This is a genomic window from Prevotella sp. ne3005 (assembly GCF_900110085.1).
GTDB lineage: Bacteria > Bacteroidota > Bacteroidia > Bacteroidales > Bacteroidaceae > Prevotella.
Genome location: NZ_FOCK01000007.1, coordinates 64,820 through 122,490, shown reverse-complemented (window position 1 = coordinate 122,490; position 57,671 = coordinate 64,820). Strand labels below are relative to the sequence as shown.

General features: G+C 50.1%; 41 protein-coding genes (1 of these 41 cut by a window edge). 20 read left to right on the top strand and 21 right to left on the bottom strand.

Annotated elements, in window-relative coordinates:
• The 6 genes from BMY16_RS11595 to BMY16_RS11570 form a co-directional block, all read right to left on the bottom strand.
• A protein-coding gene (locus BMY16_RS11595) for a hypothetical protein (RefSeq protein ID WP_091842633.1) crosses the window boundary here: on the bottom strand, positions 1 to 545 show its 5' portion. It extends 31 nt beyond the left edge of the window; the window shows 545 of its 576 coding nt (coding positions 1-545); the start codon lies at positions 543 to 545; the stop codon falls past the left edge of the window.
• A gap of 11 nt (positions 546 to 556) precedes the next feature.
• Complete coding sequence (folE, locus tag BMY16_RS11590) at positions 557 to 1,141, bottom strand: GTP cyclohydrolase I FolE (RefSeq protein ID WP_091842631.1); 585 nt, start codon at positions 1,139 to 1,141, stop codon at positions 557 to 559.
• A gap of 10 nt (positions 1,142 to 1,151) precedes the next feature.
• Positions 1,152 to 1,784 (bottom strand): SPOR domain-containing protein, encoded by a 633-nt coding sequence (locus BMY16_RS11585; protein ID WP_091842736.1) that lies wholly within the window; start codon positions 1,782 to 1,784, stop codon positions 1,152 to 1,154.
• Between the two features lie 5 nt (positions 1,785 to 1,789).
• Positions 1,790 to 3,727 (bottom strand): triose-phosphate isomerase, encoded by a 1,938-nt coding sequence (gene tpiA, locus BMY16_RS11580; protein WP_139207212.1) that lies wholly within the window; start codon positions 3,725 to 3,727, stop codon positions 1,790 to 1,792.
• The gene (locus BMY16_RS11575; protein ID WP_091842629.1) at positions 3,724 to 4,269 is read right to left on the bottom strand and encodes a DUF1599 domain-containing protein; all 546 of its coding nucleotides are present in this window, start codon (positions 4,267 to 4,269) and stop codon (positions 3,724 to 3,726) included. Before BMY16_RS11575 ends, tpiA begins: the two co-directional genes overlap by 4 nt.
• 87 nt (positions 4,270 to 4,356) lie before the next feature.
• Entirely contained in the window at positions 4,357 to 5,712 is a 1,356-nt protein-coding gene (locus BMY16_RS11570; RefSeq protein WP_091842627.1) for an alanine/glycine:cation symporter family protein, read from the bottom strand.
• A gap of 130 nt (positions 5,713 to 5,842) precedes the next feature.
• On the opposite strand from BMY16_RS11570, the gene BMY16_RS11565 reads away from it, so the two are divergent.
• The 7 genes from BMY16_RS11565 (at position 5,843) to lpxA (ending at position 17,458) form a co-directional block, all read left to right on the top strand.
• Entirely contained in the window at positions 5,843 to 7,282 is a 1,440-nt protein-coding gene (locus tag BMY16_RS11565) for a CCA tRNA nucleotidyltransferase (RefSeq protein WP_091842625.1), read from the top strand.
• Between the two features lie 3 nt (positions 7,283 to 7,285).
• Positions 7,286 to 9,523: an alpha-N-acetylglucosaminidase gene (locus BMY16_RS11560; protein WP_091842624.1), complete on the top strand. Its 2,238-nt coding sequence runs from the start codon at positions 7,286 to 7,288 to the stop codon at positions 9,521 to 9,523.
• Between the two features lie 48 nt (positions 9,524 to 9,571).
• Complete coding sequence (locus tag BMY16_RS11555; protein ID WP_091842622.1) at positions 9,572 to 10,645, top strand: acyltransferase family protein; 1,074 nt, start codon at positions 9,572 to 9,574, stop codon at positions 10,643 to 10,645.
• A 148-nt stretch (positions 10,646 to 10,793) separates the two neighbouring features.
• Positions 10,794 to 11,972 carry an efflux RND transporter periplasmic adaptor subunit gene (locus tag BMY16_RS11550; protein WP_091842621.1) on the top strand — a complete coding sequence of 393 codons (1,179 nt, stop codon included), beginning with the start codon at positions 10,794 to 10,796 and terminating at the stop codon, positions 11,970 to 11,972.
• 31 nt (positions 11,973 to 12,003) lie between these two features.
• Complete coding sequence (locus BMY16_RS11545) at positions 12,004 to 15,261, top strand: efflux RND transporter permease subunit (RefSeq protein WP_091842619.1); 3,258 nt, start codon at positions 12,004 to 12,006, stop codon at positions 15,259 to 15,261.
• Between the two features lies 1 nt (position 15,262).
• Positions 15,263 to 16,648 carry an efflux transporter outer membrane subunit gene (locus tag BMY16_RS11540; RefSeq protein ID WP_091842618.1) on the top strand — a complete coding sequence of 462 codons (1,386 nt, stop codon included), beginning with the start codon at positions 15,263 to 15,265 and terminating at the stop codon, positions 16,646 to 16,648.
• Between the two features lie 30 nt (positions 16,649 to 16,678).
• The gene (gene lpxA / locus BMY16_RS11535) at positions 16,679 to 17,458 is read left to right on the top strand and encodes an acyl-ACP--UDP-N-acetylglucosamine O-acyltransferase (RefSeq protein ID WP_091842616.1); all 780 of its coding nucleotides are present in this window, start codon (positions 16,679 to 16,681) and stop codon (positions 17,456 to 17,458) included.
• 39 nt (positions 17,459 to 17,497) lie between these two features.
• On the opposite strand, the gene BMY16_RS11530 is transcribed toward lpxA, so the two are convergent.
• Complete coding sequence (locus BMY16_RS11530; protein ID WP_091842614.1) at positions 17,498 to 18,274, bottom strand: radical SAM protein; 777 nt, start codon at positions 18,272 to 18,274, stop codon at positions 17,498 to 17,500.
• A 130-nt stretch (positions 18,275 to 18,404) separates the two neighbouring features.
• Between BMY16_RS11530 and BMY16_RS11525 the strand changes: the two genes are divergently transcribed.
• Genes BMY16_RS11525 through folK form a run of 6 tightly spaced genes read left to right on the top strand, consistent with a single transcriptional unit; the run spans position 18,405 to position 22,748 of the window.
• Complete coding sequence (locus BMY16_RS11525) at positions 18,405 to 19,283, top strand: cell division protein FtsX (RefSeq protein ID WP_091842613.1); 879 nt, start codon at positions 18,405 to 18,407, stop codon at positions 19,281 to 19,283.
• Between the two features lie 55 nt (positions 19,284 to 19,338).
• Complete coding sequence (locus BMY16_RS11520) at positions 19,339 to 19,569, top strand: DUF3098 domain-containing protein (protein ID WP_091842611.1); 231 nt, start codon at positions 19,339 to 19,341, stop codon at positions 19,567 to 19,569.
• A gap of 31 nt (positions 19,570 to 19,600) precedes the next feature.
• Positions 19,601 to 20,458, top strand: a complete 858-nt coding sequence (locus tag BMY16_RS11515; protein ID WP_091842609.1) for an undecaprenyl-diphosphate phosphatase — start codon at positions 19,601 to 19,603, stop codon at positions 20,456 to 20,458.
• Positions 20,458 to 21,156 (top strand): tRNA pseudouridine(55) synthase TruB, encoded by a 699-nt coding sequence (truB, locus tag BMY16_RS11510; protein ID WP_091842608.1) that lies wholly within the window; start codon positions 20,458 to 20,460, stop codon positions 21,154 to 21,156. The genes BMY16_RS11515 and truB overlap by 1 nt, the downstream gene beginning before the upstream one ends.
• Positions 21,157 to 21,204: 48 nt before the next feature.
• Positions 21,205 to 22,323, top strand: a complete 1,119-nt coding sequence (gene queA, locus BMY16_RS11505) for a tRNA preQ1(34) S-adenosylmethionine ribosyltransferase-isomerase QueA (RefSeq protein ID WP_091842606.1) — start codon at positions 21,205 to 21,207, stop codon at positions 22,321 to 22,323.
• 11 nt (positions 22,324 to 22,334) lie between these two features.
• Positions 22,335 to 22,748 carry a 2-amino-4-hydroxy-6-hydroxymethyldihydropteridine diphosphokinase gene (folK, locus tag BMY16_RS11500; RefSeq protein WP_091842604.1) on the top strand — a complete coding sequence of 138 codons (414 nt, stop codon included), beginning with the start codon at positions 22,335 to 22,337 and terminating at the stop codon, positions 22,746 to 22,748.
• A gap of 71 nt (positions 22,749 to 22,819) precedes the next feature.
• Here folK and rpsO read toward each other — a convergent pair whose 3' ends face one another.
• Positions 22,820 to 23,089: a 30S ribosomal protein S15 gene (gene rpsO / locus BMY16_RS11495; protein WP_091842603.1), complete on the bottom strand. Its 270-nt coding sequence runs from the start codon at positions 23,087 to 23,089 to the stop codon at positions 22,820 to 22,822.
• A 194-nt stretch (positions 23,090 to 23,283) separates the two neighbouring features.
• Between rpsO and typA the strand changes: the two genes are divergently transcribed.
• From typA to BMY16_RS11455, 7 genes are all read left to right on the top strand, one after another.
• On the top strand, positions 23,284 to 25,092 hold the full coding sequence (gene typA / locus BMY16_RS11490) for a translational GTPase TypA (protein ID WP_091842601.1): 1,809 nt from the start codon (positions 23,284 to 23,286) through the stop codon (positions 25,090 to 25,092).
• Between the two features lie 945 nt (positions 25,093 to 26,037).
• Positions 26,038 to 28,374: an EcoAI/FtnUII family type I restriction enzme subunit R gene (gene hsdR, locus BMY16_RS11485; protein WP_091842600.1), complete on the top strand. Its 2,337-nt coding sequence runs from the start codon at positions 26,038 to 26,040 to the stop codon at positions 28,372 to 28,374.
• 2 nt (positions 28,375 to 28,376) lie between these two features.
• Positions 28,377 to 29,879, top strand: coding sequence for a type I restriction-modification system subunit M (locus BMY16_RS11480; protein WP_091842598.1), 1,503 nt, complete (start codon positions 28,377 to 28,379; stop codon positions 29,877 to 29,879).
• 8 nt (positions 29,880 to 29,887) lie between these two features.
• On the top strand, positions 29,888 to 31,033 hold the full coding sequence (locus BMY16_RS11475; RefSeq protein WP_244513044.1) for a PDDEXK nuclease domain-containing protein: 1,146 nt from the start codon (positions 29,888 to 29,890) through the stop codon (positions 31,031 to 31,033).
• A 3-nt stretch (positions 31,034 to 31,036) separates the two neighbouring features.
• On the top strand, positions 31,037 to 32,464 hold the full coding sequence (locus tag BMY16_RS11470; RefSeq protein WP_091842596.1) for a restriction endonuclease subunit S: 1,428 nt from the start codon (positions 31,037 to 31,039) through the stop codon (positions 32,462 to 32,464).
• Between the two features lie 3 nt (positions 32,465 to 32,467).
• The gene (locus BMY16_RS11465; protein WP_091842594.1) at positions 32,468 to 33,586 is read left to right on the top strand and encodes an AbiH family protein; all 1,119 of its coding nucleotides are present in this window, start codon (positions 32,468 to 32,470) and stop codon (positions 33,584 to 33,586) included.
• A gap of 565 nt (positions 33,587 to 34,151) precedes the next feature.
• Positions 34,152 to 34,787: an ORF6N domain-containing protein gene (locus BMY16_RS11455; protein WP_091842591.1), complete on the top strand. Its 636-nt coding sequence runs from the start codon at positions 34,152 to 34,154 to the stop codon at positions 34,785 to 34,787.
• Between the two features lie 370 nt (positions 34,788 to 35,157).
• On the opposite strand, the gene BMY16_RS11450 is transcribed toward BMY16_RS11455, so the two are convergent.
• The 13 genes from BMY16_RS11450 to BMY16_RS11390 all read right to left on the bottom strand — a co-directional run bounded on the left by BMY16_RS11450 (position 35,158) and on the right by BMY16_RS11390 (position 57,567).
• Positions 35,158 to 36,615, bottom strand: a complete 1,458-nt coding sequence (locus BMY16_RS11450; RefSeq protein ID WP_091842589.1) for an MFS transporter — start codon at positions 36,613 to 36,615, stop codon at positions 35,158 to 35,160.
• A 2-nt stretch (positions 36,616 to 36,617) separates the two neighbouring features.
• Positions 36,618 to 37,622, bottom strand: a complete 1,005-nt coding sequence (gene kduI / locus BMY16_RS11445; RefSeq protein WP_091842588.1) for a 5-dehydro-4-deoxy-D-glucuronate isomerase — start codon at positions 37,620 to 37,622, stop codon at positions 36,618 to 36,620.
• A 28-nt stretch (positions 37,623 to 37,650) separates the two neighbouring features.
• Complete coding sequence (locus tag BMY16_RS11440) at positions 37,651 to 39,024, bottom strand: PTS galactitol transporter subunit IIC (RefSeq protein ID WP_091842586.1); 1,374 nt, start codon at positions 39,022 to 39,024, stop codon at positions 37,651 to 37,653.
• Between the two features lie 113 nt (positions 39,025 to 39,137).
• Entirely contained in the window at positions 39,138 to 40,799 is a 1,662-nt protein-coding gene (locus BMY16_RS11435; protein WP_091842585.1) for a DUF6377 domain-containing protein, read from the bottom strand.
• Between the two features lie 202 nt (positions 40,800 to 41,001).
• Entirely contained in the window at positions 41,002 to 43,227 is a 2,226-nt protein-coding gene (locus tag BMY16_RS11430; protein WP_091842583.1) for a glycoside hydrolase family 3 C-terminal domain-containing protein, read from the bottom strand.
• A 333-nt stretch (positions 43,228 to 43,560) separates the two neighbouring features.
• On the bottom strand, positions 43,561 to 45,009 hold the full coding sequence (locus tag BMY16_RS11425) for a hypothetical protein (protein ID WP_091842582.1): 1,449 nt from the start codon (positions 45,007 to 45,009) through the stop codon (positions 43,561 to 43,563).
• Positions 45,010 to 45,273: 264 nt separating this feature from the next.
• A complete protein-coding gene (locus BMY16_RS11420; RefSeq protein ID WP_091842580.1) occupies positions 45,274 to 46,506 on the bottom strand; it encodes a glycoside hydrolase family 5 protein in 1,233 nt (410 codons plus the stop codon).
• Positions 46,503 to 47,858, bottom strand: coding sequence for a family 16 glycosylhydrolase (locus tag BMY16_RS11415; protein WP_091842578.1), 1,356 nt, complete (start codon positions 47,856 to 47,858; stop codon positions 46,503 to 46,505). The genes BMY16_RS11420 and BMY16_RS11415 overlap by 4 nt, the downstream gene beginning before the upstream one ends.
• 3 nt (positions 47,859 to 47,861) lie before the next feature.
• Positions 47,862 to 49,220, bottom strand: a complete 1,359-nt coding sequence (locus BMY16_RS11410) for a hypothetical protein (protein ID WP_139207211.1) — start codon at positions 49,218 to 49,220, stop codon at positions 47,862 to 47,864.
• 33 nt (positions 49,221 to 49,253) lie between these two features.
• Positions 49,254 to 50,810, bottom strand: a complete 1,557-nt coding sequence (locus tag BMY16_RS11405; protein ID WP_091842575.1) for a RagB/SusD family nutrient uptake outer membrane protein — start codon at positions 50,808 to 50,810, stop codon at positions 49,254 to 49,256.
• 27 nt (positions 50,811 to 50,837) lie between these two features.
• Positions 50,838 to 54,026, bottom strand: a complete 3,189-nt coding sequence (locus BMY16_RS11400; protein ID WP_091842573.1) for a SusC/RagA family TonB-linked outer membrane protein — start codon at positions 54,024 to 54,026, stop codon at positions 50,838 to 50,840.
• Between the two features lie 238 nt (positions 54,027 to 54,264).
• Positions 54,265 to 56,733, bottom strand: a complete 2,469-nt coding sequence (locus BMY16_RS11395) for a bifunctional UDP-N-acetylmuramoyl-tripeptide:D-alanyl-D-alanine ligase/alanine racemase (protein ID WP_091842572.1) — start codon at positions 56,731 to 56,733, stop codon at positions 54,265 to 54,267.
• Between the two features lie 21 nt (positions 56,734 to 56,754).
• Complete coding sequence (locus BMY16_RS11390) at positions 56,755 to 57,567, bottom strand: GSCFA domain-containing protein (protein ID WP_091842570.1); 813 nt, start codon at positions 57,565 to 57,567, stop codon at positions 56,755 to 56,757.
• Positions 57,568 to 57,671: the final 104 nt, after the last annotated feature.

The window sequence follows — 57,671 nt, the reverse complement described above, 5'->3', positions numbered from 1 at the left end:
TCCTGAATGTTTGGCGTCTTGCCCATGTCGTTGTCAGGAATAATCGTCTGGCGATAGAGCTTCTGTTCGTAGCCTTTGTGGACAGGACCTACATCGAGCAGTATGTCTTCATAGAGGACGGTCGGAACAATCAGTCCCAGGAATCCGAAACCCACTCTTACACCACCCGGATGCAGGTTGTTGTGGAGGTAGGCTGTGGCATAGAATGCGTGGCGATAGACCTCCAGACGGTTGTACATGTGGTAGGCTTTTCTCACATCCTCTTCCACGTTGGTGCTGTCGGCATTGGTGAAGATGAAGCCCATGTTGTGGACGAAGTCATCAATGGCATCGCCCTTGATGCTGTCGTTTTCCTCTAGACACTGCATGATGTTGTCCTCCATCTCGGCCTTCATCTCCTTTTCCGTCGGAGTGGTGAGGTAGGCGATAAGCAACATCACTAAGATGAATGCCACAAAAATCATCAACTTGCCGAGGCAGCTGTTCATGAAAGCCTTTGCAATAGGCTCGTTAGTCTTGTAATTTCCTCTGTCTGACTGATACATGGTTATGTGTTTTAGATTTGATTGTTATGTATTAAGTTCATAAATTCCTGTCGGGTCTTAGCCTGGTTAAAGGCGCCGCTGAAGTCGCTGGTGGTGGTGATGCTGTTCTGCTTCTCGATGCCACGCATCTGCATACACATGTGCTTGGCTTCGACCACAACCATCACGCCAAGGGGCTTCAGGGTCTCCTGGATGCAGTCTTTGATCTGCTGGGTCATGCGCTCCTGTACCTGCAGGCGGTGGGCATAGATGTCTACCACCCTGGCGATCTTCGACAGACCAGTGATATAGCCGTTGGGGATATAGGCTACGTGTGCTTTGCCGTAGAAGGGGAGCATGTGGTGCTCGCAGAGCGAGAAGAAGTCGATATCCTTCACGATGACCATCTGCGAGTAGTCTTCACGGAAAAGGGCATCGGTGAGCACCTTGTGGGCATCCATCTGATAGCCTCTGGTGAGCGTCTGCATGGCCTTGGCCACTCGCATGGGCGTCTTCTCCAGTCCCTCGCGACTGGGGTCTTCGCCCAGCAGGGTGAGCACGTCCTTGTAGTGGGCGGCCAGTTCCTCGAGTCCTTCTCTGTATTCTTCTTGAATCATAGTTCGTAGTTTATGGGGTTGTTTCGTCGGGGGTAGGCTGGTAGGATACCGTGATCTTTCCCTTGACGATAATAGCCGATTCGTAGCCGAGGTTCTTGACGCGTGTCAGCACCTCGTGGGCTTCCTCATAGGTACGATAGTTACCCATGCGGCAAATCCATCTCGGCGTGTAGAAATGCACGTAGACAGGTACGCCAGGGAACTGGGCCTTGATCTCGCTGCCTGTCCTTTCGGCCTTGATGCGGTCGTTGCGGGAGTTGCCTCCGGCAAACACCTGGACGCGATAGCCGTTCACCTTGTAGCCCTTAATCACCTTCTTGCGGGTGTCGGCGGTGTCGGGGACGATAACCTGTTGCTGGGGCTCGGCCGTCTTTACCTCTGCTGTCTTGTCATCAGATTGCTTCTCTTGCTCCTTCTGGATGGTGGCAGCGACGGGCTTTTCTTTCTTCTCCGGTTGTTTCTGTGGAGCCGCTTTTTGTTCGGCAGGGCCGTTCACAAGGTCGTCGATGGCCTTGTCTTGCGTAACGGTCACTTTCCCCTCACCGCTGTTGCTCTTCTGGAGCCTCTGTGTGAAGGAAGATTGTGCATCGGCTGCAAGGATGCAGCCGACACACAATGTCAGTATGATAACGAATCGTCTCACTTTGATTACTTCTTCCAAGCGTCGATGATACCCTTGAAGTCAGCGCACTTCAGTGAAGCGCCACCAATCAGACCACCGTCGATGTCGGGCTTGGCAAACAGCTCAGGAGCGTTTGAAGCCTTGCAAGAACCACCATAGAGGATCGTGGTGTCGTCGGCTACAGCCTGGCCATACTTCTCTGCGATGATGCTGCGGATGTAGGCGTGGATCTCCTCGGCTTGCTCAGCAGTAGCGGTCTTGCCGGTACCGATGGCCCAGATGGGCTCGTAGGCGATGACGATCTTGCGGAAGTCCTCCTCAGAGAGGTTGAATACGCTGCCCTCGAGCTCGGCCTTTACCACCTCGTTCTGCTTGCCAGCCTCGCGCTCCTCGAGTGATTCACCAATACAGAAGATCACCTTCAGGTCGTTCTTCTGAGCGAGCAGCACCTTCTCCTTCAGGATCTCGGGAGTCTCCTTGTAGTACTCACGACGCTCTGAGTGACCCAGAATCACGTACTGGGCACCAGTGCTCTTCACCATCTCGGCACTTACCTCACCAGTGAAAGCGCCCTTCTCCTTGTCGGCGCAGTTCTCAGCACCCAGGCCGATGATGTCCTGGTCGAGGAACTGTGCGATAGAAGCGAGGTGGATAAACGGGGTGCAGATCACTACACCACAGTTGGGCTTGTCGGTCTTCAGTGTCTCATTCAGCTCCTTTGCCAGAGCGATACCATCCTGGAGATTCATGTTCATCTTCCAGTTTCCTGCAACAATTTTCTTTCTCATAATTCTTTTTTCTTTATTTAAAGGGTTGTTATCTATTCTGTTCTTTTTCTTTCTGACCCATTTGCTCCATGCCCAGAGGCGGTCGGCTATCGTGAGGAGCACGAGGGGTAATACAAACCACGTCAGCAGCCAGATGATCTTCATTGCTGTGCTATCGGCAGCTATCTGGCCCAGCTCGGTGTCTTCGAGCCTTCCTGAGAGTTCCGTCTCGTCGGGCAGAGTGTTGTGGCTCCATTTCTGAATCACCTTACCGTCTTTCAGCAAGACGAGGCCCGGATTCGAGCGGATGACGGTCTTCAGCGTGATGTCGTCCGTCTGACAGAAGGGGTATTCGGCTCCCGTCATGTCCTGCCAGCGGGTGATGGCTTTGGCCGAACTGGCAGTGAGACAGTAGAAGGGATAGCCTTGCTCCACGCTGTAGTCGTAGATACGGTTCAGTTCGTCGAGCTGCGAGTCGTCGGCCTGTTCCAGATGGGGGGCTATTAATAAGAAGGTGTAGCCCTCGTCGCCCAGCACCTGTTCTGTGATGTCCTCGCCTTCGTCGGTCGTCTCGATGAAGAAGTCGCTGTAAGGGGAGTCCTCACCGTCCATCATCTTCTGCCAGCCACCTCTCAGGTCTGCCCCTATATGGTAGGGACGGAAGTCGAAGGGGGGCAGGGTATAGAGGCTTCGCAAGGCCACCACCATGATGATGAATGCGCCTGAATAGTTGAAGACGATCCACTGGTTGGACTCGCTGATAAGCCTCGGCATGACCAAGGGCCATCGCCACACGACGACAGCCATGGCCGTCAGGGCCACATTCTTCCACAGTGTCTGCCAGTTGGTGAGCACCAGGGCGTCGCCAAAGCAACCACAGTCGTGGATGGGGTCGGCTATCGCCAGCCAGAGCGTCAGCAGTGTCATCACTGCCATCATCACCAGGGTGATCTTCGAAACCAGCCTTCTGCGGATGGCGAACAGCAGACAGATGCCGAGGAGAAACTCTGTGGTAGAGAGGGCCACTGATGCAAAAAGCGTCACGATGTCGGGCACGTAGCCTCCCAGTCCCATCGCCGTCAGGTAGTCCTGTATCTTGTACTGTGTCCCCAGCGGGTCTACTGCCTTGACGAATCCTGAGAGTATCAGGGTCACGGCGAGCACCAGACGGCAGGCGTTGACGGCTATCTTTCTCACTCCGATAGTTTAATTACTCCAAAGACCGCGTAGTTGATAATGTCCATATAGTTGGCGTCGATGCCCTCCGAGACGAGTGTCTCGCCTCCAAGGTCCTCGATTTCCTTAATGCGCTCAATCTTGGTCAGGATCAGGTCGGTATATGAACTTACCCGCATCGAGCGCCACGCCTCGTCGTAGTCGTGATTCTTACGTTTCATCAGCTCCAGTGCCTCTTTGGCAAACTGGTCGTAGAGCTTCATCGCCTCGTCGTTGGTGATATCCACCGTGTCGGCAAATCCTTTCGAGAGCTGGATGAGGCCCACGATGCCGTAGTTGATCAGGGCGATGAACTCGGGCCTGATGCCTTCACCTACCTTCGACTCCTTCTTGATTTCCAGCGAACGGATGCGCTTGGCTTTGATGAACAGCTGGTCTGTCAAGGCCGTCGGACGCAGGATGCGCCAGGAGGCTTTATAGTCATGAAGCTTCTTCTCGAACAGGGCCCTGCACTCTGCCACGGCCTGCTCAAACTGGGCGTTTGTCTTTTCCATATTGGTCATATCGGCTGCAAAGTTACTGTAATTTGATTGAAAAACCAAATTTTTCTGCCACTTCTTGACGAATCTTGTCCCAAAACGCCTTTGTTGTCACTCCTCCATCTCGTCGTCGAGGCGGTTGTTCCAGAGGTATTTCTTGGTTTCGGAGGCGGCGACACCTGAAAGCAGCAGCAGGGCGATGAGGTTGGGGATAGCCATCAGGGCATTCATGCAGTCGGCGATGTTCCAGATGATATCAAGGTTGATAATCGAGCCAAAGAACAGGGCCACGATGAAGAGGATACGATAGAAACGGTTGGCACGACGACCTTCCAGATAGTTGACGGCACTCTCACCATAATAGCTCCATCCGATGATGGTGCTGAAGGCGAATGTCAGGATGCCAAAGGTCAGCAGCGGGGCTCCCACAACAGGAATCTTCGAGAAGGCCACCTTCGTCAGAGCTGCCCCATCGGCATAGCTGATGTCAGGATAGGCGAGGATGCTGCTGACGAGTACCAATCCTGTAAGGGCACAGATGATGACCGTATCCCAGAAAGTTCCGGTGCTCGACACCAAGGCCTGACGGACGGGGTTGCGCGTCTGGGCGGTAGCTGCCACGATGGGCGCACTACCCATACCACTCTCGTTAGAGAACAAACCTCTGGCGATACCATAGCGGGCTGCCATCATCACCGTTGCACCCACAAAACCACCGCCTGCAGCAGAGGGGTTGAAGGCAGAATCGATAATCAGCTGGACGGCTGGCCACACATAACTGCTGTTAATACAGAGGATGACAATACAGCCCAGGACATAAAACACAGCCATAAAGGGAACGAGGAACGTGCAGACCTTGGCTATCGCCTTGACGCCTCCAAGAATCACCAATGCTGTCAGTACACAGACAAAGATGCCCACAATCCATGTGGGAATGCCAAACGTCTCATAAGTCAGCAGGGCGATAGAGTTGGCTTGAACTGTACAGCCAATGCCAAAAGAAGCCAATGCCGTAAAGACGGCAAAGAGGATACCCAGCCATCGCATGCCCAGACCACGCTCTAAAGCATACATCGGCCCTCCGTACATGCAACCGTCCTTACTCTTGACACGATATTTCACTGCCAGCAACGCCTCGGCATATTTCGTGGACATGCCAAAGATACCTGTGAGCCAGCACCAGAGAACGGCTCCAGGGCCTCCGAGGGCTACAGCCGTTGCCACACCAACGATGTTTCCCGTTCCGATGGTTGCTGCCAGAGCCGTAGCTAAAGCACCAAACTGACTGACATCGCCCTTGGCCTGACTGTCCTTTTTAATAGATAGCCGGATGCCCGTCAGCAACTTCCTTTGAGGAATGCGCAGACGGAAGGTTAAGAAGACATGAGTACCCAGAAGCAGGATAATCATCGGCCATCCCCAAAGGAATGAACTCATCAGAGAGAAGAAGTCGTTAATAGGTTCCATAATGATCTGTTTTCTTTTCTTTGGCTGCAAAATTACGCTTAAAATATGAGAATCCCAAATTATTTGGGATAGAATGTGCGGAATATGAGAAAAAATTAGTAACTTTGCACTCTCAAAGTAAAGGATAAGGATGAAACTATATAGCGACGAAGAGCTGGCAGAGATACTGGATCAAGACATCTTCCACCAAATCAGTGAGGCTGCAGACCGCTTGGGTCTGGAGTGCTATGTTGTGGGAGGCTATGTCAGAGACATCTTCCTCGAGCGACCCTCGAACGACATCGACGTGGTGGTCGTGGGGAGTGGTATCTCTGTGGCTGAGGAGCTGAAGCGGATGGTGGGCAAGAAGGCTCATCTCTCTGTATTCAGGAACTTCGGTACAGCCCAGGTGAAATTCCGTCAGCGAGGCATAGAGTACGAGGTGGAGTTCGTGGGAGCCCGTAAGGAGAGCTATAGCCACGACTCGCGTAAACCCATCGTGGAAGACGGAACCCTTGAGGACGACCAGAACCGCAGAGACTTCACCATCAACGCGATGGCTATCTGTCTGAATAAGGAGCGTTTTGGAGAACTCGTCGATCCCTTTAATGGACTTGCTGACCTCGAGGATGGCATCATCGCCACGCCGTTGGAGCCAGACATCACCTTCAGCGACGATCCCCTGCGAATGATGCGCTGCATCCGATTTGCCACCCAACTGAACTTCCAGATAGAAGAGGAGACTTTCGAGGCCCTGGAGCGGATGGCAGACAGGATCAAAATCGTGAGTGGTGAGCGCATCAAGGACGAGTTGAACAAGATTCTCCTCTCACCTGTGCCCTCGAAAGGCTTTGTCGATCTGCAGCGATGCGGACTCCTGAGCATCATCCTGCCAGAACTCGCTGCCCTCGACATCGTGGAGCAGAAGAACGGTAGGGCGCATAAGAACAATTTCTACCATACGCTGGAGGTACTGGATAATGTAGCTAGGAAGTCGGATAATCTTTGGTTGCGCTGGGGGGCTTTGATGCATGACGTTGGCAAGACCAGATCAAAGCGCTGGGATCCTGCCATTGGCTGGACTTTCCATAACCATAATCTGATAGGTGCGAAGATGGTGCCTCAGATCTTCCGTAGGCTCATGCTGCCTATGGATATGAAGATGAAGTATGTGCAGAAGCTTGTCGACCTCCATATGCGTCCCATCGCCATCGCGGATGACATCGTGACAGACAGTGCCGTGCGCCGTTTGCTGAACGATGCGGGCGAGGATATCGACGACCTGATGACCCTCTGCGAGGCTGATATCACTTCGAAAAACGAGGTGCGCAAGAAAATGTTCCTGGAGAACTTCCGCATGGTGCGCGAGAAGTTGGCTGACCTGAAGGAAAAGGATTATGTGCGTCTGCTCCAGCCTGTGATCGATGGCAACGAGATCATGGAGATGTTCCACCTGAAGCCCTCCCGAGAGGTGGGTGTGCTGAAGCAGTATCTGAAGGATGCCGTATTAGACAATAAGGTGGAAAACGAACGCGAGCCCCTTATGGCGCTCCTCATGGCAAAGGCAAAAGAAATGAAACTGATTCAATAGATTATGAGAAAACTACTAACTGTCATTGCTATTCTGATAAGCCTGAATACATGGGCTAATCCAGTGGATGAACTCCTGGAGCGTATCGACAAAGGCGCTTCGGCGAAGTTTAAGATTGAGAAGGTGAAGAGCCAGAACGACTTCTTCGAACTGGATCAGCAAGGCAAGAAGGTCGTGGTGAGAGGTAACACGTGGGTGAACATCGCTTCTGGTGTGAACTGGTACCTGAAGTATTATGCCGGCATCCATCTCTCCTGGAACCAGATGCAGGCCAAACTCCCTGCCGTGCTTCCAGCAGTAACGAAGAAGGAACGCCACGAGACCGATCTGGGGCTGCGCTATGACTTCAACTACTGCACTTTCTCTTACTCCATGCCCTTCTGGGGATGGGAACGCTGGGAGAAGGAGATCGACTGGATGGCGCTGCATGGCGTGAATCTCCCTTTGGCGATTGTCGGCGAAGAGTGCGTTTGGCGCAACATGTTGCTGAAACTCGGTTATTCGGAAGAAGAGGTGGGAAAGTTTATAGCAGGGCCTGCCTTCCTGGCTTGGTGGGAGATGAACAACCTCGAAGGGTGGGGTGGACCTCTGCCGCTTTCATGGTATGCCCGTCAGGAGAAGCTGCAGAAGCAGATCTTAGCCCGTATGAAACAACTCGACATGCATCCTGTGTTACCAGGCTATTGTGGGATGGTGCCTCACGATGCGAAGGAGAAGCTGGGACTGAACGTGGCTGATGCCGGCCTTTGGAATGGATTCCAGCGTCCGGCAAACCTCCTGCCTACGGATGCCCGATTCTCAGAAATCGCCACCTTATATTATAATGAGCTGACTAAACTCTTTGGAAAGGCCGATTATTACTCGATGGACCCCTTCCACGAGAGCAACGACGACCCCAATATCGACTATGCCAAGGCTGGTGAGGCAATGATGCAGGCCATGAAACGTGTCAATCCCAAGGCCGTTTGGGTGATTCAGGGTTGGACAGAGAACCCCCGTCCACAGATGGTGGATGGTATGAAGACGGGTGATCTGCTGGTGCTCGACCTCTTCTCGGAGTGCCGTCCTATGTTTGGCATTCCCAGCATCTGGAAGCGCGAAGAGGGCTATAAGCAACACCAGTGGCTCTTCTGCCTGCTCGAGAACTTTGGCGCCAACGTAGGTCTCCACGGCCGCATGGACCAGTTGCTCGACAACTTCTACGTATCGAAGGCCCACTGTAAGGGTATCGGCTTTACGATGGAGGGCTCGGAGAACAATCCTGTGATGTTCGAGCTGATGAGTGAACTGCCTTGGCGCCCAGAGAAGTTTACCAAGGAGGCATGGCTGAAGAACTATGTCAAAGCCCGTTATGGCGTGGAGGATGCAACCATCGAGAAGGCTTGGATGATACTGGCTCAGAGCATCTATAACTGTCCTGCAGGCAACAACCAGCAAGGTCCTCATGAGAGTATCTTCTGTGGCCGTCCCTCGCTGAATAACTTCCAGGCATCGTCTTGGTCGAAGATGAAAAACTATTACGATCCTGCCGACACCAAGGAGGCTGCCCGTTTGATGAATAGCGTGGCAGAGAAGTATCGTGGTAATAATAACTTCGAATACGACTTGGTGGATATCACCCGTCAGGCTCTGGCTGATCAGGCTCGCCAACAGTATCAGCGGACGATTGCTGACTACAAGGGCTTTGCCCGTCAGGCATTTGACGAGGATGCTGCCCGCTTCTTGGATATGCTGCTCATGCAGGATAAGCTCTTGGGTACCCGTTCTGAGTTCCGTGTAGGCCATTGGACACAGGATGCCATCAACGCAGGTGCAACGCCAGAGGAGAAGAAACTCTATGAATGGAATGCCCGTGTACAGATTACCACTTGGGGCAATCGCTATTGTGCAGATACTGGTGGACTTCGGGATTATGCCCATAAAGAGTGGCAGGGGCTGTTGAAAGACTTTTACTATGTGCGTTGGAAAGCCTACTTCGATGCCCTTGCTGCCCAGATGAAGGCCCAGACGGGTCCTCAGCCAGAACTCCTGGGTGGTGGCCCTAACGCTACAAAGACGGCTGCCGAACTCTTCCAGATGGCTCTGCCTCAGGAGGTGAAACTCGATTATTACGCCATGGAGGAGCCTTGGACGCTCCAGCAGAATCCCTATTCCGCAGCCCCGGAAGGTTCTCCTATAGATATGGCTAAAGAGGCTATGAAATTAATGCTCAATGCTCAATGCTCAAAGCTCAAAGATTAATGCTCAAAGCTCAAAGATTAATGCTCAAAACTCAAAGCTTAATGCACAATGAAAACTAATCGTCTTCTCTCCCTCGATATCCTGCGTGGTATCACTGTGGCAGGCATGATCCTCGTTAACAATGGCTGGGGTGAGTCGTTTGAGATGCTTCAGCACGTGAAGTGGAACGGCATGACACCCTGCGACCTCGTGTTCCCGTTCTTCCTGTTTATCATGGGTATCTCGTGCTACTTGTCGCTGGTCAAGTCGGAGTTCAAACCTACTCCGAAAGTGATACGGCGCATTGTCAAACGCACGGTGTTGCTCTTTGTGATAGGTCTGTTTATCAACTGGTTTGATCATGCCATAGAGGGTGATCTCCTCTGTTTCGGCCATCTGCGTATCTGGGCTGTGATGCAGCGTATCGCCTTGTGCTATGGCATCGTTTCACTCTTCGCCCTGTTCTGCAACCATAAATACACTATTCCTGTGGTTATTGGCCTGTTGGTCATATATACGGCCATTCTGGTCTTGGGCAATGGTTATGCCGAGGATGCCAGCGTGAATATTCTGGCACAGGTGGATCTGAATCTCTTCGGCTACGATCATATCTATCACAAGAGTCCTGTGGATCCTGAGGGCTTGGTGGGCACTATCTCTTCCGTTGCCCATGTGTTGCTGGGCTTCTATTGTGGCAGACTCATCCGTCAGAAAGAGACCATCGAACAAAAGGTGATTGCCTTGTTTGTGGTGGGTACTGTCCTCGTTATTGGAGGTTATCTGCTCTCTTATGGTCTGCCACTCAACAAGCGCATCTGGAGTCCCAGCTACGTGATGATGACCTGCGGATTGGCTTCTCTCTTGCAGGCTTTCCTGATGTATGTCATTGATATTCAGAAGAAATCGGGTTGGACTACCTTCTTCCATGTCTTTGGTGTAAATGCCCTCGCCCTCTATGTGTCGAGTGAGCTGTTGGCAATCCTTCTGGGGAACATCGGCTGGTCTGAGATCGTCTATAATGGCATCCATGCCGTCATCGCTCCGTTGAAGTGGGCTTCGCTGACCTATGCGGTTTACTTTGTGCTGCTCAACTTCGCCATCGGATATGTGCTCTATCGTAAGAAAATATATATAAAACTATAACATGGAATAAACTTTGTTAAAATAGCTCTGACCCTGATATATCTTTAGATATATTTTTCGTACCTTTGCACCCCGGAAACTAAACGTCACCATCGTGGTTTTCGAGGTGCAATGTTTTTTAGGCAATATTTTTAATTATCAATAAGTTATGAGAAAGAACAAGATTTTGATGTTCGCTGCCGCTACGATGCTGTTGGCTTCGTGCGGTGGAGGCGGTGGTCGTCCGAGTTTTGGCGACAACGAGTATCCTGTTGCTACAGTCGGCACATCCAGTACGACGATGCAAAGTACCTATCCTGCAACGATTAAGGGTGTTCAGGATGTGGAGATTCATCCGAAGGTACAGGGATTCATTACACAGATTAATGTGAAGGAAGGTCAGACCGTTGGTGCCGGACAGGTACTCTTCGTGTTGGATAATGTTACCTATCAGGCTCAGGTTCGTCAGGCTCAGGCATCTGTGAACACGGCTGAGGCTGCCTTGAATACCGCGAAGCTTAGTTTTGAGAACTCACAGAAACTGCATCAGAATGGTGTGATTGGTGATTTCGAGCTCCAGTCGGCTACCAATCAGTATGAGCAGGCCAAGGCTGGTCTGGCTCAGGCCCAGGCTTCTCTGGCTTCTGCCAAGGAGATGCTGAGCTTCTGCTATGTGAAGAGTCCCGCTGCAGGTGTGGTTGGCTCTCTGCCTTACAAAGTAGGTACGCTCGTCAGTGCTGGCAATACGCTGACCTCTGTCTCAAACATCAGTTCCATGGAGGTTTACTTCTCTATGACTGAGAAGGACGTCCTCGAGATGGGTAAGAATGCTGGTGGTCTGACAGGCGCTATCAAGGATATGCCTGCTGTTCAGCTGAAGTTGGCCGATGGCTCACTCTATGGTCTGGAGGGAACCGTTACCAAGATGAGCGGTGTGATTGATCCTACTACAGGCTCTGTTCAGATGATTGCCGTATTCCAGAATCCTGACAAGCTGCTGAAGAGTGGTGGTTCTGGTACCATCGTCATCCCTCACAGCAACAACAATGCCATCATCATTCCTCAGAGTTGTGTGTCGGAGGTACAGGATAAGCTCTTCGTTTACCTGCTTGGCAAGGACAACAAGGTGAAGTATTCTGAGATCAAGGTTGATCCGAAGAACGATGGTAATAACTACATCGTGACTGAGGGTCTGAAGAATGGCGATAAGTATGTGACCAATGGTATCACCAAACTGAACGATGGTATGGAGATTGTGCCCATCACTCCAGAGCGCTACCAGCAGAAGATTCAGGAGCAGAACAAGGCTATGAGTGCTGGCGATATCGTGGGAGCGATGAAGAAGTAAGAAGGTAAAAAAGTAAAAAGGTAAAATCAATATGACTTTTACAACATTTATCAAACGCCCAGTGCTCTCGACGGTGATCTCTATCCTCATCGTGCTGCTGGGATTGATCGGTCTGGTGTCGCTGCCTATTGAGCAGTACCCCAACATTGCGCCGCCTACGGTCGTGGTGCATACCCAGTATCCGGGTGCCGATGCTGAGACCGTGAAGAATTCCGTCATCACGCCGCTTGAGGAGAGTATCAACGGTGTGGAAGGCATGGACTATATGACCTCTACGGCATCGTCGGGTTCGGCTCAGATCACGATCATGTTCCGTCAGGGTATCAATGCTGATATGTGTGCGGTGAACGTGCAGAACCGTGTGTCACAGGCTCAGGCCCTGCTGCCTGCCGAGGTAACGCGTGTGGGTGTGACGGTGATGAAACGTCAGTCTTCTCAGGTGATTATGTATACCCTGACCTCTGACGGTCGTTACGATGACCAGTTCCTGACGAACTATGCCAACATCAATATCATTCCGGCTCTGAAGCGTATTCAGGGTGTGGGTGATGTGCAGAGCCCTGGTATGAAGACCTACTCCATGCGTATCTGGCTGAAGCCTGACGTGATGAAGCAGCATGGCCTGATGCCGAGCGATATCTCTGCCCTGATGGCAGAACAGAATATCGAGGCTGCTCCTGGTACCTTCGGTGAGCAGAGCGATGTGGCTTATGAGTATTCGCTTCGTTATACAGGTCGACTGAAGACCGCCGAGGAGTTCGGTAATATCATTGTTCAGAGCAAGACCGACGGTTCTACCCTGAAGTTGAAGGATATCGCCAAGATCGAGTTGGGCGGCCTGATGTACAGCGTCTCGATGAGAAATAACAACCTGCCTTCTGTACTGGGTATGGTACAGCAGATTCCTGGTTCTAACGCCAACGAGATTGCCAAGCAGTGTAAGGCCGAGCTCGAGGAACAGGCCAAGCTCTTCCCCCCGGGCATGATCTATAAGATCAACTACGATGTGACGGAGTTCCTCTATGCCTCAATTGAGGAGGTGGTGTTCACGCTCTTCATGACACTGGCACTGGTGTTCCTCGTGGTATACATCTTCCTGCAGGATATGCGCTCTACGCTCATCCCGCTGATTGCCGTGCCTGTATCACTGATCGGTACGTTCTTCTTCCTGAATGTGATGGGCTTCTCCATCAACCTGCTGGTGCTCTCGGCCTTGCTGCTGGCTATTGCCATTGTGGTGGATGATGCCATCGTGGTGGTGGAGGCCGTGCATGCCAAGTTGGACCAGGGCTATAAGTCGCCGCTGACGGCCTCTATCGATGCCATGAACGAGATCTCGGGTGCTATCATCTCTATCACGCTGGTGATGGCAGCTGTGTTCGTGCCTGTGTCATTCATCGGAGGTACCAGTGGTACGTTCTATCGTGAGTTCGGTGTGACGATGGCTATCTCTATTATCATCTCGGCTGTAAACGCTTTGACGCTCTCGCCAGCCCTTTGTGCCGTCTTCCTGAAACCTCACGATGCTGAGGGACATGAGAAGAAACTGTCGCGCGTGGATCGTTTCCATCAGTCATTTAACGTGGCTTTCGAGACCACGACAGGTAAGTATAAGAATCTTCTTGAGAAGCTGGTGCGCAAACCGCTTGCTATCATTCTGACCGTTGTCATCGGTATTGTTGTACTGATAGTGACCATGTTCACCACGAAGAGCGGTCTTGTGCCTGATGAGGATACGGGTACCATGTTCTGTACTGTTTCTATGCCGCCTGCAACCTCTGTTGCGCGCACGCGTCAGATTATCAATGAGGTAGACTCTATCCTGGCTGCCGATCCCGCTATCCAGAGCCGTGAGCAGATCCAGGGATATAACTTCATCGCTGGTGCAGGTTCTGACCAGGCAACATTTGTCATTAAGCTGAAGCCCTTTGAGGAACGTCAGAAAGGACTCTGGTGGAAAATCAGTGGTCTCTGGCAGGGCGACGGTATCTATCGTTTCTTCCTCAATCCGTATGATGCAACAGGTGTTACTGCCCAGATATTCATCAAGACGGCTCATATTAAAGATGCCTCGATTCTGGCATTCTCGCCGCCTATGATTCCTGGCTTCTCTGCCAACTCGGGTATCTCGCTGGTGATGCAGGACCGTACAGGTGGTGACCTCACGAAGTTCTATAACATCGTGAAGGACTTCATCGGCGAACTGAACAAGCGTCCGGAGTTCCAGATGGCTCAGACCTCTTATAACCCGAACTATCCGCAGTACATGGTTCACGTCGATGTGGCCAAGTGTAAGCAGAGCGGCATCTCGCCTGCTACCGTACTCTCTACGCTGCAGGGTTACTATGGTGGTCTCTATGCCTCTAACTTCAATGCCTATGGTAAGCTCTACCGTGTGATGATCCAAGGCCTGCCTGAGACCCGTCAGACGGAGGAGTCTCTTAATAGTATATATGTACGCACGCCTGCGGGAATGTCTCCTATCAAGGAGTTCTGTAACCTGAAGCGCGTTTACGGACCGTCTAACATCAACCGTTTCAACCTGTTTACGTCTATCAACGTGACAGGTACGGTGGCTAACGGCTACTCTACTGGTGAGGCTATCCAGGCCATTCGCGATCTGGCCGCACAGACGCTGCCTGCTGGTTATACCTACGAGTTCTCGGGTCTGACCCGTGAGGAGGCCAAGGCTTCTAACACCACAGGTATTATCTTCCTGCTGTGTTTCATCTTCATCTATCTGATCCTGTCGGCACAGTACGAGTCTTACATCCTGCCGCTGTCAGTAGTACTCTCTGTTCCATTTGGTCTGGCTGGCTGTTTCCTGTTTACGAATATCTTTGGTCATGCCAACGATATCTACATGCAGATCTCGCTCATCATGCTGATCGGTCTGTTGGCTAAGAACGCCATCCTGATTGTGCAGTTCGCCCTCGAGCGTCGTCAGACGGGTATGGCCATCTCTTGGTCAGCCGTCTTGGGTGCTGGTGCTCGTCTGCGTCCTATCCTGATGACCTCTCTGGCCATGGTTATCGGTCTGCTGCCTATGATGTTTGCCTCTGGTGTAGGTAAGAACGGTAACCAGACGCTGGGTGCTGCCGCTGTAGGCGGTATGCTCATCGGTACCATCCTCCAGCTCTTCGTCGTTCCCACGCTGTTCGTCATCTTCCAGTCTCTCCAGGAGAAGATCTCACCGCTGAAGTTCGATGATGAGGAGAATGATTCTGTGGCTGCCGAACTGGCTCAGTATGCACATGCAAAACCTGTTGATTATGAATTGGAGAAGTAATATGAAGAAACTGATGATATTCATGTCCGCAGCCTTGCTGCTGTCAAGCTGCGGACTCTATAACAAATACGAGCGCCCCGAGGTGAAGGACGAGGGATTGGTCCGCGATCCTTATTCCCTGACGGATACGCTCGCTGTGACCGATACCACTTCGTTCGGCAATATGCCTTGGCGAAGCGTGTTTACCGATCCCCAGTTGCAGACGCTCATCCAGCAGGGTCTCGACAATAACCCAGACCTGCTGAATGCCGCCTTGAATGTAAAGCAGGTGGAAGCAGCGCTGATGGTGGCCCGTCTGGCATTCCTGCCCTCACTCGTGCTGAGTCCGCAGGGAACCATCGCCTCGTTTGATGGCTCAAAGGCATCGCAGACTTATCAGCTGCCCATCTCTGCCAGTTGGAATGTCGACCTCTTCGGCAATCTGCTCTCTGTGAAGCGCAGTGCCCAGATGCAGCTCATCGGTATGAAGGACTATCAGACGGTGGTGAAGTGTAACATCATCTCCGGCATCGCCAACCTCTACTATACGTTGCTGATGCTCGACCGTCAGGTGGAGATCATCACTGATATGGAACAGCTCACCAAGGATACCTGGGAGAAGATGCAGTTCATGCACGAGAACCGTATCGGCTACCGCTCTACGGCTGTGCAGAGTGCTGAGGCTGCCTACTACAGCGTCCAGGCCCAGAAGGTGGATATGCTCCGTCAGATCCGTGAGTGTGAGAATTCCCTCTCATTGCTGATAGGTCAGCAGGGACAGACCATCCAGCGTGGCACCTTTGCCAACCAGAGCCTGCCTGCGGAAATTGCCACTGGCGTCAGCATCCAGTTGCTCAACAACCGTGCTGATGTCCACTATGCCGAGATGTCGCTGGCTCAGTGCTTCTACAATGTAGAGACTGCCCGCAGCCGTTTCTATCCCAGTATCACGGTGACGGGTACTGCTGCCTTCACCAACAGCGGCGGTGGTGTCATCGTCAACCCTGGAAAGTGGCTGCTCTCAGCCGTGGGTTCTCTGGTGCAGCCCATCTTCCAGCACGGACAGATTGTGGCTGGCCTGAAGGTGGCCAAGGCTCAGTATGAGCAGGCCTACAACACCTGGCAGAACGCTGTGCTCAAGGCTGGTAACGAGGTGTCGAATGCGCTCGTACAGTATAACTCTTCTGCTGAGAAGGCCGAACTCGACGGCAAGCGCGTACAGGTGCTTACCAAGAATGTCGAGGATACCCAGAAGCTGATGGAGTCGTCCAGCAATACCACTTATCTGGAGGTGATCTCTGCCCAGAGCAACCTGCTCAATGCTGAGATCTCTGAGGTGACCGATCAGTTCAACAAGATGCAGGCTGTCGTGAATCTCTATCAGGCCCTTGGTGGAGGCGCAAAATAATTGAAAATTGAAAATTGAAGATTGAAAATTATGGCAAGTGAAATATCCCCTAAAGCTGAGATTTCGCCAAAGGCGAAGATTGGTGATAACTGTAAGATATTCCCCTTTGTGTATATCGAGGACGATGTGGTGATAGGTGACAACTGTATCATCTTCCCCTTCGTCTCTATCTGCGACGGCTCACGTATCGGAAAAGGCAACAAGATCCACCAAGGCAGTGTGATTGCCGCCCTGCCTCAGGACTTCAACTTCCGTGGTGCCAAGTCGTATGTGGAGATTGGCGATAACAACGTGATTCGTGAGAATGTTGTCATCAATCGCGGTACTCAGCGCGATGGCGTGACCAAGATTGGTGACCACAACTTCCTGCTCGAAGGTACGCATATCAGCCATGATACGGTGGTTGGAAACAACTGCGTGTTTGGCTATGGTACGAAGATTGCAGGCGACTGTGAGATTGGCAATGGTGTCATCTTCTCATCTGGTGCTATCCAGAATGCCAACACCCGTGCTGGCGACCTCTCGCTGATTCAGGCAGGTTGTGCCTTCTCTCACGATGTGCCTCCCTACGTGATTGCTGGTGGTAACCCCATGGTCTATGGTGGTCCAAACACCACCGTCATGAAATATGCCAATATCGACGAGAAGGTGCAGAAGCATATCGCCAATGCCTACCGTCTGCTCTTCCATGGAAAGACGAGCGTGTTCGATGTGGTCAATCAGATCAAGGAGCAGGTGCCCGATGGCCCTGAGATTCAGAACATCGTCCGTTTCCTCCAGAATTCGAAACGTGGTATCATGTGTAAGTAAACAAATAAAGCCCCGCCAATCGGCGGGGCTTTATTGTTTTTAATAGCTTGCAGAACAAGGGATGCCTGCAGCAATCACCCTGTCTCGGATCTCATCGAGTTGTTCGTGCGTGGCCTTCTGCAGACCCATGGTGGGTGTCTCACGGTCGATGGTGTAGATCATCACCTGCTGAGGCTTAATCTCCTTAACCGCCTCCAACCAAGGTCCTACGTATTCCTCGCCCGTATTGTCTACCGACTCTCCTGCAGCCTCGCCTCGCATAAACATCGTTTGGATAATCACGTGCCCGTTAAAGGCTTTCAGTCGATCAATAATCTGGGCTACATCGTAGGTGCCGTTCGGATGGTCCACCTTATTTATATATATAGGGTCTACGGTGTCAAGCTTCAGGATGTTGTTGTCCACCTTCATCAGTGCATCGTGCACCTGCTGACGGTGGATCATCGTCGAATTGCTCAGTACGCTCACCTTTGCCTTCGGACAATACTGGTCTCTCAGTCGGATGGTGTCGTCGATAATCTCTGCGAAGTGCGGATGACAGGTGGGCTCACCGTTGCCTGCAAACGTCAGCACATCAGGCAACTGTCCCTCAGTGTTCATCTCTTTCAGTTTCGCCTCCAGTCGCTCGGCCACCAGTTCCCGTGTAGGCAGGGGCAGGGTAGGGCGGTGGTCTTCATTGAAGCCACACTCACAATAGATACAGTCGAAGCTGCAAACCTTACCGTCGGCAGGCAGCAGGTTGATACCGAGCGAAATGCCGAGTCTGCGGCTGTGTACAGGCCCGAAAATCGGCGATGGATAGATAATTGTACTCATAACGGGTGCAAAGGTACAAAATAGTTAAGAATTTAGTGTGAAGAATTAAGAAAAATACAATAATATTTGGAAATCGCTTTAAAATGTTGTATCTTTGCAGCTCGAAATTACGTACGTATTTGAATCATTCATGAAAAGACGCAGGAAGAATACTGGCAACCGTCGTGGTGCGCAGTTGGTAACGCTATGTATCAGTACGGCGATGGTGCTGGTGCTGTTGGGCATGGTCGTGTTGTCCGTGCTGACATCCCGTAACCTGTCGGAGTGGGTGAAAGAGAACCTCACGGTGACGGTGATGTTAAGCGACGACGTGAGTGTCAACGGCGCTAAGTTGTTGTGTCGTGATCTCTACCACCGCCCTTATTCCAAGAACATCGACTACATCAGTAGAGATCAGGCCTTGGAAGAGCAGACGGCTGCGATGGGCTCCGACCCCTCGGAGTTCTTGGGTGTCAACCCGTTCCCAGCCTCTCTGGAGCTCCAGCTCAACTCCGAATATGCCAACCGCGACTCGTTGAGATGGATTGCCGCTGAATTGAAAAAACATGAAGGCGTCACCGATGTGGCCTATCAGGTAGACCTGATGGACAGTGTCAACCGCAATCTGGCCAAGCTCAACGTGCTGTTGCTTGTGCTGGCAGTACTGCTCACGTGCATCTCGGTCTCGCTCATCAACAATACGGTGCGCCTCAGTATCTACTCCCGTCGTTTTGCCATCCGCACGATGAAGCTTGTGGGTGCTTCGTGGGGCTTTATCCGTCGCCCGTTCATGCGTCGAGCCCTGACTGTAGGCCTTATTGCAGCCCTGATAGCCCTTTTGGTGTTGGGAGCATGTGTCTATGCCCTGTATTATTACGAGCCCAACGTCGAGGCCGTCATTGGCTGGTTGGAACTGGTCATCACCGCTGTGGCTGTTGTGGCCTTTGGCATTTTCTTCACCACCACGAGTTCTTATGTCTCGGTGAACAAGTACCTCAAGATGCCCGCTGGCGACTTGTACAAGATCTAGAAAAGGCAAAAAGGGTAAAAAAGTAAAAGGGTAAAAAAGTAAAAAGGTAAAAAAGATAATGGATAAGCGAAATTTTGCATTCGACAAAGTCAATTTCATCTTGTTGGCAGTGAGTATGGTTGTGGTCGTTATCGGCTTCCTGCTCATGGTTGGTCCTAACTCATCGGAGACGGCTTTCGAGCCCGACATCTTCAGTGTGCGTCGCATCAAGGTGGCTCCTGTGGTATGTCTTGCCGGCTTCGTCATGATGATCTATGCCGTTGTCCGTAAACCGAAAGACAAATAAATCATAAATCCGTAAATCATAAATCAAACTCATGGATTGGATACAGACTGTTATTATCGCCATCGTTGAGGGCTTAACAGAGTTTCTGCCAGTATCGTCTACTGGACATATGATCATTACGCAGAACCTGCTTGGTGTGCCTCAGGGCGATCCCTTTGTACATGCTTTCACTTTTATCATTCAGTTTGGTGCCATCTTATCGGTGGTGTGCCTCTATTGGAATCGCTTTTTCAGCTATGACCACACACCGGCTCCTAAGGGCAGCTCACTCTTTGAGAAGTTCAAGCATCATTTCAAATTCTACTGGCTGCTCATCGTGGGTGTCGTGCCCGCAGTAGTGATAGGCCTGCTTGCCAAGAAGTCGGGCTTGCTCGACTGGCTTCTCGACAGTGTCGAGGTGGTGGCCATCATGCTGGTGCTTGGTGGTGTGTTCATGCTCTTCTGCGACAAGCTGTTCGATAAGGGCAGCGAGGACAATCAGATGACAGAGCGCCGCGCTTTCATGATTGGTCTCTATCAGTGTATCTCCGTCATTCCTGGTGTGTCGCGCTCGATGGCCACCATCGTGGGAGGTATGACTCAGGGACTTACGCGCCGTCGTGCTGCCAAGTTCTCGTTCTTCCTGGCTGTACCTACGATGGCAGGAGCCACGCTGCTCGACCTGCTCGATCTGATGAAAGAAGATACGGCTTGGGCCACTGGCCATAATATTGCGATGCTCATTCTGGGTTGTGTCATTGCCTTCGTGGTGGCACTGCTGGCGATGAAGTGGTTTGTCAATTTCCTGACTAGATATGGCTTTAAGGCCTTTGGTATCTATCGCATCGTGGTGGGACTGATCATCATCGTTCTGCTGCTCACGGGTCATTCACTCTCAATGGTCGACTGATGAATTTCCAGGAAGGCGCGTTTATCTATATCAACAAACCCTACCGGATGTCGAGCTTCGGAGCTCTGGCCCATATCCGCTATGTGGTCTCCAAACGCCTGCATGTGAAACGGGTGAAGATGGGCCATGCCGGCACCCTCGACCCCTTGGCCACTGGCGTGCTGATACTCTGTACGGGTAAGGCCACGAAGCGCATTGAGGAGTTGCAGCTGCAGTCGAAGGAATATACCGCCACCCTGCAGTTGGGGGCCACCACGCCGAGCTACGACATGGAGCATCCTGTGGACCAGACCTATCCCACGGCCCATATCACTCGGGAGCTCATCCTCCAGACGCTGCCGCAGTTTGTGGGCAACATCATGCAGCAGCCGCCCCTCTTCTCCGCCTGCATGGTGGCAGGCGACAGAGCCTATGAACTGGCTCGCAAGGGGATGGATGTGCAGTTGGCAGCCAAGCCCGTCCGTATTGACGAGCTCGAGCTCACCGACTTTAACCCCGAGACCATGCAGATGTCTATCCGTGTGGCCTGTGGCAAAGGCACCTATATCCGCTCGTTGGCCCGCGACATCGGTGCCGCCCTTGGCAGCGGTGCCTATCTGACGGCTCTCTGCCGCACGCGTGTTGGCGATGTGCGTATTGAGGATTGCCTCACGTTCGACGACTTTCCCCAGTGGTTGGAGAATAATGTTGAAGGTTGAAGATTGAAGATTGAAGATTGAAAATTGAAGATTGAAAATTAAGATATAATGAAGTTATCACAGTTTAAGTTTAAGCTCCCAGAAGAGCAGGTGGCACTGGAACCTCCTTTCCACCGCGATGAGTGCCGCCTGATGGTGGTTCATCGCAAGAGTGGACGTATTGAGATGACCAAGAAAGATGAGAATGGCGAAGACCTCCTGGACAAAGAGGGTAACCCCGTCTATCTCGACTTCCGTAATATCCTCGACTATTTCGACGAGGACGATACCTTTATCTTCAACGACACCCAGGTGTTCCCTGCCCGTCTCTATGGCACGAAAGAGAAGACCGATGCCAAGATCGAGGTGTTCCTGCTGCGTGAACTGAATGCCGACCTGCGCCTTTGGGACGTACTTGTAGAGCCCGCCCGTAAGATCCGTATTGGCAACAAGCTCTTCTTCGAGGACGACGGACCTATGGTGGCCGAGGTCATCGACAACACCACCAGCCGTGGTCGCACCCTGCGTTTTCTCTACGACTGTCCCCACGACGAGTTCAAGCGCGAACTCTTCGCCCTGGGTGCTGCCCCGCTGCCCCGATACATCATCGACAAGCGCGAGGCCACTCCTGAAGATATGGAGAACTTCCAGACCATCTACGCCAAGAACGAAGGTGCCGTCACAGCACCCTCCACAGGTCTGCACTTCAGTCGTGAACTGCTGAAGCGCATGGAGATCCGAGGCATTAACTTCGCCTATATCACCCTCCACTGCGGACTTGGTAACTTCGACGCCATCGAGGTTGAGGATCTGACCAAACATAAGATGTCATCTGAGCAGATGTTCGTTAGCAAGGAAGCCTGCGACCTCGTCAACACCACCAAGCTCAACGGCCATCGCGTCTGCTGCGTAGGTGTCAGCACCGCCCGTGCCACAGAGACTGCCGTAGGTACCGACGGCCTGCTGAAAGAGTTCGAGGGATGGACCAACAAGTTCATCTTCCCGCCCTACGAATTCGGTATGTGCAACGCCATGATCGGCAACTTCTACCACCCTGAGTCCACGATGATGATGTCTGAGTGCTCCTTCGGTGGCTACGACCTCGTCTACGAGGCCTACAAGAAAGCCGTCAAGAATGGCTATAAGTTCGGTTGCTACGGCGACGCCCTTCTGATGCTCGACGACTAAAGAAGAGAGAGATGGCCACGTTCGTGCATAAGGTATATCTGGGACTGGGCTCGAACCAGGGCGACAGGAATAAGCAGCTTGCCCGTGCCATCGAACTCATTGGCGAGCGTGTTGGCAAAGTGATCCGCCAGTCGTCCATCATCGAGACCGAGCCCTGGGGATTCACCTCAGGCAACAAATTCCTCAACTGCGCCATCTTCATCGAGACCGAACTTCTGCCCCGCAAGGTGCTCGAGGTCACCAAACAGATTGAACGCGAGCTGGGCCGTCGTTATAAAGGCATGGCCTATCGCGATCGTCCTATCGACATCGACATCCTGCTCTACGATGACATCACCCTCGATGAGCCCGACCTTCAGATTCCTCATCCCCTGATGTATGAGCGCGACTTCGTGATGATTCCCCTTCGTGAGATACAACAATAAAGAATCCCCGCCAGAGTTGGCGGGGATTCTTTATTGCTAAATAAAAACCCCGCGGTGAAGCGGGGAATTTATTACTTACGAAGACCGAGGGCCTTGATGATGGCACGATAACGATTGATATCGTTATTGTACAGGTACTTCAGCAGCTTACGACGCTTACCAACCAGCATGGTCAGTGAACGGGCTGTGTTGTGGTCCTTACGGTTCTTCTTCAGGTGCTCTGTGAGGTGAGAGATACGATAGCTGAAAAGAGCAATCTGAGACTCTGCAGAACCAGTGTCAGTAGCGCTCTGGCCGAACTTACCGAAGATCTCCTCCTTCTTTGCCTTGTCTAAATACATAATTTTTAAATTGTGATTAATGTTGTTTGCAATAACATCTTTCAGACGCTTTTCTGGCCTAATCACCAGCCGGTTACGTCATCAAATGCTCCGGATTTTCCGAAATGCGGGTGCAAAGGTACAACTTTTTTTCGATACTGCAAACTTTTTCGAAAAATATTCGTACCTTTGCAGCCGAATTTTAATAAACAGGTATGCAGGATATTAGAAATATCGCAATAATTGCACATGTAGACCACGGAAAAACGACTCTCGTGGACAAGATGATGCTTGCGGGAAATCTCTTCCGTGAGGGACAGAACCTTAGCAATCAAGTGCTCGACGCCAATGATCTGGAACGGGAGCGCGGCATCACTATTCTTTCAAAAAATGTGTCTATCAACTGGAAAGGCGTTAAGATCAACATCATCGATACCCCGGGACACTCCGACTTCGGTGGTGAGGTAGAGCGCGTGCTCAACATGGCCGACGGCTGTCTGCTGCTCGTCGACGCCTTCGAGGGCCCCATGCCCCAGACCCGTTTCGTACTCCAAAAAGCCCTTCAGATAGGTCTCAAGCCCATCGTGGTGGTCAACAAGGTCGACAAACCCAACTGTCGCCCCGAGGAGGTCTACGAGATGGTGTTCGACCTCATGTTCTCCCTCAACGCCACTGAGGATCAGCTCGACTTCCCCGTTGTCTATGGCTCCGCCAAAAACGGCTGGATGGGCGAAGACTGGAAGACACCTACCACCGACATCACCTATCTGCTCGACAAGATCATCGAAGTGATCCCCGCTCCGCAGCAGATTGAAGGCACGCCTCAGATGCTCATCACCTCGCTCGACTACTCCAGCTATCAGGGTCGCATCGCTGTGGGGCGCGTTCATCGTGGTACCCTCAAAGACGGTATGCAGGTCACCATCGCTCACCGCGACGGCAAACTCGAGAAGACCAAGATCAAAGAGCTCCATACCTTCGAAGGCATGGGCCACGTGCGCACTGACAGCGTCGACTGTGGCGACATCTGCGCCGTCATCGGCCTCGAGAAATTCGAGATTGGCGACACCATCTGCGACCTCGAGAACCCCGAGCCCATGACACCTATCGCCATCGATGAGCCTACCATGTCGATGCTCTTCACCATCAACGACTCCCCCTTCTTCGGCAAGGAAGGTAAATTTGTCACCTCCCGCCATATCAACGACCGCCTCGAAAAAGAGCTTGAGAAGAATCTCGCCCTGCGCGTAGAACCCTTCGAAGACTCTACCGACAAATGGATTGTCTCAGGTCGTGGCGTGCTCCACCTCTCCGTACTCGTCGAGACCATGCGTCGCGAGGGCTACGAGCTGCAGGTAGGTCAGCCTCAGGTCATCTATAAAGAGGTCGATGGTCAGAAATGCGAGCCTATCGAAGAGCTCACCATCAACGTGCCCGAAGAGTTCGCCTCCAAGATGATTGATATGGTCACCCGTCGTAAAGGTGAGATGACCTCGATGGAAAACCAGGGCGAGCGTGTCAACATCGAGTTCGACATCCCCTCGCGTGGTATCATTGGTCTGCGCACCAACGTGCTCACCGCCTCTCAGGGTGAGGCCATCATGGCCCATCGCTTCAAGGAATACCAGCCCTACAAGGGTGAGATAGAGCGTCGTGTCAACGGCTCCATGATCTCCATGGATACGGGCAATGCCTTCGCCTATGCCATCGACAAGCTGCAGGATCGTGGTAAATTCTTCATCGATCCAGGTGAAGACGTCTATGCCGGACAGGTGGTTGGCGAGCATGTCCACGACAACGACCTCGTGATCAACGTCTGCAAGGCCAAGCAGCTCACCAATGTCCGTGCCTCTGGTACCGATGAGAAAGCCCGCATCATCCCCAAGACCGTCATGTCGTTGGAAGAGTGCCTCGAATACATCAAGCAAGATGAGCTTGTCGAAGTCACTCCCAAGTCCATGCGTATGCGCAAAATCATCCTCGACCACGATCAGCGCAAAAAGGCTGCGATCCAGCGAGGGTAGAGCGATGCTTGCATCAGCTCTACCGAGCGTTAGCAGGCTCGACTCTAGGTCAAGGCTGCGATCCAGCGAGGGTAGAGTAAATAATCCCCAGCCGAACGGCTGGGGATTATTTACTCTGTCATCCCGAGCGCCCCCTTTCTGTCATCCCGAGCGTAGTCGAGGGATCTCATGAGATCTCTCCATGTGCTTCGCTTAGTCGAGATGACAATGGAAAATGTGCAAGCAAATTCTCCACTCACGAAATAGTTGAAAAATGGCTTAAGCCGTCACCATGCGACCTTTCCTCCTGACTATCAATTTGTTAAGTGGTGACGGCTTGGCTTTTGAGCCATCACCCTGCCGTCACCACAAATCGTTTTTCAAATAAAATTACCATATCCGCGCCTCCTTCAGATAGTCCTTTCCATGAGTTCCCACCATGGGAATAGTTTGTTCCCATTATGGGAACTCCTATGTTCCCACGTTGGGAACAACTTGTTTCCCCTATGGAAACAAACTGTTTCCTTTGTCTTTGCTGTTGTGGAACTGCTTGATAACCAAAGTCTTAATACTTATAGAAGCCCATTTCTGTCCGTATCTCTTACCAAAAATCTGCTTCGGTGACGGCTGGGTGACGGCTCAAAAGGGCAGCCGTCACCACTTAAAGCTTTATAAATCAGAGACTTATCTGCCAAGGTGACGGCTTAAGCCTTTTTTATACTTATTACTCATGCATGTTTACATGTTGTTGACGCTTGTAAACAAACTTTACTCATTTTGTCTCTACTCCCAAAACGGATATTCGTCAGGACTTCCCAGGTCTCAGAGTTTACCCGTCATAAAGTGGTACTTTACTCCGAGTAAACTCCCACTTTACTCGGAGTAAAGACAAAACCATGACTTTTTCCCTTAAAAATTTGCAGAAGTCCCCGATTATGCTTATCTTTGCAGGGTAATAGGACGTCTATGGATGATGTATATTCACTTTCGGAAGAAGATATTAAGCTACGTTATATCACCCCTGCCATTGTGAGCAAGGCGTGGTCGTTAGAAGATATCACCATGGAAACTAAGGTAAAACTTACAGATGGTAAGATAAACCTTAGAGGTAACCTCATGGCTCGTGGTAAAGCGAAGTATGCCGACTATATGCTCTACTACAACAGGGCTACGCCCATCGCCATTGTCGAGGCCAAGGATGCCAACCACTCTGTTGGTTTTGGTATGCAGCAGGCCAAGGAATATGCCTCGATGATGGATATCCCATTCGCCTTCAGCTCTAATGGCTTTGGATTCCAAGAATATGATTTCCTGACAGGCAAGGAACGCTCGTTCTCCATGGATGAATTCCCCACCAAGGAAGAGCTTTACGGCCGATATCTGGCTGAGAGCCATGATGGCAATGGACTGTCTGACGAAGAGCTGAAGGTTATCAGGCAGCCCTATTGCACAGGAATTGACATCTTCCCACCTCGCTATTACCAGCGTAATGCCGTTAATCGTACAGTAAACGCTATAGCGCAAGGTAAGAAGCGCATGCTGCTGGTGATGGCCACAGGTACAGGCAAGACCTATACCGCCTTCCAGATAGTCTATCGTCTGATCAATGCTGGACTGGTGAAGAAAGTGCTATATCTGGCTGACAGGAATATCTTGGTAGATCAGTCTATTGAGCAAGACTTCAAACCTCTCACCAATGTGATTCACAAGGTGAACTACTCGCAGGATAAGAACACGAAATCAACGGCCCATGTGGTATATTTCTCCCTCTATCAACAATTGATAGGTGAGGATGGGAAGCAGAATTACGCAGAGCTCTTCAAGCCGGAATTCTTCGACCTGGTAATCGTCGATGAGTGTCATCGAGGCAGTGCCAAGGATGATAGCAATTGGCGAGAGATTCTGGAATATTTCAGCGGAGCCACTCAGATTGGTATGACGGCCACGCCCAAGGAAACGCGCTACCAGTCGAACATCACCTACTTTGGCGAACCGCTCTACACCTACAGTCTGAAAGAGGGTATCGACGATGGCTTCCTGGCACCTTTCAAGGTGATAAATATCACCACCAACATTGGCGACGAATGGCGCCCCACAAAGGGACAGTTGGATATCAACGGGAACCTGATAGAAGACCGAATCTACAATAATCAGGATTACGATTACAACATCATCATAGCAGATAGAATCCGCGAGGTGGCCCATGAAATAACGAGTTACTTGAAAACCACTGATCGTATGGCCAAGACCATCGTGTTTTGTGCTGACGAGGATCATGCAGAACGTATGCGCATTGCCTTGGTCAACGAGAATGCTGAGATGTGCAAGAAATATCCCGATTATGTGGTGCGCATTACGGGCAGCGATGCCTACGGCCAGTCCAAGCTCGATTACTTTATCTCTGTATCGTCGAAGACGCCTGTCATCGCCACTACCAGCAAACTGCTTTCTACAGGCGTGGATTGTAAGATGGTGAAGCTGATAGCACTCGACCAGCGGATTAACTCTATGACCGAGTTTAAGCAGATTGTGGGTCGTGGCACGCGCATTCGTGAGAAAGAGGGAAAGACCCACTTCACCATCATGGACTTCCGAAACATCACCCGCCTCTTTGCAGATCCTGACTGGGATGGCCCGTTAGAGGTGGATAAAGGTTATCTGCCTGACAGGGCAAAGCCCTATGCGCCACCCAAGGACAAACCAGATGATGGAGGTAAGGTACATGAAGAAAGGCCCATTGTCGATAGGGAAGGCTGTGAGGTAAGGATCATCAACAAGATGGTATCCGTGTATGATTCAAACGGAAAACTGCTCCGCACGGAGAGCATCACTGATTACACCAAGAAGAATATCAACGACACTTACGCCAACCTCAATGACTTCATCAACCATTGGAATGAGGCAGAGCGCAAGGCGGAGATCACAGAGCTGATGCGCGAGAGTGGTATCGACTTGCAGGCCTTGAAGGAAGATCAGGGAATGACAGATGTGGATGATTTCGACTTTATCTGCCACATCGCCTATGGCAAGAAACCACTCACCCGAAAGGAGCGTGCCGAGAATGTGAAGAAGCGCGACGTGTTTCATAAGTATGGTCCAGAGGCTCAGAAGGTGTTGGAGGCATTGCTTGACAAGTACGCAAGCGACGGTATCAGTCAGTTGGAAAACCGCAAGGTGCTGAGCTTAGATCCCTTCCGTCAGATGGGCTCTCCAGCCACTATCGCCAAGTTGTTTGGCGGCAACCAGCAGTATTTCTCGGCTGTCAAGGAATTAGAAACTATGATTTATAACGATATTGCATAAGCATGGCACTCACTAACTTTGTTAAGAACATCAGAAACATCATGCGCAACGACGCAGGTATCAATGGCGATGCCCAGCGAATAGAACAGATTGCCTGGATGTTGTTTCTGAAGGTATATGATGAGAAAGAAAACGATTGGGAGTTTAACGAAGATAACTACAAGTCATTTATTCCGGAAGATTGTCGTTGGCGCAACTGGGCTAAGGACAATGGCGACGGCGAAGCCTTGACGGCAGGCGATCTGCTCGATTTCGTAGATAACACCCTGTTTCCCACCTTAAAGAATCTGGAGGTAACACCAGCCACGCCGATGCGCAGTGCCATCGTAAAGGCCACCTTCCTCAATGCCAACCAATATATGAAAGATGGCGTATTGCTCCGACAGGTGATCAATGTCATCGACGATCTCGACCTGAGCAGCTACGAAGAAAGTCACGCCTTTGGTGAGATCTACGAGACCATCCTCAAGGAGATGCAGTCGGCTGGTACAGCTGGTGAATTCTATACCCCTCGTGCCTTGACTGATTTCATGGCAGAGATCATTGCGCCTCAGGTGGGGGAGCAGATGGCAGACTTCGCTTGTGGCACTGGTGGTTTCCTCACCTCATGGCTGAAAGCCCTCGACAAGCAGGTGAAGACCGCTGAGGACAGGGAGGCTTACGCCCATTCCATCTATGGCATCGAGAAGAAGCAGTTCCCCTATATGCTCTGCGTCACCAATATGCTGTTGCACGACATCGATTCGCCTCAGGTGAACTATGGCAACTCGCTCACGAAAGATGTGCTGAACTATACCGATGATGATAAGTTCGACGTGATCCTGATGAATCCCCCTTATGGCGGTAATGAGAAAAACGAGGTGAAGCGTCACTTCCCAGCCGATCTGAGTTCCAGCGAGACAGCCGATCTGTTTATGGTGGTGATCCAGTATCGTTTAAAAGCTCAGGGTAGGGCAGCAGTGATTCTGCCTGACGGCTTCCTCTTCGGTACTGACAACGCCAAACTGGCTATCAAGGAAAAGCTGTTGCGTGAATTCAATCTGCATACCATTATCCGTCTGCCTGGCAGCATCTTTGCGCCTTACACCTCGATAGCCACCAATATTCTGTTTTTCAACAATGAGAAAGCTGAGGGCGCTGCAGAGGGCTTCTGCACGAAAGAGACCTGGTTCTATCGCCTCGATATGCCCGAGGGCTACAAGCACTTCTCTAAGACAAAGCCCATGCAGGCAGCGCATTGCCAACCCATCAAAGACTGGTGGCAGAATCGGGTGGAGATGGTTGATGCAGAATCAGGCGACGAGAAATCACGCCGTTTCTCAGCCCAGGAACTGATGGACTTAGGTCTGAACTTCGATCAATGTAAGTTCCCCAAAGAGGAAGAAGAGGTGCTGCGCCCCGAAGAGCTCTTGAAGCAATATCACGAAAAGCGTACCGCCCTCGATGCCAAGATTGACAAGACGCTAAACGAAATCCAGCAGATGTTGGGGATAGAAATATATTAAGGAATAAGATGATGAACGAGATAGAGAAGAACGACCAAATTGTCGCGCAGGCTGCGCAACAATCTTTGATACAGGATGCTTGTACCATTATTGATCAGGCACAGGCCACCGCTTATCGTCAAGTAAACGAAACATTAATTAAGCGTAACTGGCTGTTAGGAATGCGAATTCAGCATGAGGTGTTGAAAGACAAGCGTGCAGAGTATGGTAAGCAGGTGGTAAAATGTCTGGCTCAATCACTTGTGGAAAGATATGGAAAAGGATTTCAAACAGCTAATTTATACCACTTCGTAGCTTTCTACAACTACCATCCAGATATTTTCTACGCAGTGAGTAGAAAATCTGCAGATAATGAATTCGATAACATTTTCCACTCAGTGAGTAGAGAATCAGAAAACATTTTGCACTCACTGCGTGCAAAATCATCGATTCATCTTGACTGGACGCACTATCGCATCATTCTTCAGGAGAGTAGCAAGGAGGCTCGTGACTGGTATGAGCAGGAAGCTGCACGCGAAATGTGGAGCACTCGCACACTCCAGCGGAATGTCAGCAGCCAGTATTATCATCGCTTACTCCAGTCGCAAAACAAGGATGCGGTTCGTGGCGAGATGAAGCAACTGACTGCCCCATTGCAAGATAAACTGGAGTATCTGAAAAATCCAGTAGTCGCAGAGTTTCTTGGCTTTAAGAATAATACCGATTATACGGAGAGTGACTTAGAACAAAGTATCATCAATCATCTGATACCATTCCTCATGGAGATGGGCAAAGGTTTTGCCTTCGTTGACAGGCAGAAACATATACATACAGAGAAGGAAGATTATTATATTGATCTTGTGTTCTATAATTATTTTCTGCATTGCTTTGTTCTTGTAGATTTGAAGACTACAAAATTGAGATATCAGGATGTTGGGCAGATGGATATGTATGTAAAGATGTACGACGACTTGATGAGGCCAGAAGGGCATAATCCCACCATTGGTATATTGCTCTGTGCAGAAACTGATGAAGATGTAGCTCACTATTCTGTACTCAACGGAAACGATCAGCTCTATGCTGCTAAATATCTTACCTATATGCCTACCAAGGAGGAACTGCGTCGTGAGATTGAGCAGCAGAAAGAATTCTTTAGGCTTCAAAACGAGAAATAACCTATGAACGCACAGCAGTTAAAGAACGCTATACTTCAAGAAGCCATTGAGGGCCGCCTGATACCCCAAGACCCCAACGACGAACCAGCAAGCATCTTGCTGGAGCGCATCCGTAAGGAGAAAGAAAGGCTGGTAAAAGAGGGCAAGCTCAAAAAGAAAGACCTCGAAGTAAAACCCATCTCCGAGGATGAAATCCCCTTTGAGATTCCCGAGAGTTGGGAGTGGGTGAGGTTGTCCAATCTTATACAGCTCTTATCAGGACAAGATTTTCCTCCAGAAAAGTATAATTCTGAAAAAAAGGGAACTCCATATATTACGGGTGCAAGTAATATATCCAACGGAAGATTGCATATTAACAGATGGACAGAAACACCTTCTGTAATAGGTATAGAAGGTGATTTGTTAATTGTATGTAAGGGCTCAGGTGTAGGTAAAATGTGTATATGTGATATTCCGAAAATTCATATAGCAAGACAAATTCAAATAATAAGACCATTATCCTCAACCGTCTTAATTGATTATGTTAGAATTGTAGTAAATGCAAATATGCAATCTATTGTTTCTAAAGCGCAAGGTGTAATTCCAGGAATAAGTAGAGAAGATGTTTTAGATCTGAATGTGCCTTTTCCCCCTTATGCAGAGCAAAAGCGTATCGTGGCGAAGATTGAAGAACTTTTGCCAAAAGTGGAGAAATACGGCAAGACACAAGACGAACTCAACAAGCTGAACGAGGAACTTCCAGAACGCTTAAAGAAAAGCATTCTGCAAGAAGCAATCGAAGGCCGCTTAGTTCCCCAAGACCCCAACGACGAACCAGCCTCCGTTTTGCTGCAAAAGATTCGCGAAGAAAAGCAGCAACTCGTCAAAGCCGGCAAACTCAAAAAGAAAGACCTCATCGAAACCCCAATCTCCGAAGATGAAATCCCCTTCGCAATCCCCGATAGTTGGGAGTGGTGTAATTTGTTTGATTGTGTAGACATCCTATATGGATATCCGTTTGACTCAACTGCATTCAACGAAAACAGTTTAGGTTTTCCTCTTATTCGTATAAGAGATATTATTCCATCATCCACTAAAACGTATACCACAGAAAAAGCAGAAGAAAGATATGTAATAAAAAAGGGTGATATGCTTGTGGGTATGGACGGAAACTTTAATGTTTGCTTCTGGAAATCTGATAATGCATATTTGAATCAACGAGTTTGTAAAATTACGGCAAAAGAAAGTATTCTTAACCAGAAATACCTCTATTATTATTTGCCCTACGAATTGGAAGAAATATTTAAGACTGTATCCTACGTTACAGTAAAACATTTATCTGATAAACATTTCCGTACTATGCGGATTCCTCTTCCACCTCTTGCAGAACAAAAGCGCATAGTGGCGAAGTTGGAGCAACTGCTTGGTGAAATCGATAAACTAAAGAAGTAAGCGATGAACAGACTCGTACTCATAGGCAATGGATTCGATATAGCTCATGGACTACAAACTAGTTATAAGAGTTTCATCAGTTGGTATTTTAATCAGTGGGGCCATCGCTTATTGAATAGTATTAAAAGGGAGGAGTCTGACGGATTATGTACTTTTAGATTAAACGATGGTATAAATGCTCCTAATTGGGCTTCAGTATTTCAGGGATATTATTTTAAGAGAGAGAACCCATTTGTCTCGTGGAATGATTCAGATGCGTTCATCGAAGCCTACAAGGATAAAAATCTTTGTAAAATTACTTTTAATAGTCCTCTACTTCAGCGTATATGGACACAATTATTATTGGGATGGGTTGACATTGAGAATGAATATTATTCGCTACTTTTTCAGGAAAAGATGGATTTGAAGGAGGGATTCATATACCCCAATTATAAAGCCATTAACGATCAATTAAATATTTTACGCAATAAGCTGATTCAATATCTTAAGGAAATAGAGAAAAAGGAAATACACGCGATTGATGATATTGAAGAAAAGATATATCGTCCAATCAAAAAGAGAGAGTTGGCTGTCGCATATAGATTAAGTGCAGTTGAGCGGTCAAAAGAAGAATTAAATCCTGCAAGGGTGATGCTGCTCAATTTTAATTATACAAAGACTCCATCGTTGTATACTCTAAAGCACTCTCATGTGTCAATCAATAACATTCATGGTTGCCTAGATAAGCCAGATAGTGTAATATTTGGTTATGGAGACGAATTGGATGATGGCTTCAAAAAGCTTAAGGATAAGAATAATAATGAGTGTTTGCGCCACATGAAATCGATTCGCTATTTAGAATCGAATAACTATCGCAAGATGTTGGAGTTTATTGAATCTGCTCCTTTCCAGGTATGCATCATGGGTCATTCATGTGGTAATTCTGATCGTACGCTTCTCAACACATTGTTTGAACATCGTAACTGTGTATCTGTAAAGCCATATTTTTACATAAACGAGAAGAATGAAGACAACTATCTTGAGCTTGTTCAGAACATCAGCAGAAACTTCACTGACATGAAGCTCTATAGAGACAGAGTTGTAAACGAAGAATATTGCGAACTGTTAGTTAGTAACAAATAGAATGAGACTATGTTTGGAATAGGGTTAACTGAATGGTTCCTGATAATCTTCGTCGCTGGGATGGTCTTTCTGGTCATCGTTGCAATTTGTGATGGTGGCAAGAATAATCCTACATGGCCTGGGATTATTCTTAGCTTTTTGCTGAATCTGTTAGTTCTCTACCTCGTTTTGTGTTTTCTTGGTATCATGGGTGAACCACGCTGTCGGCGAGAAGATCCATATGAATAAATAAAGAACGAGGCTTGCATCCCTGCAGGCCTCGCTCTTGTTCTAACAAACTAATCAAAATGGAAAAAAGAAAATCACTAACTATTAAAACTATCTTATGTATGAATCAAAAATCTGATGCAAAGATACGGGGATTTTGGACTGAATACAAATATTTGGGTGTTTTCTTGGCTTGTTTGTTGCGACAGGGTGGGGGATTTGCGACAAAGGGACGGAAAGAGTTTCGTTTTTGTCGGAAGAGCAGCAATTTCCATTAAAAAGTGGTGCAAGGATTTGGTAGTTTCGTGAGAAACCACTACCTTTGCGCCATTATTGTGTAACATTTAAATTTAAGAGTATGGAGAACAATATCCAAAAAGAGGATTTGCTGGCCTTGGTGAAGAGTAAAATCTACACCATCAGGGGGCAGAAAGTGATGCTTGACTTTGACTTGGCTCAGATGTATGAGGTAGAAACGAAACGTCTGAATGAAGCCGTCAGACGCAATTTAAAACGATTTGAAGGTGATGATTTCATGTTTCGTCTTACAAAAGATGAAATCGCTCAAGTTGGTTCAAGGTCGCAAATTGCGACCTTGAACAGAGGTCGTGGTAGTAACATCAAGTATCTGCCATATGCATTCACAGAATTGGGTGTTGCTATGCTCAGTAGCGTACTGAAGTCTGAGACAGCCATCAATGTGAATCGAGATATAATGCGCGCTTTTGTACATTTCCGACATCTTGCCGCAACGCTGCCATTGCCCAATACCAACGCTGATGTGGTTCAGTTACGCAAAGATTTCGAGGAGTTGAAACTTGATATTGAAGATATCCTGCATGATCAAAATGATATTAACGAAAGCACACGATTTCAACTTGACGCTATTAGCACTGCATTGGCTGAACTTCAGGCAGAGCATCGCCAACAGCCTAAACGAAAGCCAATAGGCTTTATACAACCAAGAGAGGGCAATAATGATGATATGAAATAATATATAATAAGGTGTAGACCAATATAACAAAAAGAATTGGGCTTGCATCACTGCAGGCCCAATTCTCATTCTAACAAACAAACAATTCGATATGAAAAAACAACTAACTTAAAACAGAACTAACTTATGTATGAATCAAAAATCTGATGCAAAGATACGGCGATTTTGGACTGAATACAAGTATTTGGGTGTTTTCTTGGTTCATTTGTTGCGACAGGGTGGGGGATTTGCGACAAAGGAGCGGAAGGGGTTTCGATTTTGTCGGAAGGACATAAAAACAATCATCCCCAGCCATCACGGTTGGGGATGAGGTTGGCTCGCTTGGAGCCTTTATGTAATTCAGTGAATTTGTTTTGTTTTCGAAGTTTGTTTAGTCTTCGAGGACGATGGGCTTGTACTTCGGTACGAGCGTCTTCATGATGCACCAGCCGATGAGGTAGGCCACAGCGCAGATGCAGAAGACTACCATGTAGGCTGCGGGTTTGCCTTCGAAACCGAAGAACTGGAAGGCGCTGCCCTGTCCGGCTGCCCAGGTGAAGAATTCACCAGAGCCCATGTTGATGGCCATGGAACCGAATCCGCCAGTCATCGTGCCCAGACCCACAATCGTACCGATGGTGCTCTTGGGGAACATGTCGCCAATGGTGGAGAAGAGGTTGGCACTCCAAGCCTGATGACCTGCACCGAGCAGACCAATGAGGATGGCGGGCCACCAAGCGCTATAGGCACCAAGCGGCTGGGCCAGCAGTCCCAGTACAGGGAAGCAGGCGAAGATGAGCATGGCACGCATACGACCCAGATAGGGGTTCATGCCTTTCTTGTCGACAAAGTAGGTGGGCAGATAGCCACCACCGATGGAGAGCACCGTCACAATGAGGTAGAGGGTGAAGATGAGCATGATACCCATCGTAGAGTCGGAGGTGTAGCCATACTGGTCGCTGAAGTAGGCGGGTGCCCAGAAGAGGAAGAACCACCACACGCCATCGGTCATGAACTTACCCACGAGGAAAGCCCAGGTCTGACGATAGCTGAAGCACTGGAAGAACGGGATGGCTTTTTCTTCTTTTACCTTGTCACGATCCTGCACTTCGGCGATGTCGATATCCTGTTCGATGTAGTTGAGCTCAGCCTGATTGACGCGCTTGTTCTTGCGGGGCTTCTCATAGAGCCACATCCAGAGGCCCATCCAGATGTATCCCAGCACACCGATGATGATGAAGGCCATCTCCCAGCCCCAGGCGCGAGCCAGCAGGGGAATGGTGGCAGGGGCTGCCAACGCTCCTACAGAGGCACCGCTATTGAAGATAGAGGTGGAGAAGGCACGGTCTTTCTTGGGGAAGTATTCGGCTGTGGCCTTGATGGCAGCAGGGAAGTTGCCTGCCTCACCAACGGCGAGGATCATACGACAGCTGAGGAAGAGCCATACCGAGATGGTGGCGATGGCTATAGCGGCATCGCTGCCTGCCTGAACGGCGCGCAGGGCCTCGATAGAGTCGTAGCCCTCGATGTTCATGGCCACCCAGCCGCATCCGGCATGCATGACAGCACCCGTAGACCATACGAAAATGGCAATGAGATAGCCTTTCTTGGTGCCCATCCAGTCGATGAACTTACCTGCAAAGAGGTTGGCGATGGCATAGAAGAGCGAGAAGAGACCAGTGATCTTGCCATAGTCGGCATCGGTCCAGTGGAAGTCGACGGCAATGAAGTCTTTCCATGTTAATGACAAGACCTGACGGTCCATATAGTTAACGGTGGTTGCCAGGAAGAGCAACGCACAGATGACCCAGCGGAAGTTGGACATCTTGGTAGTTTGTACAGGTGTCATAGTTATCTGATATCGATTACGGGAATGTTGTCTTTGTCGTTATAGTAGAGGTTCTCACCAGCCATACCCCAGATGAAGGTGTAGTAGTATGTGCCTGCTGCAGCGTGCATGCTCCACTCGGGTGACATGATGGCCTGCTCATTGTGCAGCCATACTACGCGGCTCTCTTCGGGCTGGCCCATGATGTGGGCGATGGTCTGCTCCTGAGGCAGGTTGAAGTAGTAGTAGGCCTCGATGCGGCGACCATGGGTGTGAGGCGGCATGGTGTTCCAGGCAGCACCAGGGTTGAGCTGTGTCAGACCGAGCTGCAGCTGGCAGGGACCTTCCTCGAGCACATCGTTGACGATGAGCTTGTAGACGGTGCGGTTGTTGCACTCTTCGAGACTTCCCACAGGTCCCCAGACGGCAGCCTTGAGCGAACCTTTACGGCCGTCGAGGGTGATCCACTGGGTCTTATAGTGCTGATGGGCCGTAGCGGAGTTGAGGTAGAACTTGGCAGGCTTCTTGGCATCCTTTGAGCGGAAGAGCACTTCCTTGTTGACATCCTTGTCTTTGGCGATATGGCCACGACCAATGTAGAGGGCTTCTTTCGGTGAGAGGGCATACTCCTTACCGTCGACGATGACCACACCGTCGCCCTCGCCACAGTTGACGACGCCGAGTTCACGATTGTACATGAAGTATTTCTCCTTGATGTTGTTGTCGACATCGAGGCCCAGCTCCCAGAAGTTCTCGAGCTTGAGGGTCTTGGCTACTGGCATGGCGCCGCCGAAGATGAAGCGGTCGTAATGAGAGTAGGTGAGGAGGATGGAGTCGGGAGCCATCACCTTTTCCATGACAAAGCGCTCGCGGAGCAGCGGGGTGTCGTAGTGTTTCACGTCTTCAGGATGGCAGGCGGTCTGGAACTTCACATGCTGTGCGCCTACGAACCTGTCGGCTTCCTGTGCCTGGGCAGCAGAAAGCGAGAGGGCCATTGCCCCAACGATAGTTAAAATTGTCTTCTTCATAATTGTTGTTTATTTCAATATTCAATATTCAATCTTCAACAGTCTTCTTCTCGTCTGCCACGATGCGCTTACGATTGATAAACACCATGGCGATGGTGATGAGCGACAGGATGCCTGCACCTACATAGGCCAGACTGTCGACACATTTATAGATGACCCATCCGAAGAGGCTCGACGCGAAGTCGATGGCACCAGCCTGGAATCCCTCAGGAATCTTGGCGGCAGGATCCTGCGTCTGGGCATAGACCGTCTGGGCTGCCTGCGTAAAGGCGGGGGCCATATCGGTGACGAACCACAGGCCGATGCCTACGGCCACGATGCCGATGATGAGCGTCTTCACCACATTACCCTTGGTGTAGGGGAGTACCATCACGAAGACATAGAACATGCCTGCGAGCGAGGCCAGTGGAAGGAATTCGTTACCAGGCAGGGCGACAGCCATCAAGAGGGCCAGGGGAATCAGTATCAGCGAGGCCACGAGGGTCGTGGGATGACCAATGACTAGTGCTGGCGACATGCCGATGTAGACTTTCTTACCAGCCCACTTCTTCTGAACCACCTCCTGCGTCTTCTCAGCGATAGGTTTCAGACCGTCGATGAAGAGCTTGGTGATACGGGGGATGAGCTCCATCACAGCACCCATCGTCACACCGAGGAAGAGCACCTTCTTGATGTCCAACTGGGCCACAGCACCAATCAAGGCGCCTACAATCACACCCAGCACGATAGGCTCACCCAGTACGCCGAACTTCTTCTTCAGTCCCTCGGCATCGATGTCGAGCTTCGAGAAGCCTGGAATCTTGTCGAGCAGCCAGTTGATGGCGATGGCGAAGGCCGTAAAACTCTGACAGAAAGGCTGTGGGATGGAGATGCCATCCATATCGTCGTAGTAGCCCTGGAACTTCTCGGCTGTGAGGTCGGCCATCACCAATGTGATGATGTAGCAGACAATGGCGGCGAAGTAGCCCCATGCCAACGACTGGTCCATGACGAAATATGCCACAGCGCCAATGAAGGCGAAGTGCCAGTAGTTCCAGAGGTCGATGTTGACCGTGCGGGTACATTTGGTAATGAGCAGCAGGAAGTTGACGCCCAGACAGATGGGGATGATGAGTGCGCCAACAGCAGTGTTGTAAGCCACAGCTGCAGCTGCGGGCCAGCCCATGTCGAATACACCGAGCTGGAGGTCGTAGAGCCGTGAGATTTCCGACAGTGGACTGCCGAAGTTATTGGTCAGCAGGGCTGTGACGATGCCGAGGCCCACGAAACCTACACCTACATAGAGTCCTGACTTTAGTGATTTTCCGAACTTCATACCGATGCAGAGACCGATAATGGTAAACAGAATCGGCATCATCACCGAGGCACCAAGACTGATAATGTAACTAAATACTTGTTCCATTTATTTGTTTTTTAATTAGTTTTTTAGAATTTTGTCGCTGCAAAGGTACAAAAAAATAGCGAAACGCCATGCATTTCGCTTTCTTTTTTTACGTTATCGTTATCGTAAGCGCCTTACTGCAGCATGCCGAGCAGTTTGACACGGCGCTCGAAACTCTCACGATTGTCGAGGGCTCCGTTCTTGATACGGGCACGATAGTTGTAGATGGTGTTGACGCTGTAGTGGAGGAATTCGGCAATCTTCGACGAGTCTTCGATGCCCAGACGGATGAGTGCGAAGATGCGGATTTCTGTTGCCAGGCGGTTCTCTTCCTTGGGGTGGATCTGCATCTCGGGCTGGAGTAGGGCATTGAAGTCGTCGACGAAGTTGGGGAAGAGGTGGAGGAACACGGAGTCGAAGTTCTGCAATAGCTCTTCCAGTTCGTGTTCTTTCAGTTCCGTAGACTTCGACAGGCGGAAGAGCTCGTCGAGTTCCTTGTTCTTCATCTTTTTGTTGACCATCTTGCGGTAGTCGTCGAGTTTGTCGATATACTGTGAGCAGAGGCTCATGAAGCGTCCGATGTATTCTTCCTTGACACGATTGGTTTCTGAGAGTTGGCTGTTGACCATTGATAATTGGCCATTGAGGGTGGAGAGCTCGTCTTTCTGGGCTGAGAGCTGGGTGTTGAGGGCTGAGAGTTGGGCGTTGGATGATTTCAAGGCATTGCGGGCGGCATCCAGCTGTTTGTTACGACGGTGGAGAAAGAGGAGTACACCCAAGAGCAACAGGGCGAGGATGCTCACCACGACCACCGATGTCCAGAGCACCTTTGTATTACGGGATACGGCTTTTTGATAATTGTTTTCGATGACATTGAGAATCGGCGTAATCTGCCAGGAGCGCATGCGGGTGTTGAAACGGTTGTTGCAGTCCCAGGTGAAACGGATATACTTATACGAGCGGTCCAGATCACCCTCGTCGTTCAGGATCTCTGCCAACTGCAGCAGCGACGCCTGATCCATGACGGCGTGGCGGATATCGCTGAGGGCCGACTGCGAAAGCCAGTAGCGCATCTCTTCCTGATCCTCGCTCACCAGCCAGCGGTAGTAGCAGGCAATGGCATAGTCGCGACTCTCGGGGTTGGTGCGCTTCAGCCACTGATCACTCAGTCTGCGGCCTTCCTCCAACTGCTGGCGACTCTTCAGTTCCTGGATGCGATACATCAGATAGTCAGGATGCTGATGGTCGATCATCGCGAAGAGGGAGTCGCGATAGACACGCTGTTTCTCGTAATAGCTGTCCTGCATCGAACGGATTTTCGAATAATACCCCAGCTCGCCATACACATGCATCTGGGTCGTATAATAGTTCTTCAGACCCACACTGTCCAGTTTCTGTTTGTCTACGGTCTTCAGGAAAAGGAGCGCCTCACTGTAATAACCTACGGTAGAGCACTGAAAAGCCCTGAGCACCCTGCAGTTTCCTGCCTGTGCGGCATCCCCCAACTTGGCAGCCCATTGCTCGGCCTCGTCGACATAATAAAGCGCAGAGTCGTTCATAAAGGCCTTGTAGAGCTCATAGAGTCTGAAAGCCAGCTTGAATTTATCCTCTGGCGTTACTGCCTTGACATACTGCTGGCGCTGCTCTTCTATCTGCGTTTCGTATTCAGACACGTATTCGGGCGAGTGGTTGATTGCCTCGTCGATCTGCTGATAAACAGACTTAATATCATATTTCTGGGCCGTTGCCGTTAACCCTAACATCAGGGCCAATAGTAAAAGTAGTTTCTTCTTCATATGAAAAGTTAGTCGTTGGTTCGGCAAAGGTAAGCAATTATCATCATAAAACCAAATAATTATCAAAAAAAATAAAAAAAGGAACGAATACATCACGCACTCGTTCCTCTCGGTTAATCTTGAAAACTACTTTTTACTACTAACTAATTAACTAACTATATCATAAACCGTTTAATACTAATTAATACCTAAGTATGAGAGATTATTTATTCAAGTTGAAAGAACAGCGGGCAGGGAGATTGTCGGAGGCTGTACCAACGAGTGCCTCGAAAACACCTGGCTCTGCTACCCACTCGCCACGCGTCTCATCATAGAAGCTGAGGGCCTGACGGTCGATGGTAAGACTTACCTGCTGGGTCTCGCCAGGCTGGAGGAAGACCTTCTGGAAGGCCTTGAGCTCCTTGACGGGGCGATCGACAGACGACTTCTTGTCGCTGATGTAGAGCTGGACGGTCTCAGCACCAGCCACGCTGCCTGTGTTGGTGACGGGAATGGTGAAGGTGAGCTTCTCGTTGGCCGTCATCTGCTGCTTGTCGGCAGAGAGCTTGCCCAACTTAAAGGTGGTATAGCTCAGACCATGACCAAAGGCGAAGAGCGGCTTCAGCTTCTGCTTGTCTGTCCAGCGGTAGCCCACGTAGATGCCTTCCTTATATTCCTCGTCGATGATCTGATGATCTTCGCGCCATACACCTGGGAAGGCGTTCAGTGCATGAGCACCGCACTGCTCCAATCCTGTGTACCAGGTGAAGGGCAACTTACCAGAGGGATTGACATCGCCTGCCAATACACTGGCAATAGCCTCACCAGCCTCGGAACCTACAAACCAACCCTGAACGACAGCGGGCACTTTGGAGAGCCAAGGCATGGCGACACCATTACCACTAATATTAACATAAACCAAATTAGAATTTGCAGAAGCCAGAGCTTCGATGAGACGATCCTGGGCGTAAGGCAGTCCGTACTGCTGACGGTCATGACCCTCACAGTCCTGATAGTTGCTCTTGTTCAGTCCGCCAAAGAGAATGACGACATCAGCCTTCTTTGCCTTCTCGACGGCTTCGGCAATGAGAACATCAGCAGAGCGCGTCTCGTAAAGCGAGCGGCCTACCGTCACACCATTATAGCTCTGAACCGTATCGCCCACATAACCACGGGCAAAGTCAACCTCAGCCCCCTTGAAGCGATCGCGGATACCATCGAGGGGCAGGATTTCCTTCTGCACCTTCAGCGAGGAAGAGCCTCCGCCAACGGTCATCATCTTGATGGCATTCTCGCCAACCACGAGGATACGCTTGGGCTGTTGCAGAGGCAGCAGGCTGCGATCATTCTTCAGTAGTACGATGCCTTCCTGGGCAATCTTCAAGGCTGCCTCGTAATGACTTTCGGAGCAGAGGAAACCATAGGGTTTCTGACGATTCATCGTGGTGCGATAGAACAGGCGCAGCAAACGACGTACTTTCTCATCGAGTTCCTTTGTGGAGAACTTGCCTTCCTGGATCAGCCGTTTATAGGGCAGCGCCAGATAATAGCTGTCGTAGGCATTGGTGGCACCCATCGTCAGACCATCGGTCCAAGAGCCGAACTCCAGGTCGAGGCCATTGGTGATGGCTTCTTCAGTGTTGTGGCAGCCTCCCCAGTCGCTGACGACAACGCCATCGAATTGCCAGTCGCGCTTCAGAATCTGGTTCAGCAAAATATCATTGTGACAATTGTGTTGGTTCTTATAAAGATTGTAGGCGCCCATGATACCCCAAGTACCTGCTTCGGTTACAGCGGCCTTGAAGGCGGGTAGATAGATCTCGTGAAGGGCACGATCGGAGATGACGACGTTCACCTGATGGCGGAACTCCTCGTCGTTGTTCAGGGCATAGTGCTTCACACAAGCAGACACTCCTTTTGACTGGAGTCCTTGAATATAAGGTACTACCATGCGCGAGGCCAGCCAAGGGTCTTCGCCCATATACTCGAAGTTGCGGCCTCCGAGCGGGGTGCGGTAGATGTTCACACCAGGACCGAGAATCATGGCCTTGCCACGATAGAGGGCTTCTTCACCAAGACTTTCACCATAGAGACGGGCCATCTGAGGATTCCAGGTGGCAGCCAGACAGGTGAGGGCAGGGAAGGCCACACAGGAGTCATTAGACTGTCCTGCCTGAACCCATTCGTCCCACAGCACATCTGGACGTACGCCATGAGGGCCATCATCTGTCCAGAAATCAGGGAATCCCAAGCGCTTCACGCCAGGACTGGAGAATTTACTTTGCGCGTGGATGACAGCAATCTTCTCGTCGAGCGTCATCCGCGAGAGCGCATCTTCAATACGCTGTTCCAGAGGCTGCGACTCATCGAGATAGACGGGTAGCACTTCCTGTGCTTGAAGGCTGGTCGTTGCGAGGAGCGACCATAGAGCAATCGTCAGTTTCTTCATTGTAGTTTCGATTTTTGTTTCGATGGTGCAAAGTTACACATTTATCACATATATTAAAGTATATATAAATAAAAATGTGGATGCGCCAAGACATTCTATAGATGTAAGTTGTTCAATATAAGTATATTACGTATTTTAGTCCATCCCGTTAAAGTGGACGGGATATAGAGGTGTAAAATGTACAGTTATCATGATTCTATAATTGCGTTTCATCTCGTTTCCTCGTTTTAAAAAAGGAGGGGCGTCAGCTCACGCGGGCACCCCTCATGAAAAACTAACTCATTAACTACTAACTACTATAAAACCAATTATGAAGTATAAAAACGAACTATTTTATTCTTCTGTAGGGATGTAGAACCAGTCAGCGGGTACACTCTGGCGCTCAGTCATCCAGCCCTGTGAAGGATCAACTGCGATGATCATCGGAGCCTCACCTGCCTTGGGGAACTTGACATTGTTGTAGACACCATTATTGTCCATCTGCTGCACCTGAATGCTGATGTTATGATCACCTGTGAGACCTGTCCAACCCGTTACGTTGTCGAGTTTCAAATCCGGGCTTGTCTGGAAGGTATCCTGACCACCGGCAGCAAATTCCTTATTGCCAATCTTTAGGATGAAAGGTAGACGGCCACCAAGGTGACGGATGACGGCCTCCTGACGCTTACCCTTCTCATTCCATTTAGTCACCACACCGTTGGTATAGGTAGGACTAATGGTTCGGATCTCAGTCACGTCGACCACGATATCGTTGAAGTCGAAGTCATCGGTAGCACCAAGGTCTTCAATCATATAGCGTACGGTCTTCACCTCTTCGATCTCTTTGCCCTCCTCGATCTTGATGGGTTTCGGAACAGTCTTACCATACACCAGGAACACTATGTCATTGCAGTCCCAGTCAGAGTCTTTCAGATCAGCATCCTCACAGCCGATGATCATCACCTCATTGTCCTCAGCGATATTGTCGGGACGGGGCACATCCTGCAGGGCGAGCATCTGACCCTTCAGCGAAGACTCATGGGCACCTACATTATTCATCTCATGATATTTATCATCCCAGACACCGCTACCTGATACCGTGACATTCAGGTAAAAGTACATCTCAGCACCCACGCGGAAATCGTGGAAAGTAAAGGGGATAGAACGCACGGCTGTCACCAGATTCTGGCTACCATCGGCAAGCCACTTGTCACTGCCATCGGTATTATAAAGACTATTCCAGTTTTCCCAACTCTGGCCACCACCATGCAGGTTATGCCACTCGTCGCTGTCACCATCCTTGATCTGGATATCACCTTTCTGAATCTCACTATTGGATTTCTCCCATACCAGATAATCGACGCCATCCACCACGACGTGGAGGTTCCACATGGCTCCTGCCTGACCCTGATAAATGGGGATAATGGTGAAGTCGTTGCCTGGAACGGTCATATAGAAAGGATTGCCCAATTTGCGATTGTCCTGTCCCTCCACGAGTTGCTTGTGCATCCACGAAAGCGTGTTATTATCTACCTCGTACCAACTACCTTTAGTAATACCACCCTCACCTGCACGTGTGCGAGCCTTATTTCCACTACCAAGGCGATAGTCGCTCTGTTTCGTGCTGTAGTCCCAGCTCTGGTTCAGATCTACGTTGGGATACTTCTTGGTGAAATTCTCTGCATAGGTTGCCTTTGCATTCTGCTCGATGGCAGATGAGTCAAACAGGTCGGCGTTTTTGGTACAAGCCACCATCGAAGAGGCGGCGATGACCATCATCATTGTTTTTACGTTCGTTTTCATTTTTCGATAATTTATTAATGAATATTGTTATTAAATTGTTGTCTTGTTTCGACGGTGCAAAATTATAATGTTTTTCAAGACGAAACAAGGGCATATAAAGCAGAAAGTGGATTGGTGCCTATGGTCGTAAAAACGCAACATTCAGGAATACAGGCATTTACGGGATTCTGCCTTCCATTATAAAGTGGACGGTATATTGAGGTGTAAAAAATACATTTTTCCACTTTGGGCATCAAAAAAGCGGCTCCGGAGAGCCGCTCTTTATTATTTCTGGAGTCCCATCGTCTGGATGTAGTCCGTCTGAGGCTTGCAATGCTGGAACTTGCAGTTCTCTGCAAACTCGCTGAGCAGTCGACGGAAGGTCGGCTGATCGGGACGCGCCTCGCGCCACTCCTGATAGGTGTTGCGTGATGTCTCGGAATATTTCACGACGATGCTGTCCCATCCCTCAGGGCGCTGGATGCCGTTCATGCAGGAGCCATCGACCTTTTTGTAGGGCCAGAAGGTGTAGCCGATGTTGGCTTCCTTCAGCACCTGCACCATCTGGCGCTGCCACTCGTCGGTGTTATGGCCAAATTCGCCCATATACATAGGTAGCTGTGTCTTGTCGCGAAACTCGATATAGTCCTTGATGGCCTCTTTCGTAGCCTCGCCGCCATAACGATGACAGGTGTACATGATCTTCTGGTCGAACTTCCAGTCGTCGAACATAAAGAAGAAGCTGTTCCAATGGGCACCTCCCAACAGGATGATGTGATTCTGGTCTACCTCGCGGATGGCCTTCACACAGCGTTTGTAGAGGGGCTGCAGCATCTGGTAGAGCGAGTCCTTGTTCTCAAAGTAGTGGGCGATGGGCTCGTTCATCAGCTCATAGCCAAGGATGGTGGTCTCGTTCTTGTAACGGTCGGCAATCTCGCGCCAGATGTTGCAGAAGAGTTGCTGCGAGGGCTCGCTTTCGTAGATCCAGGGATAGCCGTAGCCATCGTCGATGTTGTCGCCCGTCTGACCTCCAGGACAATCATGCATGTCGAGAATCAGATAGAGATGGTTGGCACGGCACCAGCTGACAACGCTGTCGATACGCTCATAGCCGTCTTTCTGGCCTGTCTGCCCCATATAGTCCTCATCGGTAAAGAGCTTGTAGTTGAAGGGCAGACGGATGGTGTTGGCACCCTGCTGTGCAATGAAGTCGATGTCGGCCTTCGTTACATAATTGTCCTTGAACTGCTGCCAGAAGTCGGCCGTGGCATCAGGCCCCACTGCTTCCTTAAAGAGCAGGTCGATCATCCAAGCCGAGTTCGTGCGGCTGAAACCGAACATATAGCCCTCGGGATTCAGCCAGTTGCCGAGGTTTGTACCCTGAATAAACAACTTTTCACCATTAGGCTGAATAAGATCAGCACCCTGTATGGTAACAAATCCTGCCGACTGCTGCACTTCCTTCGAGGCGCAGGCAGTCAACAGGAGCATGGTAAAGTATATAATTGATTTCTTCATTTCTGGAATACACGGATATAGTCAATTTTCATTGTGACAGGAAGTGCACTGTCGTCGACACCCTTATAGCCTCCCCAGTCACCACCCCATGCGAGGTTCAGGATAACATAGAAAGGATCGTCGTAGGGCCAGTCGTCGCGGCCAAGGCCACGGTTGTCATAAGTAAGCTGAACCTCTCCATCGACATAGGTCGTGATATTCTCATGTGTCCACTTGATGGCATACACATGGAAATCGCTTTCTGCTGTTGCACACTTCATCTCATGGGTCACCTGCGTATTGTTGGAGTGTACATGCGCATTGGCATGAAGACTGGAAGACACGTAGTTGGCATTAGCCCCAACCTCTTCCATAATGTCTATCTCACCATCGGCAGGCCAGGAACGGAAGTGCACAGGCATCATCCAGAAGGCTGGCCACGTGCCCTTGCCAACGGGCAGTTGGATGCGGGCTTCTATATACCCATAGGTCCAGCCTTCGTTCACCTTAGCATACACACGGCCAGAATACGGGATACCACCTTGCTTGAAGCAGTTGATGCGCAACTTACCATCGACGAGTTCTGTCACCCGACGGCCTGCTATTTCACCATCGACATAAGTCTGAAGCTCATGATTCACCCATCCGGCAGGCTTCACCTCATGTGTCCAGTCGCTGCCAAGTACAACGCCTTCATTGAACTCGTCGTGCCATACCAGGTGATAGCCTTCGGGCGAAGTAATCTCCGTCACCTCGGCAGACTCTTGGTTAACCTTGATAGTCAACTGTTGCGTTCCATTATCAACAGTCACGCTGCCATTGCGTGAGTGTTTCTCTTCATTGACTGCTGTCGTAACAATGAGGGTCCCCTCGCCATCCTTGGCTGTCTGAATCCAACTGTCGGAAGCTGTAGCCGTCCATTGGCCACCACCAAAGACACTGACATTAAACGACTCACCGCGCGAAGAAGTACTGAAGTATGTCGTACCGATCTTCAATGGGGCCGCCTGACTGACAGTGACTACAGCCGTTGCATTACCAGAAGAAAGCTGAACGGTGGCAACTCGCGGAGCGTTACCTTCGTTTTCCTTAACCTTGATGCTTAACACGGCTTTCGAGTTGACAATTGGAGAAACAGAAGCTTCTACCCAAGAGTAGCTTGGAATAGCAGAGAGTGAAGTGGCATTACATGTAACATTCACCTGATAGGTGCCGCTGACTGCAGCAACTGACAGTTGGTCACTCTCAATAGAAATTGATTCTGCAGAGGGCTGAGGCATTGGTGTGGGAGAGGAATCATCCTCCCCCGCACTACATGCCATCAGGGCTGCAGAACTGAGCCAAAGCGAAAATATGATGAATATTTTCTTCATCGTTTATTTGTGCTCGCCCAGATAAATGCCGTAAACCTTTATCTTCGTACCTGCAGGTGCACCTGCCACATCGAGACAGAGCTGGAAGCCAGAGTTGAAGCCATCCTGCTCAGTATATACGAACGACTTGGGAACGTTTGCAAACATGTCATGACGGTCGGCAGCGAAGAATACATCGTCGTTATCATTCTGCTGCGGTTTTACTGTCATACCAGGAATGTCGTGATCGGCAACCACTACTACAGAGAAATCCCACTTCTTGCTTGCGCTGACCTTTGCATCAGGGAAGCGCAGATGCATCTGTCCCTGCCACTGATCACTACCCATGCCTGCGGGCACGATAAGCTCAAAGAGCTCTGCTGTACCTTCTGCCTGAGGATTCAGACCACCTGACCAGTCGGATGGTGAGAACCAGAACTCAGGATTGAAGGTGGCTTCCTTCAGGATATTGGCATCGTTCTTATAGTCGAAGGCCCAAGTGTCACCAGTAGCATTGGCAGCATTGTGCTCAGTCAGGAACACACGCTTCACAGTAATCTTTGTACCAACGGGAGCACCTGCAAAGTCGAGCGCAAGTTTGAATGGTCCGTCGAAACCAGCACAGCTAGCCAGTGAGATAACATTCAGACCCTTCTTCACCTTATGGCGGTCGGCAGACAGGAACGTATTGTCGTCACCATCCATCTGAGGCTTCACTGTTACACCGTCACCTGCGAAGTCGGCTGATGACTCGATAGCAATAGAGAAGTCGTAAGTCTTGCCTGAGCTGAGACGGGGACCGTTGCCATTGAGGTGTACCTGTGCCTGCCACTGGTCACTACCTGTGTTTGCAGGAATGACAAAGTTCAGACCGCTGTGGATATCACCATCAAGACCGGGATCCAAACCACCTGACCAATCAGAAGGTGAGAACCAACTGCTGTACTCAGGCTTCCAGTCTTCAAGCAGGTCGTTTCCTTCAGTAAAGCCGAGCCACTGCAGGTTCTCGTCAGCTGTAAACCAGTCGACATCCTTCGTCCAGGTAAGCATCTTCTGATCACAACCAGAGAAAGCATACAGGAATGCAGCTACCGTACCGTTTGACTTGACGGTGATGCTGGTAGAGGCACCAACGGGGAACTCAGACAGTTTGGTGCCGTTGGTAGAGAGATAATAGGTGACACCCTGCAACTGCTGTGAGTTGTTGGTAAGGGTGAAGGTGGTCTGCTTGGCCTCGTCGGTCTGTGTGACGTTCCACGCCAGAGCCTCCTGGGGAATCTTAACGCCACCTAAGCTGTGGTCGTCGTTGTCCTGCGGGTTGCAGGAGGTGAATCCTGCAAGCGCAAGGCAAGCTATCATTGTGCTATATATAATCTTTTTCATAACTGTTTACTTTTGATGTTTCACTTCTCACTATTAATTGTAGCCAGGATTCTGCTTCAGAGCATACTCTGTACCTGAAGTCTTGTCAATCTCAGACTGAGGAATGGGCAGATACTTGTTGTGCTCATCCCAAGTACGAACTGACATATGCTCGGCATCGTTCTCAGTCAGCACGGAAGCTGCATCACCCCAGCGAACGAGGTCGTAGTAGCGATGACCCTCACCAACGAATTCATAGTGGTATTCGTTTTTGATATCCTGAGCAGTCGGGTTGGCAATATCGTGAATATTGTCACCGAATGCACGACGGCGAACCTGGTTGAAGCACTCCTTGGCAGAAACACCCTGCTGTTCGCCTACACCATTCATGATGACCAGCTCGGCATAGTTGAGCAGTGTCTCGGCATAACGGAAGATGCGAAGGTTATTACAATAGTTCAGATCCTGATCACCTACAGGCTTGCGATAGTCGAAACGGGCAGCATACTTCTTGAAGAAGAGACCTGTATCCTGGAAACGGGGACCGTAAGAACCGACGGTACGCCAGTCGTTGATAGAACCATCACGACGTGTATCACCAGCAGCAAACATCTCATAGGTAGAAACGCGGACTGGGCAGAATCCCCAACCGTCACGATAGATACCTGAAGGATCGTTCAGACCATTAGGAGAAATGAAAGCGGGAAGGTTGGTACCATAACCCTGCCAGCCACTTGACCAGGTCTTACCTTCACCCATCTGGTTGGTCTCAAAGATCGACTCACTGCAGAATTCACGCTCATTATCCCAGAGAGCATTGAAATCGGGATAGAGCTCAAACTCGCCACTGTTGATGATGGTTGCCAGATCGTTGGCCACCTCCTGATATTTAGACTGATCCTTCTGATACATCACGACACGGGCCTTCAGCATCAGGGCAGCAGCACGGCTAACACGGCCCTTGCCATTTTCTGAAGCATCGTTGTTGGTAGACATCGGCAGAACACCAGCCTCAGCAGCAACATTCACATCGCTGATGATCTGTGCATAAGCCTCATCAGGTGTAATCTGCGGAGCCATATAATTGGTGGCAGATGTCAGAGGCTCTGTAAAGAAAGGAATGCTTCCGAAATACTTCCAAAGCATATATACATAGTAAGCGCGCAGGAAGTGTGCCTCTGCATTGTACTGCTTAACACGGTCGGAAGGCTGCTCAATACTTGCACAGGCATTGATCACCGAGTTGGCACGAGCGAAACCTGAGGTATAGATGTTCCATGAACCCGGGAGAGTGTGGAGACCATCGGCCTGGAACAGCGACATATTGTAAATCTGCAGCTGGTCACCAGCATCACCGCCACCCTTGTAGCAGTCATCGGACTGAACGTCGGCAATTACACAGTTGGACTCATAGTTATTGTTGGCGTAGGAGTCGAACAACAGAATCTGATAAACTGCAGCCAGACCAGAATTGATGGATGCCTCAGTGGCAGTACCACCATCAGCCAGTCGGTCGGTAGGCAATGACTCCAGGAAGTCGTTACCGCAAGATGTCAGCGTCATACCTGATGCCAACATGGCTGCCATTGCTAATACTTTATATATTTTCATAATGCTTTTTTTCTTTAGATGTGATGATTAGAATGTAATGTTAGCACCTACGTAGATAGTACGTGACTGCGGGTAGATACCCTTATCGACACCCATTGCTGTAGCAGAAGCACCATCGCCACCACCAAGTTCAGGATCGAAGCCGTCGTAGCCAGTGATTGTCAGCAGGTTCTCTGCCGATACATAGAAACGCAGACGCTGGATAGAAGCCACGCGGGTAAGATTCTGAGGCAGAGTATAACCCAGCTGGATGGTCTTCAGGCGCATGTAAGAACCATTCTTGATGAAGAGGTCAGATGACTGCCAGTTACCGTTGGGGTTGGCAGAAGTCATACGGGGGATCTTATTGCTGGTGCCCTCACCATGCCAACGATCCATAATCCAAGACGGACGGTTCATGGCAGGAACGTCACCACGCTGTGCGAAGTCGAATACATCGTTGCCTAAGGTTCCTTGGAAGGCTGCATTGAAGTCGAAGCCCTTCCACTCAGCACCAAGTGTGAAACCGAAGGTTACATCGGGAGCACCCTTACCAATCTTCGTACGGTCACCAGAACCAATAGAACCGTCACCGTCTACATCAACGAAACGTACATCACCAGGATGTGCATTTGGCTGGATGAGTCCGCCATTAGCATTGGTATAGCTATTCACCTCGTCCCAGTTCTGGAACAGGCCATTGGTCTTCAGACCGTAGAAGTAAGGCCATACATCACCATTCTTGGCATGTACATATGTACCTACACCACCAGCACCAGCACCTTCATAATCTGTCTCACCCGACTCGTTGCCGAGGTCAACCATCTTATTCTTCAGGATAGAGATGTTGCCATTGAAATAATAGCTGAAGTCCTTCACATGGTCTTTCCAACCGAACTCAAACTCATAACCCCAGTTCTCCATCTTACCGAGGTTACCCATCGGTGAACTCTGGCCAATATAAGTAGGAACGGGCATATAAGCCAGCATGTCCTTAGTCTTTTTCTTGAAGTAGTCGAAGCTGAAGCTCAGGCGGCTGTCGAAGAAACGGAGGTCAACACCGAGGTCGATCTGCTCAGAGGTTTCCCACTTCACGTCAGGATTGGCCACACGACCAGGAGAAGAACCATATACCATCGAGCCATCGTTGGTCTGTGATTGGGGATTATAGCTACCACCGAAGTAGTAGTTCTCACCACCGTCCATCAGAGACATATAGAGGAAGTTACCGATAGAGGCATTACCATTCTGACCCCAAGAGGCACGGATCTTCATCACATTGAACCAGCTGGGCTTCACTTTTTGCAGATAAGGCTCGTTGAGCACGTTCCAACCAAGAGATACGGCAGGGAAGGTAGCCCACTTGTTGTTGGTACCGAATACAGATGAACCATCACGACGCAGTGTGAACTGAATCATATAGCGCTCATCGAAGTTATAGTCCAAACGACCGAAATATGAGGCCAGAGAGGCCTTGTCGTAACCACCTGTACCACCACTGACACGCTCCTCGGAACGGTCGGCAATAGCGTAGTCGATATTAGCCTTCAGAGGGTCGGTATCGAGCAACTGGTAGTCGTTACCTGAGAGATTCCTATAGGTGTAACGGTTGGCAGACTGACCAAGGACAACGGTCAGATTGTGTTTCTCTGCGAAAGTCTTCTGATAGGTCAGCACGTTTTCAACCTGCCAACGGAAGCCACGGTTCATAGAACTGCTAACCCAACTCTGATCAGTGTGGGCCATCGTGCCACGATAATCCTGCATGCCATAGCCATCGTAACCCCAGAAAGCGAGGTCAGCGCCATAGCTGCTCTTGAACTTTAGACCAGGGAGAACATCGAGCTCTGCATAGAACGAAGCAACGAACTTATCTTCATTGTTATAACCATGAGCAGGCTGATTCAGGGTAGCTACGGGGTTCGTCAGCTCCTGGAAACCAGTGGGAGGCAATGAGAACACGCGTCCGTTCTTTGTAATAGCATAGGGCTGCTCGGCCAGCAGGGCCTTACCCTCTTCTTCTGAGAGGTAAACAGGCTGCAAGGGCGAGAATGTCAGGGCTGAGCCAAGAATTGAGCCGTATTCTGTATTGGTTGTGATACCAGAACTCTTGGCACGAGAGTAACCTACGTTCACACCTACCTTTAATTTATTAAGGAACGTGCGATTGTTTGCCTCGAATACTGTGTAGGTGCTGTTGCTGCGGAGACTCCAACGGTTGTAGTTTGAACGGTCGTAGTCACCACCGACGATACCTTCCTGATCGAAATATCCGAGAGAAAGGAAGTAGTTCATCTTGTCATTACCACCACTGACACTTACCTGATGCTGCTGCACAGGGGCATTGTAGTTGAACACTTCGTCCTGCCAGTCTGTTCCATTTCCCTGGAAACCAGCGATGTAGTCGGCTGAGTAACGGGGCACGTTGCCGTCGTTTACCTGAGCCTCGTTCATAATCGTCATATACTGCTGGGCATTCAGCACAGCCTTTTTCTTCCAGGGGTTCTGCCAACCGAAGCTGACATCATAATTAATAGTGGTCTTACCAGAAGTACCGCTCTTCGTAGTAACGAGTACCACACCATTGGCAGCGCGGGCACCATAGATAGCTGCAGAGGCAGCATCCTTCAGAATCTCGACAGAAGCGATATCGACAGGATTCAGATAGCTGATACCACCCTCAACGGCCATACCATCGACAATGTAGAGGGGGTCTGAGTTGTTGACAGAACCACTACCACGAATGGTGAACTTCGAGGCTGATCCCGGCTGACCAGATGCCTGAGTGATCTGAACACCGCTGACCTTACCTTTCAGGGCATCCTCAATACGTGAGGGGCGGGTCAGGTTCAGATCGTCGCCTGTTACCTTTGAAATAGCTGCAGTCACAACGCTCTTTTTCTGAACACCGTAACCAATCACGACTACATCATTAAGAACCTGCGCGTCCTCTTTTAAAGTAACGCTCATCAGATTCTTTGCCTTCACCTCTATGGTCTGATAACCAACGTATGAGATGACCAGCGATGTACCTTCTGCAACCTTGATAGCGAACTGACCATCAATGTTGGTGATAGTCGCATTCTGAGGCTGCGCCTTCTCGACAACGGTGGCACCGATGACCGGATCACCGTTCTCGTCAATCACAGTACCCAGGATTCCTGAGAAGTCCTGAGCGAATGATGCCATAGACACCATGAGTGCCAACAACATCGTCAAAAACCTGCTTTTTTTCATACTTTGTTTGTTAAAATTTAATTATAAGTTAGAATTTACCTCTTTATTTGGTTTTCTGGTGCAAAATTAGATAAAATAGGAATCGATTTTTGGACGATTAACCCAAAAAGTGGATTAATATCATATTATAAAAAAAGTAACGGCCTGAAAGATAGGTCGTTACTTATATAATGTCTCTACTAAAAAGTGGACTAAATATAGAGGTGTAAAAAGTACATCTTATGCCTTTTTTTGTATTTTAATCCTGAAAATATACACGTTTTACACGATTCGAGACCCCTGTCATGATCTCATAGGGGATGGTATCGAGTGTGTCGCTGAGAACGGTCACTGGCAGATGCTCTCCAAAGATCTCCACCTGGTCACCTTCAACGCAAGGAATATCCGTCACGTCGATCATCGCCACATCCATACAGATGTTACCAACATACTCCGCCTTCTGGCCTTTCACCAGACAATAGCAGTTCCTATTGCCCAGATGACGGTTCAATCCGTCGGCATAGCCAATGGGGATGGCGGCAATCACCGAATCGCGCTCAATCTTGCCTTTCCGGCTGTAGCCGACCGTCTCACCCTTGGGCACATTGCGCAGCTGCAGGATGGTGGTCTTCAGCGTCGAGACTGTATGCAGGATATGATTATCGCGCGGATCCACACCATAGAGGCCGATGCCCAGACGACACATATCCATCTGGCGCTCTGGGAAGTGCTCGATGCCTGCTGAGTTGTCCATATGGCGCAGGATGCGGTGGCTGAAGGCAGCCTGCAATTTCTCACTGCCCTCCTGGAAGAGTGCAAACTGCTGGGCAGAGAAATCGTCGAAGCCATCGCTGTCGGATCCCACGAAATGGCTAAATACCGAGCGGGGGATAATTGCTGTCTGGTGCTTCAGACGGTCCACCAGCTTATAGATGTCGTCCACAGGGTCGAAGCCCAGACGATGCATGCCTGTATCGAATTTGATATGTACGGGCCAGCCTGTGATACCTTCCTTACGAGCAGCCTTGATGAGCGCATCGAGCAGACGGAAACTGTAGACCTCAGGCTCCAGGTCGTAGTCGAACATCGTCTTGAAGGCTGTCATCTCAGGATTCATAATCATGATATTCGACGTGATACCAGCCTTTCGCAGGGTGACACCCTCGTCGGCCACAGCCACAGCGAGATAGTCCACACGCTGATCCTGTAGCGTCTTGGCGATTTCGATGGCACCAGCTCCATAAGCGTCGGCCTTGATCATGCACACCATCTTCGTGTCGGGCTTCAGGAACGAACGGAAATAGTTCAGGTTGTCCACCACCGCATTGAGGTTTACCTCGAGAATGGTCTCGTGTACCTTCTGTTCCAATAGTTCCGTAATCTGGTCGAAGCCAAAGTTGCGGGCTCCTTTCAATAGGATGAGCTCATTGCGTAATCCCGTGAACGCCTCACTGGAGAGGAAATGGGGTACGTCGGCAAAGAATGCCTTATCTGCAATTTGTATTTTGTCGGCCTGGGCTGAGAGCTCGGGACCAATACCGATGAACTTGTCAATACCGCGCTTCACCGCCAACTCGCTCACCTGGGTATACAGGGCCTCGGGAGCCGTACCCGACTGATAGATATCACTGAGCACAAGGGTTTTCTTGGTGGCTTCACGACGGTTCATAAAGTCGAGGGCGATGTCGAGGGAGTTTACGTCATTGTTATAGGAGTCATTGATGATCACACACCCTCTCTGTCCAGGCTTCACCTCCAGGCGCATGGCAACAGGCTCCAGCTTTGGCATACGGTCGGCAAGCTGACTGGGCGTCACGCCCATATACAAGGCCACCGCCGCACAGGTGATGGAGTTCTCTATCGATGCTTCGTCGATAAAGGGGATGGTATAGCAATTCTCTTCGCCTTGCCAGATATAGGTGATCCGCATACCCTTCACCTCCTTCACAAAGAAGGCGGCCTGCTCGTCGCACATCGACCATGAGATTTTTTCTCCTTTATAGTTCATCCTACGGATACAGCGGCTCACGATATCATTGTCCGAGGGATATACCATCGCCTCGGTATCGTGCATCAGCTCCAGCTTCTCCATACACTTCTCTTCCATCGAACGGAAATTCTCCTGATGGGCAGGCCCCAGTGTGGTCAGCACGCCGATGGTGGGCTGGATGATATCCCTCAGGGCAAACATCTCGCCAGGCTGACTGATGCCTGCCTCGAAGATACCCACCTCTGTCTGCTCGTTCAAGAGCCACACACTTAGGGGCACACCAATCTGTGAGTTGTAACTACGGGGTGAACGCACAATCTTCTGTGAGGGCAACAACAACTGATAGAGCCACTCCTTTACCATCGTCTTACCATTAGAGCCTGTAATACCCACGATGGGCACGTTGAACTCGTCACGATGGCGTTCGGCCAGTCGCTGTAGGGCTGCCAGTGGTGAAGGTACAACCAGGAAATTAGCGTCTTTCATGCCCTCTGTGCCGTTGGCATGAAACTCGAGGATTCCCTTCGCATCGACCACGAAGTTTCTGACACCTCTGCGATAGAGGTCGTCTATATAACGATGACCGTCGTTACGCGATGAGCGCAGGGCGAAAAACAAAGTCTCCTCAGGAAAACAAAGTGAACGGCTATCAGTCAACAGCCATCCTATCTGGGCATCGGCCTCGCCAATCCTGCGAGCGCCAATCAGTGTGGTTACTTTCTCAATCGAATATTTCATTTACCTTTTACTTTATTACTTTTATATTGCAAAGGTAGGGTATTTTTTCTGTAACTCGGCTACTTTTAACATAGTTTTATCCATAAACGCCCGATATTCTTCCGAATCGGGATGAAACGGCTTATGATTCAGAGCTGCTTTCAAGGGCGCCCAAGCTTGCAGGAACGCCTTGGCCTCGTCGCTCAGGTAGGTCTCCTGAAGGCGTTGCCAAATATATTCCACCGCCTGTTCCGACGGGTGCAACATATCCTCGGCATAGAATCGGTAGTCGCGCAACTCGTCATTCACAATCTCATAGGCGGGGAAATAACAGACTGAAGATTGAAGATTGATAATTTTTTCGATGGCCAAGAGCAATGTCGCTTTTGAAAGTTGCGAGCCGTGATAGCCGTATTTGCGATAGCGGATGGGGCTGACGGTGAGCACAATGTGAACGTCAGGATTATGTTGGCGCAGGATGTCGATGGCACGCTGCAGGTAATCAGCACATTCGTCGACGGTAAGTTCTTCTTCTGTGAAAAGCGATTGGGGGCGCTTCTGACAGTTATCCACGATTTCGCCTGTTTCATTTAGACGATAAACATGATTGGTACCAAGGGTGAAAAAGGCGGTTCTGACAGTTGATAATTGACTACTTGATAATTTCTCGACCGTATGGAGGATAGATGCAGGGTTATACATTACGCCAAAGGGATTGACTGTGGCGCGGAACTTTTCTTCCCTGAATCGCGAACCAATGTTGTCAGCAAAGCACGATCCTACGAAGAGCATCTCCTCGCAAGCCCCTATCTTAAACCCAGGGTCCTCAACATCAACAACGGTTCTGAATTCCATCCAATCTTCAATCTTCAATTTTGATGTTTCACATCGAGCTCGCTCACGTTCGACATAGCTTAAGCAAGCTTAGCTCTGTTCTCACTTAATCGCGACCTTCAATC

Coding starts and splice junctions, on each gene's coding strand:
- folE (WP_091842631.1), bottom strand. CDS start 1,141: ATGATTCAAGAAGAATACAGAGAAGGACTCGAGGAACTGGCCGCCCAC.
- BMY16_RS11575 (WP_091842629.1), bottom strand. CDS start 4,269: ATGACCAATATGGAAAAGACAAACGCCCAGTTTGAGCAGGCCGTGGCA.
- BMY16_RS11570 (WP_091842627.1), bottom strand. CDS start 5,712: ATGGAACCTATTAACGACTTCTTCTCTCTGATGAGTTCATTCCTTTGG.
- BMY16_RS11565 (WP_091842625.1), top strand. CDS start 5,843: ATGAAACTATATAGCGACGAAGAGCTGGCAGAGATACTGGATCAAGAC.
- BMY16_RS11560 (WP_091842624.1), top strand. CDS start 7,286: ATGAGAAAACTACTAACTGTCATTGCTATTCTGATAAGCCTGAATACA.
- BMY16_RS11555 (WP_091842622.1), top strand. CDS start 9,572: ATGAAAACTAATCGTCTTCTCTCCCTCGATATCCTGCGTGGTATCACT.
- BMY16_RS11550 (WP_091842621.1), top strand. CDS start 10,794: ATGAGAAAGAACAAGATTTTGATGTTCGCTGCCGCTACGATGCTGTTG.
- BMY16_RS11545 (WP_091842619.1), top strand. CDS start 12,004: ATGACTTTTACAACATTTATCAAACGCCCAGTGCTCTCGACGGTGATC.
- BMY16_RS11540 (WP_091842618.1), top strand. CDS start 15,263: ATGAAGAAACTGATGATATTCATGTCCGCAGCCTTGCTGCTGTCAAGC.
- lpxA (WP_091842616.1), top strand. CDS start 16,679: ATGGCAAGTGAAATATCCCCTAAAGCTGAGATTTCGCCAAAGGCGAAG.
- BMY16_RS11530 (WP_091842614.1), bottom strand. CDS start 18,274: ATGAGTACAATTATCTATCCATCGCCGATTTTCGGGCCTGTACACAGC.
- BMY16_RS11525 (WP_091842613.1), top strand. CDS start 18,405: ATGAAAAGACGCAGGAAGAATACTGGCAACCGTCGTGGTGCGCAGTTG.
- BMY16_RS11515 (WP_091842609.1), top strand. CDS start 19,601: ATGGATTGGATACAGACTGTTATTATCGCCATCGTTGAGGGCTTAACA.
- truB (WP_091842608.1), top strand. CDS start 20,458: ATGAATTTCCAGGAAGGCGCGTTTATCTATATCAACAAACCCTACCGG.
- queA (WP_091842606.1), top strand. CDS start 21,205: ATGAAGTTATCACAGTTTAAGTTTAAGCTCCCAGAAGAGCAGGTGGCA.
- folK (WP_091842604.1), top strand. CDS start 22,335: ATGGCCACGTTCGTGCATAAGGTATATCTGGGACTGGGCTCGAACCAG.
- rpsO (WP_091842603.1), bottom strand. CDS start 23,089: ATGTATTTAGACAAGGCAAAGAAGGAGGAGATCTTCGGTAAGTTCGGC.
- typA (WP_091842601.1), top strand. CDS start 23,284: ATGCAGGATATTAGAAATATCGCAATAATTGCACATGTAGACCACGGA.
- hsdR (WP_091842600.1), top strand. CDS start 26,038: ATGGATGATGTATATTCACTTTCGGAAGAAGATATTAAGCTACGTTAT.
- BMY16_RS11480 (WP_091842598.1), top strand. CDS start 28,377: ATGGCACTCACTAACTTTGTTAAGAACATCAGAAACATCATGCGCAAC.
- BMY16_RS11475 (WP_244513044.1), top strand. CDS start 29,888: ATGATGAACGAGATAGAGAAGAACGACCAAATTGTCGCGCAGGCTGCG.
- BMY16_RS11470 (WP_091842596.1), top strand. CDS start 31,037: ATGAACGCACAGCAGTTAAAGAACGCTATACTTCAAGAAGCCATTGAG.
- BMY16_RS11465 (WP_091842594.1), top strand. CDS start 32,468: ATGAACAGACTCGTACTCATAGGCAATGGATTCGATATAGCTCATGGA.
- BMY16_RS11455 (WP_091842591.1), top strand. CDS start 34,152: ATGGAGAACAATATCCAAAAAGAGGATTTGCTGGCCTTGGTGAAGAGT.
- BMY16_RS11450 (WP_091842589.1), bottom strand. CDS start 36,615: ATGACACCTGTACAAACTACCAAGATGTCCAACTTCCGCTGGGTCATC.
- kduI (WP_091842588.1), bottom strand. CDS start 37,622: ATGAAGAAGACAATTTTAACTATCGTTGGGGCAATGGCCCTCTCGCTT.
- BMY16_RS11440 (WP_091842586.1), bottom strand. CDS start 39,024: ATGGAACAAGTATTTAGTTACATTATCAGTCTTGGTGCCTCGGTGATG.
- BMY16_RS11435 (WP_091842585.1), bottom strand. CDS start 40,799: ATGAAGAAGAAACTACTTTTACTATTGGCCCTGATGTTAGGGTTAACG.
- BMY16_RS11430 (WP_091842583.1), bottom strand. CDS start 43,227: ATGAAGAAACTGACGATTGCTCTATGGTCGCTCCTCGCAACGACCAGC.
- BMY16_RS11425 (WP_091842582.1), bottom strand. CDS start 45,009: ATGAAAACGAACGTAAAAACAATGATGATGGTCATCGCCGCCTCTTCG.
- BMY16_RS11420 (WP_091842580.1), bottom strand. CDS start 46,506: ATGAAGAAATCAATTATATACTTTACCATGCTCCTGTTGACTGCCTGC.
- BMY16_RS11415 (WP_091842578.1), bottom strand. CDS start 47,858: ATGAAGAAAATATTCATCATATTTTCGCTTTGGCTCAGTTCTGCAGCC.
- BMY16_RS11410 (WP_139207211.1), bottom strand. CDS start 49,220: ATGAAAAAGATTATATATAGCACAATGATAGCTTGCCTTGCGCTTGCA.
- BMY16_RS11405 (WP_091842575.1), bottom strand. CDS start 50,810: ATGAAAATATATAAAGTATTAGCAATGGCAGCCATGTTGGCATCAGGT.
- BMY16_RS11400 (WP_091842573.1), bottom strand. CDS start 54,026: ATGAAAAAAAGCAGGTTTTTGACGATGTTGTTGGCACTCATGGTGTCT.
- BMY16_RS11395 (WP_091842572.1), bottom strand. CDS start 56,733: ATGAAATATTCGATTGAGAAAGTAACCACACTGATTGGCGCTCGCAGG.
- BMY16_RS11390 (WP_091842570.1), bottom strand. CDS start 57,567: ATGGAATTCAGAACCGTTGTTGATGTTGAGGACCCTGGGTTTAAGATA.